This is a genomic window from Neoalteromonas facilis (genome assembly GCF_002807665.1).
Classification (GTDB): domain Bacteria; phylum Pseudomonadota; class Gammaproteobacteria; order Enterobacterales; family Alteromonadaceae; genus Alteromonas_E; species Alteromonas_E facilis.
Genome location: NZ_PEAY01000005.1, coordinates 115,343 through 173,013, shown reverse-complemented (window position 1 = coordinate 173,013; position 57,671 = coordinate 115,343). Strand labels below are relative to the sequence as shown.

Genomic DNA, 57,671 nt, shown 5'->3' with positions numbered 1-57,671 from the left:
ATCATGTCGTTGTTCAGATAAGGCGCAATGGCACTCCAAGGCAATAAAGGGATCGCGCCAGTTTTCGTAGTGCGGTTCACATTGGGTGAAAGTGTCACTACGCGCTTGTCTGGCCGGTCAACGGTTAATACCGGACGTCCATCTTCCCATTGCAGCGTGAGTATATCGCCTGGATAGATCAGGTGAGGGTTTAAAATCTGTGAATTCGTGCGCCATAACTCTGGCCATAACCACGGTTTATCTAAAAACAGATTAGAAATATCCCAAAGTGTATCGCCTTGTTTAACTTCATACTGCTCAGGCGCACTGTCTTTAACTTGAATTTCTTGCGCAAAGCACCACATAGGTAGTAATACCAGCAGTACTAAGATTTTTAATTTTGGTTTAAACATACCTTCCCCATGAGGTTGTAATTTAATCCATTACCATATGGCACTCTCTTGGTTATCGGGCATTCGTCGTAATACCTAAGAAAGCTCGCACCCAATTACCGTTATGCGTTAGAATAATGGTGTTGTAAACCCTGTAAAGCGTGTTATGCCACGTTTAGTATAGGAATTGATACTGAATTAAAGTGTAGTTGAAAAATATCATGGCAATATTAGAAGTTTTAAGTTTTCCCGATGAGCGCTTGCGAACTGTCGCTGAGCCGGTAGAGGCTGTTGACGATTCCATCAAGCAATTAGTTGCCGACATGTTCGACACTATGCGCGATGAAAACGGTATCGGCCTTGCTGCTACTCAGGTAAACGTGCACAAGCGCGTGGTGGTAATGGACGTCTCTGAAGAGCAAAATGAGCCACGGGTTTTTATCAATCCTGAAATCATCGAAAAGAACGGTTCAACGGTTAGCGAAGAAGGATGTCTATCAGTACCGGGCAACTATGCCAAGGTCGACCGCGCAGAATACGTTAAAGTCCGTGCTTTAAATGAAAATGGTGAAACTTTCGAGCTTGAAGCTCATGGTTTGCTCGCTATTTGCATTCAGCACGAACTGGACCACTTAAAAGGTGTTTTATTCGTTGACTATTTGTCACCTTTAAAGCGCCAGCGCATACGCAAAAAGCTTGAAAAAGAAGCTCGCATGGCGGCGCGCGCGTAAATGACACCCTCTGCCGAGCACCCTTTACGCGTTATCTTTGCTGGCACGCCAGACTTCGCGGCAAAGCATTTAGCCGCTTTACTATCGTCACAGCATGAAGTGGTAGCGGTGTATTCACAGCCCGATCGCCCTGCGGGTCGAGGTAAGAAATTACACGCCAGCCCAGTGAAAGAACTTGCGATTTCACACGATATCCCAGTGTATCAGCCCAGCACACTAAAGACGGAACAAGCACAGCAAGAATTAGCCTCAATTGAAGCTGACATTATGGTGGTGGTTGCCTATGGCTTGATATTGCCAAAGGCGATTTTAGATACACCGCGTTTAGGTTGCATCAACGTTCACGGCTCTATTTTACCTAAATGGCGAGGAGCTGCACCTATCCAACGAGCAGTATGGGCCGGCGACGCTGAAAGTGGTGTTACCATCATGCAAATGGACGAAGGTTTGGATACCGGCGATATGTTGTATATCGAAAAAACACCGATTGCTGCAGATGAAACCAGTACCTCGTTGTACGACAAATTGGCCGAAACCGGACCCGTGGCGCTGCTTCATACGTTAAACAACTTATCGTCTTTAGCGCCGCGAAAACAAAACGAATCTGAAGCCACCTACGCCAAGAAATTAAGCAAAGAAGAGGCTCGCTGTGATTGGTCTTTATCCGCTGCGCAACTTGAACGGAACGTACGCGCGTTCAACCCCTGGCCCGTCGCATGGTTCGAAGTGGCTGACCAAGCTATTAAAGTTTGGTCTGCCGAAGTAGATAAAACCAATGCCAACAAAGAGCCTGGCACTATAGTAAGTGCCAACAAATATGGGCTGGCAATTGCCACGGCAGACGGTGTATTGGTTATCAAAACCATGCAAATACCCGGTAAAAAGCAAGCTCAAGTATCAGACATCCTGAATGCGCGAGCTGACTGGTTCCGCGAAGGAACCATACTCTCGTGAGCAGCCAGTCAAACGGTACTTCACTACGAGCAGATGGTGCCAAGTTACTCTTCGCCATATTAGAACAAGGCCAGTCAAGCCGATCACTGCTTAAGCAAGCCCAAAGTAAATACAACGATGCACGTGATAAAGCATGGCTACAAGAAATGGTATTTGGGGTATTGCGGCAGCTCCCCATCCTGCAATTCTGGTTACGCCGATTGTTGGAAAAACCGCTAAAGGGTAACAAGAAAGTGTTAGAACACTTGTTACTCTTGGGGCTTTACCAATTGGCCTACTCCCGCGTTCCAGCTCATGCAGCAATCGGCGAAACAGTTAACGCAACGCGTAAACTCAACGCACAGTCATTAAAGGGCTTAGTAAATGCTGTATTGCGTGAGTTTCAACGCAGCGATTTAGCTCAACAGTTGCCAGATAGCGCCGCTGCACTGGCTGGATTGCCCAATTGGTTGTTCAAGCAAATCGTTGATGCCTACCCCACTCAAGCAGAGCAAATAATTGCTAATACCAATGCCAAAGCGCCGGTTTGGTTGCGCGTTAATCGTCAACAAACTTCTCGCAATGACTATATAAAGCGTCTAGATTCGAGCAATATCTCGTTTTCTATTCCTGAAACTCATCAAGACGCCATAATATTAGACAAGCAAGTCGATATTACCTCGCTACCGGGATACGCAGACGGACTGTTTGCAGTACAAGATGGTGCAGCGCAACTGGCCGCAGATTACATGCAGCCTCAACCCAATGATCGCGTGCTTGATTGCTGCGCAGCGCCCGGCGGGAAAACCTGTCATTTACTGGAGCGCGAACCGAGTATCGAATGTATTGCAATCGATAATGATGCCTCTCGTTTAACGCGCGTGGAAGAAAACCTAGCACGTTTAAAATTAAGTGCTCGTGTTGTGTGCGCAGACGCTGCAGATACTAATTCATGGTGGGACAAAACGCCTTTTGACCGCATTTTATTGGACGCCCCCTGCTCAGCAACCGGCGTTATTCGTCGTCATCCTGATATTCGTTGGTTACGAAAAGCCAGCGACATTGATACATTGGTCGAGATCCAGAGTACCCTATTGCATGCGCTCTGGCAGACGCTAAAACCTGGCGGAACAATGGTATACGCAACATGCAGTATTTTACCTCAGGAAAACCAGCAACAAATTGCTCAATTCCTAAAGGTCACTCCAAACGCACAACTCTGTACTAAGCTTCATGGTGAAAATATTGGTCGTCAACTGCTTCCAGGAGAAGCGCAAATGGATGGCTTCTATTACGCCAGACTGTTAAAGTCAGAATAGAACAATAAAAATCGATATGCCGTCAGTGAGTCGTACATGAAAATTATCATCGTTGGTGCAGGCCAAGTAGGTGGTACGCTAGCCGAAAACTTGGTTGGCGAAAAAAATGAAATCACAGTAATTGATGCCAATGGAGATCGCCTGCGCGAACTGCAAGACCGTTTGGACTTGAAAGTGGTTACGGGCGTAGGCAGTTACCCTGACGTATTAAGACAAGCTGGCGCCGAAGATGCCGACATGTTGATTGCCGTTACTAACAGTGACGAAAGCAATATGATGGCATGCCAAGTAGCACATTCATTATTCAATACTCCGACGAAAATAGCACGGGTGCGCTCTGAGGAATACCTGCTGTATCAAGAAGACATGTTCAAACCCGAACATGTGCCTATCGATCATGTTATTGCACCGGAACAATTGGTGACCAAAGCAATAAAACGTCTTATCGACTATCCCGGTGCGTTGCAAGTCGTGGAATTTGGTGACGGGAACGCAAGCCTTGTGGCGGTTAAAGCCTATTACGGGGGGTTGCTCGTCGGCCATGCTTTATCGGCGCTTAAAGAGCACATGCCCAATGTAGAAACGCGGGTTGCTGCTATTTATCGCCGTGGCAAACCAATAAGACCTTTGGGCACCACCATAATTGAAGCCGATGACGAAGTATTCTTTATCGCAGCTACTAAACACATTCGCGCAGTAATGAGTGAGTTGCAGAAATTAGAGTCGAGCTATAAGCGCATTATGATTGCCGGTGGTGGTTTGATCGGCGCGGGCTTGGCTAAACGCCTAGAACATAAGCATTCGGTCAAATTGATTGAATACAATCAAGACCGAGCGCGATATTTGGCTGCCCACCTAGATAAAACCATTGTCTTCAGTGGTGATGCGTCAGATGCGGAATTGCTTTCAGAAGAAAATGTAGAGCAAGTCGATGCCTTTATTGCTGTAACCAATGATGATGAAGCTAACATCATGTCAGCAATGTTAGCGAAACGAATGGGCGCTAAGAAGACAATGGTGCTGATCCAGCGCAGTGCATACGTCGATTTGGTACAAGGTGGTGAGATTGATATTGCGGTATCACCCCAACAAGCGACCATTTCAGCACTACTTACCCACGTTCGCCGTGGCGATATCGTGAACGTTTATTCATTACGCCGTGGCGCTGCCGAAGCGATAGAAGCCATCGCCCATGGCGATGAAAACACATCCAAGGTTGTAGGGCGACAAATCAGAGACATCAAGCTACCACCGGGCACGACGATTGGCGCAATAGTACGAGAAGACTCAGTGATCATTGCGCACAGCGACACTAAAATTGAAGCCAACGACCATGTTATTATGTTTTTAGTCGATAAGAAGTTCATTGGTGATGTCGAAAAGCTGTTCCAACCCAGCGCATTCTTCTTTGGGTAAAGCTTAACTGCGCCAGAATGTGGGTGAAAACAGCACCAACAAAGAGAATATTTCAAGACGGCCAAACAACATGGCCAGCACAAGTAACCACTTGCCAGGATCGCTGACGTCAGCATAAGTTCCCGCAACACTGCCTAAACCCGGGCCCAAGTTGTTTAACGTGGCTGCGGTAGCTGTAAAGGCGGTAATATCATCGAGTCCTGTTGCAATCAGACCTATCATGATCACCACAAACACAATGGCGTAAGCTGAGAAGAAGCCCCAAACGGCCTCTACTACGCGTTCTGGCATAGAACGATCGCCTAACTTTACGGCGTACACGGCGCGCGGGTGGATCAAGCGGTCGACTTCTCGCTTACCTTGTAGAAACAGTAGAAATACACGAATAACTTTAAGTCCACCGCCCGTTGAGCCCGCACAACCGCCAATAAAACTCGAAAATATCAACAATATTGGCAAATACGCAGGCCATTCAGAAAAGCTGGTAGTGGCAAAACCGGCTGTAGTACTGATAGAAACCGCCTGCAACATGGCTTGATCCAAAGCGGCTTCTGCAGAATCGTAATAGCTCTCGCCAACTAACACTAAAAAACACACCGTGATCAAGGCGAATTGAATAGCAAAGAAAGCCTTAAATTCAGGGTCTCGCCAGTAATTGTTCAGTGAACGAGACGTTGCAGCAGCAAAGTGCAATGAAAAATTCAATGCTGCAATCCACAAAAACACCACACAAACCACATTCACCACGGGGCTATTGAAGTACCCTAAGCTCGCATCGTAGGTACTGAATCCGCCAATGGCGATGGTGGAGAAAGCATGGCAGATAGCATCGAAGACACTCATGCCGGCGAGCCAGTAGGCAATGGAACATGCCGTTGTCAGTGAAAGGTAGATATACCAAAGCTGCTTGGCGGTATCGGCTATTCGCGGGGTCATTTTAGAGTCTTTTACCGGACCAGGTGTTTCTGCCCGATAAAGCTGCATGCCCCCAACCCCAAGAATAGGCAGTATCGCTACCGCTAACACGATGATACCCATCCCACCGAGCCACTGAAGTTGTTGGCGGTAAAATTGAACCGCCTTGGGTAAGTATTCTATACCCTCGATAACAGTAGCCCCGGTCGTAGTAAGCCCAGAAAAACTCTCAAAGAATGCATCAGTAAGGCTCATTTGGGGCTGTTCTAACAATACAAATGGCAACGCACCAAAGCTAGCAAGAACGGTCCAGAAAAGAACAACAATCAAGAAGCCTTCCTTTGCGCGCAAATCTGAACGATTGAATCGGTTGGGATACCAAAACAACGTGCCCGTAATAATACAAAGGAAGAATGCAAGGATAAAAGGTAAGCCACTACCGTCTTGGTAGATCAGCGACACTACCGCAGGGGGGATCATGGTCACACTGAAGAGTGCAACGAGTAACCCTAGTATTCGGACGATAGACCGATATTGCATGTAACGTCAAATTCCGGCGCAATTGAAAGCGTGTAGCAAGATTATGGTGATAACCATCGAAAACTTAAAGTTTTTTATGCACTCAAGGAGAAATCAATGCGCTTTATAGAGAAAACTCTCGGTTTGACCCAGACATCTGGCACTAAAATGAATGAATTCAACGCTTATGCATTTATTGAATCTTTCTATTCCAAATTTTGTTAAAAAATTATTAACAAAAACTGTTGTGCTACCGTTAACTTGTGCTAGATTACTCGACCGCTTTAAATCTTCATAAATTTACCGCGGCAGCAATATCCACAGGATAAAAAAACAACAATACGGGCTCAATAAATCACCCGAGAAGCAAAATTAAGCCTATAAAACATACACTTGGAGTGTGTCTATTTTGACATCCAGGTGCCTTTGTGTTGTCTAAATCTCAGCTTGCCCACAGAGTTATCCACAGAATTTCATGTATTGATCAGCACTAACATTCATGGTGAATCCCATACGGATATGGCATTCTAAACAGTATCGAAAATTGAGTATTCATTCATGGCTACAGACACAAAACCTCCTTTTATTCTCGTTGACGGCTCTTCTTATTTATTCAGAGCGTTTCACGGTATGCCGCCACTGACCAATTCAAAAGGTCAAGACACCGGCGCGATTTACGGTGTGATAAACATGCTTAAAAGTTTGATTAAGGAATATCAACCGACACATATCGCTGTTGTTTTTGATGCAAAGGGCAAAACCTTTAGAGATGATATTTATCCAGAGTACAAAGCGCATCGCCCACCGATGCCTGATGAACTAAGACAACAAATTGAGCCGCTACACCAAATCATTAAAGCTATGGGGTTGCCGATTATTGTAGAGCCCAACGTAGAAGCCGACGATGTTATTGGAACACTCGCAAAACAAGCGACACTGAAAGGCATTGATACGTTGATCAGTACTGGCGATAAAGATATGGCCCAGCTCGTGAATAAGCATGTCACGCTGATCAATACCATGAATAATCAGCTTATGGACATTGAAGGTGTTAAGCAAAAGTTCGGTGTGCCCCCAGAATTAATTATCGATTTTCTTGCACTCAAAGGGGATAAAGTTGACAACATCCCAGGGGTTCCAGGCATAGGCGATAAAAGCGCACAAGGACTTCTAACAGGTATCGGCGGCTTAGACAAAATATACAAAAATCTCGACAAAATTGCAGAGTTAGAATTTCGAGGAGCGAAAACCCTTGGCAACAAAATGGCTGAGTACGAAGAGCAAGCGATGCTTTCCTATCAGCTCGCGACCATTGCTGTAGACTTGCCTCTGGAATACTCACCAGAAACCTTGTCTCCTTCGGCGCCTGATTATCAAGCGCTCGCAGAATTATATGCCGAATACGAATTTAAGCGATGGTCGCAAGAAGTGGCCAAGATACTGGGCGGAGAAGCCGTCAGCGCAGCACCAGAGCAAAGCAGTGCTGTCCCAAATGACAACGCCATATCTCAGAAGTTTGAGAAAGGACAATACGAGATAATCTTTACTCAAGAACAACTCGATCGCTGGATAGAGAAACTCAATCAATCCAAGTTATATGCGATTGATACCGAAACAACCAGTCTAGATTATATGCAAGCAGAGTTAGTCGGCCTTTCATTTTGCTGTGAACTAGGTGAAGCGGCCTACGTGCCTTTGGCGCACGATTATCCCGGCGCGCCAGAGCAACTCGATCGTTCTACTGTTTTGGCCCAGTTGAAACCCCTCATCGAAGACACTCAAGCCAAAAAGGTTGGTCAGCACATTAAGTACGATATGAATGTATTGGCAAACTACGACATACATTTGAGCGGAATTGCCTTTGACACCATGTTGGAGTCTTATGTAACCAATAGTGTCGCAAGTCGCCACGATATGGACTCACTAGCACTGGCGCATCTTGGTCACTCAACAATTAGTTTTGAAAGTATCGCTGGAAAAGGTGCCAAACAATTAACCTTCAACCAAATAGCGCTTGAAGAAGCGGGTCCATACGCAGCAGAAGATGCAGAAGTAACATTGGCGCTGCACAAAGCACTTTGGAGTAACCTTGAAGCAGAGTCGGACTTAAAAGCGGTTTACCAAACCATCGAGCACCCCTTAATTCCGGTATTGGCGCGCATGGAACAAACAGGTGTACTAATAGATAGCCAACGCTTGCATCAACAATCACAAGATCTTGCACAACGGATCCTAGAGTTAGAGCAAACAGTGCATGAGGAAGCCGGTGAAACCTTCAATTTAGGATCGACCAAGCAGCTGCAACACATATTGTTCGATGTGATGGAGTTACCTGTGATCAAGAAAACCCCTAAAGGTGCACCATCAACCTCAGAAGAAGTGCTGCAAGAGCTTGCGCTAGATTATCCGCTACCCCAAATGATCATGGAGTATCGAGGCTTAACAAAGCTGAAAAATACTTACACCGATAAGTTGCCGAAAATGATCAATCATAGGACCGGTCGAGTGCATACTTCTTATCATCAAGCCGTAACCGCAACAGGACGCTTATCCTCTACCGACCCGAATTTACAAAATATTCCTATTCGCACTGCTGAAGGCAGACGCGTGCGCCAAGCATTTGTGCCAAGACCAGGATATAAAATAGTCGCTGCCGATTACTCTCAGATTGAGCTGAGGATCATGGCCCACTTGTCTGGCGATGATGGCCTTCAGTCAGCTTTTGCTGCAGGCAAAGATATCCACTCAGCCACAGCTTCAGAAGTGTTTAATACGCCGCTTGACGCTGTAACTGCGGATCAGAGGCGCAGCGCGAAAGCCATCAACTTCGGCCTAATCTATGGTATGTCTGCGTTTGGTCTTGCCAAACAACTAAACATTCCAAGGCACGAAGCACAAGCCTATATGGATAAGTACTTTGAACGTTATCCTGGCGTGCTTACTTATATGGAAGAAACACGTGAAACGGCAAAACAAGATGGATATGTGACAACCGTGTTTGGCCGTAGACTGTACCTACCCGATATTAAGTCAAGCAATGGCGCGCGACGAAAAGGCGCAGAACGTGCGGCGATTAATGCGCCAATGCAGGGCACTGCAGCTGATATTATTAAAAAGGCGATGATCGTCGTCGATGCGTGGCTGCAAGACCAAGAAGAAGAAAGCGTGTATATGATTATGCAGGTGCACGACGAACTTGTTTTTGAAATAAAAGAACAGTTTATAGACGATTATGTAAATAAAATTACAGAACTCATGGAAACCGCTGTTTCACTCTCCGTGCCATTACTTGTTGAGGCTGGCGTCGGAATGAATTGGGATGAAGCCCATTAACGGTTATAATATAAAGCAATAAATTTTGTAATTTTATTACATAAAACTTGCAATATTACGTCAGCTCTGTACACTGCTAAGCGTAGGGTACAGAGGTTAACAAATTTGTGTTTCAACCTTTGATTTGACCCCAGCGGTTCTCGCTGGGGTTTTTTTATGGATAAAAAATATTGGAAAAAGTTTGAACTTTACTGTTCAGACGGACTCATACTCTACGGTTTTTGTGTGTTTTCTCTGAAGTCCTATTCTAGCCCCGCTCTTGCAGCGGGGTTTTTTATTGCTCGTTGAGAGACAGCCATGCACTCAATGTATTTTCGAGATCCGGTAGTCCTATTCTATTCAATGACGAAAAGCACTTAACAGTAACATCACCGCAAAATGCTAGTGCCGCTTCTTGAGTCATCATCAACTGCTCTTTACGTTTACCACTTTTCAATTTATCAGCTTTCGTCAACAGCGCGAGAACCGGAATATCAGCATTCACCGCCCAATGAATAAGCTCTTGATCTAAGTCTTTGAAAGGGTGACGAATATCCATTAATACGACCAACCCTTTAAGCGATGTCCGTTTTTGCAAATATTCGGCTAATGCGGCCTGCCATTTCTTCTTCATCGCTAACGGGACTTTTGCATATCCGTACCCGGGCAAATCGATTAAACGTCGATCTTCATCCAGCTCAAACACATTGATCATTTGCGTTCGCCCAGGCGTCTTACTGGTGCGGGCTAAGTTCTTTTGCCTCGTTAACGTATTCAAGGCACTGCTTTTTCCAGCATTTGAACGACCAGCGAATGCCACTTCAACACCACTATCATCTCCAAGATGACGAATGTCAGGGGCACTGAGAGTAAACTTAGCTCGAGTAAAATAAGTCATTGCTGTTCCAATTTATGTCATTGCCAAAGCGAAAATATTCCGACTTTTACCCAAAAACCAAATAAATCTGCACTATTTGTGTGCTAATAGGTTTTTCTGGCGAATGAAACGTGTAAAATGTGAATGTTATCACGCTTTTAGGGTAACAATTTAATTGCGGAAGAATAGATTTATGAAAAAACTTGGTTTGCTATTTTGTGTTGCAATGTTTTCTACCAGTGCAGCGGTTGCCCAACAAGAAATGAAAGGTGACCCAGAGGCCGGAAAAGCAAAATCTACAGCCTGTGCAGCGTGTCACAGTGTTGATGGTAACAGCGTTATCGATATGAACCCTAAGTTGGCTGGCCAACATGCGGGTTACTTAGTCAAGCAGTTGCAAGATTTTAGAACAGCGTCTCAAACTGGCGGTGCTGAAGGCCGAAACAATGCCGTAATGAATGGTTTCGCTGCTGGATTGTCAGATCAAGACATGCTGGATATTGCCGCTTACTTTGCAAGCCAAGATATGAAACCGGGTTCAACACCAGAAGATATGATTGATGCTGGCGCTGCATTATACCGCGGTGGAGATGCAGAAAGAGGCATCACAGCATGTATCGCGTGTCACGGTCCCAAAGGCAACGGCATGGGCTTAGCTGGCTTCCCTGATATCAGTGGCCAACACGTTACCTATACAAAAACACAACTGGAAAGCTTCCGTTCAGGTGCACGTGCAAATGACTTGAATGGTATGATGCGTGATATTGCGAAAAAACTGACCGACGAAGATATTGAGTTATTATCTAACTATGTCAGCGGTTTACACTAACCTGTCAAAAATTTGTCGGTTTTTTTTGTAAAAAAGTTGTAATAAAAATTTTTTGCTGTATTCTACTTGGCAAATCAGAAGCAACACCTTTTCGCCAAATAACAATAATAATGCGATAGGTTAGCGGATGAGAATTTTAGGAAGATCTAATAAAGCGTCAGGAAGACCCAAAACAATTTAGATACTCTGTGAATAAAAATAAAAAGTAGAGTGTTCCAGGAAGGAATCAAGCACACGGTGTGCACAATGGGAGAAGTGTCAACTGACACTGACAAACAAGGTGATAGCGAAAGCTCTCACCTTTTTTCTTTTTTGCGTAACACAAAAACATGAATTGCCCGCTTTGCTCTCACTCTAACGTCGACCTCTTTACTCAAGACAAGATCCGCAACTATTTCGAATGCCATAACTGTCATTTGGTTTTTGTCGATCCGACAGCCCTACCCTCAGTAGAAGCAGAAAAGGGTGAATATGAGCTCCATCAAAATGACGACGATGATGTAGGTTATTTACAGTTTCTTGATCGTGCCAGACTACCCTTACTCGAGTTTGCCTATATAGGTACAACGGGAATTGATTTCGGTTGTGGCCCAAATCCCGTACTTGCAAAACGATTGCAAGTAGACGGCTACAACATGAAATACTATGACCCGATATTCTTCCCCGATAGCCATGTGCTCGGTAAACATGCATATGACTTTATTGTATGCACAGAAGCCATTGAGCATTTCCATTCACCAAAAGTGGAATGGCGACTGTGGCAGCGCCTGTTAAAACCAACAGGATATCTGGTGATCATGACAAAGCGTTGGCTAAGTAAAGAACGCTTCCAACATTGGCATTATAAAAATGACAAGACACATGTAAGCTTCTTTCACCTTAGTACGTTTGAATACTTAGCCGAACAATCTCAGTTTGAAATAAAATATGTCTCTGACGATGTAGTAGTGATGCAGCGTAATGCGACTCACGATATAATAAGTGACAGTAACTAATTTATGGGAATACAACTATGCCGCGCGTAAAGAAGTCTCGCAAAGGCGGTCCTATCGGGGTATCTAAATCACCCGAGAATCGAAGCACGCCACAACCGAGAAAACCTAAGCGTAAAAAGGGCAAGGCTCCGGGTTCACGTCACAACGTCGAACAATCTACCACGCAGGCATCAGTACAGAATGCCAATACCGATAAACGGCTGGGCAGCAAAAAGCCAGTTCCTCTTATAGTAACCAAATCTCCAGCAGTTAAACCACAGGCAAAAAAATACGCCACGCCTCGACAGGAGTTGGCCGCACTTGAAGCAAATGAACGGTTTAATCTATTGCTCGATCAATTAGAAAATGGCGATACCCTTTCGCAAGAAGAGCAGGCATGGCTGGACAAGCAACTCGCACGTCATCAAGTATTGTGTGAATTACTCGGCATAAAAGTGGAGGAAGAGTCTGAAGAAGATGATCCTTTTGCACAATTAGACGCTATTCGATTAGACGACTTTAACGACGAGTAAATATGCTAACAGTACTAATCGTATTGGCATGTGCCATTATTGCAGGATTGAGTTTTTATGCCGGTAAACTGTTATACCAGTTACGCGAGCAGACTCTAAAGCAAGAGCAAGCGAGAGAAGCTCGTGTAGAACGGATCACTGAAAGTATTCAAACAATTGCTTTTGCTATGCAACAACAGCAATGTGATTTGTCAGAGGGTGTAATACGCTTGTATCACTTATTGGATGCTTTACCAGTATTGCCCCAACCCGATTTTGCAACGCATTTCCCAGCGGTTCACTCGCTTTATGATCGAGTTTGCCACTTCCCTACCCATGAAGCTCGTAATGCCTTAAGTAAGGCAGAGAGACGTCAACAAGACAAAGAACGGGAAGAGATAGAATCGATACACGAGGCCGACATACTTAAAGAGCTTGATGCGTTAAAAGTTTTTGACGTCACTTTTTATCTTAACGCTAAGCTAACGACCTTTTCATAGCAATGACAGTCTGTGGTGTGGTCATTGACCATGCCCACGGCCTGCATAAATGCATAGCAAATCGTAGAGCCTACAAAATTAAACCCCGCCTTTTTAAGGGCTTTTGACATCGCATCTGACTGAACGGTAACGGTTGGAACGTCAGACAATGTTTCCCACGCATTAACAATGGTTTTTCCATCAGTAAATTGCCATAAGAAATTACTGAATGATTGCGTTTCGGTTAGCGCTAAATAGGCGCGAGCATTGCGGATTATTGATTGAATTTTAAGTCTATTTCGAACAATCCCCTTATCTTGCATAAGACGTTCAACATCATCCTCAGTCATATTAGCAATTAGGGTTGGGTCAAAATTATAGAAAGCATTTTCGTAATTTTTTTGCTTCTGCAAAATGGTAAACCAAGATAAACCCGCTTGCTGCCCGTCTAAGCATAATTTCGCAAATAATTCCTTGTCGTTTTTAACAGGCCTACCCCATTGCGTGTCGTGATAGTGTTGATATAACGGATGTGAAGATACCCAACCACAACGATTGAGTGATGGATCACACTGAATAGCGTCAGACATGGCGAATTCCTTGCATTTGGGGCTACTTTCGTGGTCTTTGAAAATGTATACTATGCCACTTTATTTGACATTGGCCATAGAACTGATTCGCAAGCATGCAAAAATACGACATTAAGACGTTCCAGGGACTGATTTTAGCCCTGCAAGACTATTGGGCGCGCCAAGGATGCGTGATTATACAGCCGCTAGATATGGAAGTAGGTGCCGGTACTTTTCACCCTATGACGTTTCTTCGTTCATTAGGGCCGGAGCCTATCAGCAGTGCTTACGTTCAACCTTGCCGACGTCCTACTGATGGACGTTATGGTGAAAACCCGAATCGCTTGCAACACTATTATCAGTTTCAAGTAATGCTTAAGCCCTCCCCTGATAATATTCAAGAGCTTTATCTGGACTCTTTAAAGGAGCTGGGTTTCGATCCGTTAGTCCATGATATTCGCTTTGTTGAAGATAACTGGGAATCTCCAACGCTAGGTGCGTGGGGTCTTGGTTGGGAAGTGTGGCTAAACGGTATGGAGGTGACGCAATTTACCTATTTCCAACAGGTAGGTGGCCTCGAATGTAAACCGGTTACGGGTGAGATCACCTATGGCCTTGAACGTTTGGCAATGTATATTCAAGGTGTCGACAGTATCTATGATCTGGTTTGGACAAACGGTCCAATGGGTACCGTTACATACGGAGATGTGTTCCACCAAAACGAAGTCGAACAATCTACTTATAACTTCGAATATGCCAATGTAGAGACTCTATTTGCTGATTTTGACAATTGTGAAAAAGCCAGCGAAATGTTGATTGAAAAAGGATTAGCACTTCCCGCATATGAGCAAGTAATGAAAGCTTCTCATGCATTTAATTTGCTTGATGCACGTCATGCCATATCGGTAACGGAACGCCAACGCTACATTCTCCGCGTAAGAACACTAGCAAAGGCTTGTGCTGAACAATACTACGCCAGCCGAGAAGCGCTTGGTTTCCCTATGTGCAAGAAGGAGCAGTAATATGCGCACAGACACTCTATTGATTGAACTGGGTACCGAAGAGCTACCACCGAAAGCACTGAAGAGTCTAGCAACTGCATTCGCACATGGCATGGAAGACGCACTGAAAGCCGCAGAGCTTTCATTTGGCGAAGTGACGTATTTCGCTGCACCACGCCGTTTAGCCTTGATGGTAACGCGTTTAGATCACGCACAAGCTGACAAGACTGTTGAAAAACGTGGACCAGCGGTCAATGTGGCCTTTGACGAAACGGGCACGCCAACCAAAGCCGCTGAAGGTTGGGCGCGCTCAAACGGCATTACAGTCGCAGAAGCACAGCGCCTTAAAACCGACAAAGGTGAATGGTTATTGCACGTTGCTGAACAGTCAGGGGAATCTATTGAGGCCTTACTCCAAGGGTTAGTTGAAAAGGCTCTTTCACGCCTTCCAATTCCTAAAGTTATGCGTTGGGGTGACGGCGATGCTCAGTTTATTCGTCCCGTTCATACCGTATGTGCTCTGTTTGGTAATGACGTTGTCGATATCGAGTTATTTGGGCATAAATCTTCACGCAAGGTACTCGGCCATCGTTTCCACGGAAATGGCTCCTTAACACTTGAAAGCGCAGCTGATTATGCGCAGGCACTTACGCAAGAGTACGTCATTGCCGACTTTGAGCAAAGACGCACCAAAATTGCTGAGGAACTATCCAACAAAGCTGCAGAGCTCGGCTTAGCACCAGACTACTCAGATTCACTTTTGGACGAGATAACATCTCTGGTCGAATGGCCTGTTGTTATGCAAGCCAGCTTTGATGAATCATTCTTAGACGTGCCCAAAGAAGCACTGATCTATACAATGAAAGACGATCAAAAGTATGTACCGCTACTTGATAAAAATGGTCAACTCGCGTCTACATTCTTATTCGTTTCCAACATAGAAAGTGCAGACCCTTCTCAAGTAGTTAAGGGGAATGAGCGCGTCATCCGCCCTCGTTTGTCAGATGCTCAGTTTTTCTTTGAAACAGACAAAAAGACCACGTTGGAATCCCGTATTCCTTCGTTGCGCTCAGTCGTATTTCAGAAACAACTCGGTACTTTAGCAGATAAATCAGAACGCATAGCCGCGATAGCGAGCAATATAGCGGGCACCTTAGGCACAGATAAGTCAGCAGCTACACGCGCAGGTCTATTAGCTAAAACCGATCTAATGACTAATATGGTCATGGAATTCCCGGATGTTCAAGGTGTCATGGGAATGCACTACGCTAAGCATGACGGTGAAAATGAGGCTGTTGCAAATGCATTGTTCGAACAATACCTACCACGCTTTGCAGGCGATGCGGTCGCGACTCATCCAGTTAGCGTAAGTGTTGCGTTAGCTGACAAGCTAGATACCTTAGTCGGTATATTTGGTATAGGCCAACTTCCAAAAGGTGATAAGGATCCGTTTGCCCTGCGTCGTGCAGCTATTGGTGTATTACGTACCATCATTGATAATTCTTTGGCGCTAGATTTAGCTGACTTAGTAGACGTCGCTTATGATGCGTTAAGCGACAAGCTAACTAACGACGAATGCAAAGCGCAAGTATTGTCGTTTGTCATGGCTCGATTGAGTGCGATGTATCAAGATAAAGGTGTATCAATTGACGTGTTACACGCTGTCATGGCCCTGCAGCCAACCAAGCCATCTGATTTTGATGCCAGAGTATCTGCCGTTAGTGAGTTTACGCAAAGTGATGCAGTAGAGTCTCTTGCAGCTGCGCATAAACGTACTGCTAATATATTGAATAAAAACGCAGAGGCTATTCAGAATGCAACTGTAACCACTGCATTGTTTGTAGAGGACGCTGAGAAAAACTTAGCATTCGCTATAGATGATATTCAGAGCACTTTAACAGACGCTCTATCAGCATCAGACTATGGAAAAGTATTGTCTTTAGTCGCTACGTTAAAAAATCCAGTCGATGCCTTTTTTGATAACGTTATGGTTATGGCCGATGAAGAAACGCTACGCGTAAATCGCTTAGCTTTATTGGTTAAACTTAGAGGTATTTTGGAGTGTGTGGCCGATATCAGTAAGTTAGTGGTAAAAAGCTAGTGCAGGTTATACGTTCGTTAGGCAGAGTAGTTGCTCCTTTGGCTTTCTTATTGTTGGGTGGTTGTACATCCTCATCCGTGTTAAATCAAAGCGTCTTTAACACGACACCTGAAATTAATGCCTCTGAACTATACGTCAGAGGAGTCTTTAATTGGTGGGAAGCAGAAGATAACTACCGTTTAATTCAGGTAACTGCGGATAGCTATTCAATTGAATTGGATTTGATTGCCGATGGCCAACCATACGATTTCAAATTAGCGGATTCGGTTTGGAGCCCTCACACTAATTGTGGTGCTGAATCGGTTTCGGTGTCGTTGATAGAGACTCAACTGTATTCATTGTATTGCGGTGATGATGCGCAGAACTTACAGTTTACGCCCTCCCAAACCGGACGCTTTGTCATTTCGGTAGTTCAAAAAGACGCTCATAAATTACTTCTGTCTATCCATAGAAAGTCTTAGCTGGTTTAATTAAATCACTTTTTTCTCATAAAGAGAGCCCCTATTCCGGGGCTTTTTAATTTGTTTTCGCTTAATTGAACAACATCTTAAATTTTAGCTCTTTGTGTGGTTCTGCTGTTCTGCTGTTCTGCTGTTCTGCTGTTCTGCTGTTCTGCTGTTCTGCTGTTCTGCTGTTCTGCTGTTCTGCTGTTCTGCTGTTCTGCTGTTCTGCTGTTCTGCTGTTCTGCTGTTCTGCTGTTCTGCTGTTCTGCAAATAATGGTATTCAGTTTCGTCGGCTAATCAACAAGTCACCATCTTATTTTGCCCAAACAATCCGTTAATAGTCTTTTGAGTTTTCGACAACCACAGGGTTAGGTTGATTCGGTTTGGTTTGGTTTGGTTTGATTTGGTTTGGTTTGGTTTGGTTTGGTTTGGTTTGGTTTGGTTTGGTTTGGTTTGGTTTGGTTTGGTTTGGTTTGGTTTGGTTTGGTTTGGTTTGGTTTGGTTTTCAATAATTTTATTCTAAGAAGTGCGTAACAAGCCCTTAAAGTTTATAAAACTCAATAAGATAAAGCCCACTCATTAATAAAATGAAGTGGGCTTTATTGTAAACAGGGCTTTGGAAAGTTACTTTGTTTGTAACCTACACATCTAAGTTTTCAACTTTCAGTGCATTTGCTTCAATAAACGCACGTCGAGGTTCTACTTGGTCACCCATCAACGTAGTGAACAGTTGATCAGCACCAATGGCATCTTCAATTGTAACCTGTAGCATACGACGGCTATCAGGATCCATGGTTGTTTCCCAAAGCTGTTCTGGGTTCATTTCACCCAACCCTTTGTAACGTTGAATGTATTGTCCGCGTTTTGCTTCAGCCATTAGCCAGGTAAGTGCTTCTTTAAACGTCTCAACTGGTTGAGTACGTTCACCTCGTTTAATGTGGGCACCCTCTTCCATCATGCCATTGATGGAAGCATTGAGGTCGGCAATCTTTGCATACTCACTGCTTTCAACAAAATCATTGTCGATAACATACTCGTAATCGATACCGTGCATGCGCATGATTACCACTAGCTTATTCGTAGACAACTCTAAATCTTGTCTAACATCGAAACTGAACGTTGCACCTTCATCATTTCCATCGATGGTGGACAGTAATTTCTCTGCATATTCATTTAATACGGCTGTATTTTTCAAAGTTTCTTTAGTCAATACATCTGAATAAACCATAGCGTTTAAAAGTGATGTCGGCATTGTTCTATGCATACGTGCGATAAGCTTGTCGGTAGATTGGAATTTTTTCACTAGCGTTTCTAAACCCATACCCGTAATACCTGGTGCGTCGCTACTGGTGTGTAACGAGGCTCCATCAATTGCAATGCTCGTAAGATGTTGATTTAACGCTTCGTCATCTTTTAAATATTGCTCTTGCTTACCTTTTTTAATTTTGTATAACGGCGGTTGTGCAATATACACATAACCGCGTTCAATAATTTCTGGCATTTGACGGTAGAAGAACGTTAATAACAATGTACGAATGTGCGAGCCATCTACATCAGCGTCGGTCATGATTATTATGCTATGGTATCTAAGTTTTTCTGGGTCATATTCATCTCGACCAATACCGCAGCCTAATGCCGTGATCAAAGTTGCTACTTCCTGAGAAGATAACATCTTGTCAAAACGCGCTTTCTCGACGTTCAAGATCTTACCTTTTAAAGGAAGAATGGCTTGGTTCTTTCTATTACGACCTTGCTTTGCAGAGCCTCCTGCAGAATCACCCTCCACTATATACAGTTCGCTGAATGCTGGGTCTTTTTCTTGGCAATCGGCAAGCTTTCCTGGTAATCCAGCTAAGTCGAGTGCACCTTTACGGCGAGTCATTTCCCTAGCTTTTCTAGCCGCTTCGCGAGCACGTGCAGCGTCTATGATTTTGTTTGCGATTACTTTACTTTCAGTCGGGTTCTCTAATAAGAATTCAGCAAACTTTTCGCCCATTGTTGTTTCAACGGCCGATTTAACTTCTGAAGAAACCAGTTTATCTTTTGTTTGAGATGAGAATTTCGGGTCTGGTACTTTAACGGATACAACGGCAGTAAGGCCCTCACGCGCATCATCACCTGATGTTGCGGCCTTGGCTTTTTTATTCAGGCCTTCCTTTTCCATGAAGTTATTTAGAGTACGTGTTAGTGCCGCTCTAAACCCAGCCAAGTGAGTACCACCATCTCGTTGAGGAATGTTATTGGTAAAACAGAAAACATTTTCTTGGAAACCATCATTCCATTGCATCGACACTTCAACCGAAGTACCGTCTTCTCTTTCTGTTGAAAAGTGAAATACCTTTTGATGAACCGGCGTTTTGTTTTGGTTTAAGTACTCAACAAACGCTTTGATACCACCTTCATACATAAAGTGGTCTTCTTTACCGTCCCTCTCATCTTTTAGTTTTATTGAGATTCCTGAATTGAGAAATGATAGTTCGCGAAGGCGTTTCGCTAGAATATCGTAGTGAAATTCAGTTTGAGTAAAGGTGTCATGACTAGGCCAAAAACGAACCATGGTACCTGTTTTATCAGTGTCACCGACAACCGCTAGCGGTGCTTGGGGAACACCGTGTTGATACTCTTGTTCGTGCGTTTTGCCGTGACGGCGAATACGTAGTTTGAGCTTACTCGACAATGCGTTTACAACTGAAACACCAACGCCGTGCAATCCACCAGACACTTTATAGCTGTTGTCGTCGAATTTACCACCGGCGTGCAGTACCGTCATAATAACTTCGGCTGCAGACACACCCTCTTCTTCATGTATTGCGGTAGGTATACCACGGCCATCATCAGACACAGAAACGGATCCATCATTGTGTATCTGAATCATAATTTCACTACAATGACCCGCTAGAGCTTCGTCTATTGAATTATCTACCACTTCGAAAACCATATGGTGTAAACCTGTACCATCATCGGTATCACCGATATACATTCCAGGTCTCTTACGTACAGCATCAAGGCCTTTAAGAACCTTAATACTCGAAGAATCGTAGTTATTCTGCTCTGCCATCAATTACTCCTCGGTCACGCGGTTATGTTCCACGTGAAACATTTTCTTATTATGTGCATCCGCTGAAAGCGAAAATTGCGACTTTTCAATCGCGGTTATAAAAATCTGAGCATCAGATTTAAGTAGCTCTCCAACAAACACTGCTCGCTTTGTTTCGTCCAATTCAGCACCTATATCATCTAGAAGAAATATGCCGCCGGATTGGGTTGTCTCGAATAAGAGTTTACTTTGAGCAAGTTGTAGTGCTGCAACAAGCATCCTAAGTTGCCCTCGAGATAAGATCTCGGTTGCTAATTTGCCATTCGCTTTGATTTTAAAATCTGCCTTATGGGCACCCACCGATGTATAGCCAAAGCGAATATCGTTCTCACGCTTTTCTGCAAGAACCAATGACAAATCTTTACTTAAATCCCAACCACCATAATACGATATTTCGATAGAAAACTCAGGTAAAAATTGCGTAATAAACCCATTAAATATCGGCTCTAAGCGCTCTAAATACTCGGTTCTCAGTCCATTTATGCGCGACGCACCCTTAACTATATTTTCAAGCCAATATAGCTCCTGAGTTACAATATTTGAACTATCCTTCTCGCCCGAATGAGCACTTGATTGCTTCATTTTTTTTAGCAGAGAGTTCCTATGACTCACAGACTTTTTATATTGTGACGACAAGTTAAAGAAAGATTGTTCCACGTGAAACAATCCCCAATCTAAAAATTTGCGCCTGTTGGAAGGACCTGACAATAACAAATCAACACTCTGAGGCGTAAAAATCTGCACAGGAAATAATGACACGACATTAGATATGCGTTTACTGCGTTCGCCATTAATACTGCATTCAAAGGTGTCCGCTATACTTCTCTCTACACCTACTCTGGTAACGCTATCTGTATTTTTACCCTCTGAGCACTTAGTAAATACAGTAAAGGAACTAGCGCCATGGCGGATAATGTTCTTCGGATGAACCGTTCTAAAAGAACGGCCATAACCAAGTAAATGAATAGCTTCTAGAATTGACGATTTGCCGCTACCATTTTCACCATACACCAAATTAACTGTTGGTGATGGTGAAATCTGGAGGGTTTCAAAGTTTCTAAAATTCGATACCTGGAGCGTATCCAATTTCATTAAATAAGCTCTATAGCCTCATTGGCATGATGACGTACTGAGCAGCACTATCTTCTGCCGATTCAATTAACGCACTGGAATTACTATCCGACAAGGAAATACTCACACTTTCTTCTTTTAGTGCATTTAAAACATCTATCAAATAAGCGACATTGAAGCCTATTTCGAGGTCATCGCCAGTGTAGTCAACATCCACGATTTCTTCAGCTTCTTCTTGTTCTGGGTTATTTGCTGTGATTTTTAATTCGCCTGTCGCTAGATTTAATCGAACGCCTTTGAACTTTTCATTTGATAGAATTGCAGCGCGAGAAAATGCTTGTTTCAAGACCTCTTTGCTCGACTTAACAACCTTGTCACACTCTTTTGGCAGAACTCGGCGATAATCTGGGAATCGCCCATCTACTAGCTTACTGGTGAAAATAAAGTCACTAGAAAAAATGCGAATATGGTTACTACCTAACTGTATTTTGAGTCCTTTATCATCATCTTCAATTAAGCGACTTATTTCCAAAACACCTTTTCTTGGAATAATAACTTGTCTTGAGGCAAGGTTTAGACCCTCGAACGAAAGTTTGCAAAGTGCTAAGCGATGTCCGTCTGTAGCAACTGTGCGTACAAGATTTCCTTCCGTTTCTAGCGACATACCATTTAAATAGTAACGAACGTCCTGCTGCGCCATTGAGAAGGCAGTACTGTCGATAAGCTGCTTTAAATCACTGCGTGTGATTTCGAATTCGACCTCGCCTTCCCAATCTTCTAGATTAGGATAATCATTGGCTGATAATGTAGACAAAGAGTAACGACCGCGACCACTTCGGATTATTGCTTTATTACCATCGACTTCGAAAATAATATCGTTGCCTTCATTAAGTCCGCGGCAAATATCCAACAATTTTTTAGCAGGAACTGTCGTTTCGCCTTCAATGAAATCACCATCTAAACCAACACTAGAGATTAACTCTACCTCTAAATCTGTACCTGTAAACCAAAGTGCGCCCTCACTAACTTTAATAAGAACATTAGACAGTATAGGAAGTGTGTGTCGGCGCTCCACAGCACCAACTACAAGTTGAAGAGGTTGTAGTAATTTTTCGCGGCTAATTGTGAATTTCATCAGTTAGATTACTCGCTTGTTTAACTCTAAGAAGACAGCGTTCGGATTAAGTTTTTATAGTCCTCTTTTATATCATGACTTTCTTCTCTTAGCTGCTCTATTTTTCTACAAGCGTGCAGAACCGTTGTATGATCACGACCACCGAAAGCATTTCCGATTTCTGGTAAACTGCGATTCGTCAATTCTTTTGCCAACGCCATTGCAACTTGACGCGGACGGGCAATACTTCTGCTGCGTCGTTTCGACAATATGTCAGAGAGCTTAACTTTGTAGTAGTCGGCAACTGTTTTTTGAATATTATCAATGGTAACCAACTTGTCTTGTAGCGACAGTAAATCACGTAAAGCGTCTTTAACAAATTCAATCGTAATCGGCCTTCCAGTGAAGTTAGCATTAGCTATTACCCGATTCAGTGCACCTTCCAATTCACGTACATTTGAACGTAAACGCTTAGCAATGAAAAATGCTACTTCATTAGGTAGCACAATTCGGTTTTCAGCGGCCTTTTTCATTAGAATCGCAACCCGTGTTTCTAATTCTGGTGGTTCGATAGCAATTGTTAGCCCCCAACCAAAGCGAGACTTCAACCTATCTTCAACGCCTTCAATTTCTTTTGGGTACCGGTCGGATGTGAGAATAATTTGCTGATTGCCTTCTAACAAGGCATTAAACGTGTGGAAGAACTCTTCTTGCGAACGGTCTTTATTCGCGAAAAATTGAATATCATCAATCAACAAAGCATCAACTGAACGATAAAAACGCTTAAACTCTTCAATGGCGTTGTTTTGCAGCGCCTTTACCATGTCTTGCACAAAGCGTTCAGAGTGCATATAGACAATTTTTGCGTCGGGCTTATTATCTAAAATCCCATGTCCTACTGCATGTAACAAGTGGGTTTTACCAAGACCTGTACCACCATAAATAAATAGCGGATTATACGCCTTGCCAGGATTATCAGATACTTGAGAGGCAGCTGCTCGCGCCAATTGATTGGACTTACCTTCTACAAAACTATCAAATCTATAGTTTGGATTTAAATTGTTCTTATGAAGAGCTGCAACGGGCGAAACTTTTGTGACGGGTAATACAGGAGATTCGCTAGCTAAATTTTCTAAGTCCCGATTTCCATGTGAAATACCTTGTGCAGGTTGCCTTTGCGTATCTACAAAAGATTCCGTCGCTCCAACAGTTTCTACCGGAGGCTTAACTTTACGATTTGCTTGAATATCCAAATTTAACTTTGGTGCATCACTACCGGCAAATTCAGATAATAAATTAGCAATAACACTCCGATACTTATCTCTTACCCAATCTAAAATAAAATGATTTTGCGCAAATAACGTGAGTGAATCTTCAGAGAGATCATAATTCAGAGGTCTTATCCACATACTGAACTCTTGAGTGGGTAAATCTTCCTTTAACCGCTCAAGACACTTCGCCCAGATATCCATTGTTTAAAAAACCCCTTTCTTATTGTTTATTATGTACTTATCTTAAAATTTTGCTGTTTCTGTAGATTTTTAATAAAACTACTGCTCTTTGATAGGAAATAGCGATTACTGACGAAAAGCACAACACCGACCGAACAGCTGTGAATTATCTCTTACTGATGAAAAGAAGTAAATCCAATATGCGATCATTTTATGTATAATCCATCATAAACCAACCATATATTAATGATTTCAAATAGATTTATTTATTTACACTGCGCGATCGCGGATCATTTTGGGTCAAATTCATGCTTTAATTTGGTGCATTAGATTTAAGTATACTGAACAATTTTAATGCCAATTATTTGCCATTCAGCTCAAATCTGTGGATAAATTAATCATAGAATAAATTTTATTCACAATTTGGCGTAATATCACACAACCTTAAGCCCCTGAGAAATCAGTGTAATTTGCTTATTGATGGTAGTTACCAAAGTATTTGCCTTATAAACCCTATAATTTTAAACAATTATATTGACATCAATGCCCGCGATCTCTAGAATTCAGCGTCCTTTTTGAGCACCGCATCAAATTAGCAATAATTAATGCAGCTCGAAGATCCTTTAAACTACTAAGATGAGACTCAGGCGATGAAAAGAACTTTTCAACCGAGCAATCTGAAGCGTAAGCGTTCACACGGTTTCCGCGCTCGCATGGCGACAAAAAATGGTCGTAAAGTGCTTGCAAGCCGCCGTGCAAAAGGTCGCGCTCGTCTTTCAGCATAAGCTCAACCTTGCTTAAAGTGGGCGAGTGCAGATTTACTCGGGAGTTACGCCTGTTAACTCCCACCCACTTTAACTTTGTTTTTTCTGACGCAACTCCCGCTACTTCCAACGCTTTTACCGTACTAGCCAGACACAATGATGAGCAACATCCTCGTCTGGGAATTACTATCGCTAAAAAACGAATTCGACACGCACACGACAGAAACCGTGTTAAAAGAATAATCCGAGAAAGTTTTAGAATAAATCAGCACCGCCTACCAAATGTTGATATAGTCGTGCTTGGCAAATCAAACGCTGAATTATTATCCAACCAAGAACTATTTACCGTACTAGATAAATTATGGAAAAAGCTCGCAAAGCGCTGCGCAGCCTGTTGATATTCATACCCGTATTACTAATAAAAATTTATAAATGGGTAATATCGCCATTGTTGGGGCCACAATGCAGATTTCATCCAACTTGCTCTAGTTATGCAATTCAAGCACTTAAACGGCACGGATTATTCATTGGTGGTTGGTTATCTGTTAAACGCGTTATAAAATGCCACCCTTTGCATCCTGGAGGAATCGATCCCGTTCCTCCGAGAACGAACAAAAACAAAGAATCACTAAGAGATTAATATGGAATCGCAACGCAGTTTTTTGATTATAGGTCTAGCACTTGTCAGCTTTTTATTATGGCAACAGTGGCAAGTAGATTATGGCCCTAAAATGGTTGAACCAGTAGCGACGGAGGCTAACGCCCCTGCGGCCAATGCGGTACCTAGTGCTGTTGCAGCCAACAGTGATGTCGTCCCTACCGATATAGCACAGGAAAGTTTAAGTGAAGTTCCTTCCAGCGTTGCTGTATCAAATGCTGATTCCAAGCGTTTCATTACCGTCAAAACTGACACCTTAAACGCAACAATAGACCTTATTGGTGGTGATGTCGTTGTAGCTAACTTAAACAAATTCACCATATCCCAGGATTCAGAAGAACCGTACAGCCTATTACGTGCAGAAAATGCCGGGTTGTATGTAGCGCAAAGTGGATTAATTGGACCAAACGGCCCTGACGGCAATAGCCAAGGCAGACCTTTGTATTCAACGCCGAAATCAGAATACGTTATGGAAGGTGACACTTTGGCAATACCGCTTTCATGGGTAAATGAAAGTGGATTGAGTATTACCAAAACATTCACTTTCACACGTGACTCTCACATAGTTAATGTTTCTTACACAGTAGAAAATAACACCAGTAATAGCGCGCAAGTTCAACAGTATGCGCAACTTAAACAAACGATGACGAAATCAGAGAGTAATATGTTTATGCCTACCTATCGTGGTGCTGCATATTCAACTCAGGACACACGTTATGAAAAATTCAAGTTCACTGATTTTGAAGATGAGAACCTTCGCATCGCCACAATTGGCGGTTGGGTTGGTATGCTGGAGCATTACTTCGTTTCTGCGTGGGTACCGCCTCAAGAAGAAACCAATACAATCTATTCTCGTTTAATTAATAATCAGTTTGCGATCATCGGTTACACCACGCCGGCAGTACTTGTACCGGCTGGCCAAAGCGAAACAATTTCAAGCACGTTGTATATGGGTCCGAAAGATCAGGAAACCCTAGCCAATATAGCCCGTGGTTTGGATTTGACTGTTGACTACGGCCCTCTTTGGTGGATTTCACAACCACTATTTAGCCTATTGAAGTTTCTATTTGATTTCGCTGGTAACTGGGGTGTAGCTATTATTCTGATTACTATCATTGTTAAGGGTGTTATGTACCCCCTAACGAAAAAGCAATATGAGTCTTTTGCCAAATTGCGAGTTCTAGCACCGAAAATGCAACAGCTTAAAGACCGTTATGGTGATGACAGACAGAAAATGTCTCAAGCTATGATGGAACTTTATCGCAAGGAAAAAGTTAACCCTATGGGCGGCTGTTTCCCGCTTCTACTACAAATGCCCATATTCCTAGCACTATACTGGGCGTTGCTAGAGAGCGTTGAGTTACGCCACGCAGAATTCTTCTTGTGGATTACTGACTTATCAGTGATGGATCCGTACTTTGTATTGCCTGTACTGACAGGTGCCAGTATGTATCTGCTACAAAAATTAAATCCAACGACTGTTCAAGACCCCATGCAGCAAAAGATCATGCAATGGATGCCCGTAGCCATGAGTATATTCTTTATTTGGTTCCCTGCAGGTCTAGTACTTTATTGGTTGATTTCAAACGTCATTACTATCGTACAAGCGAAAATGATATACAGCTCGATGGAAAAACGCGGTCTTAAAACGCATTAATCTTTTACTGGAGAATAACTATGCCTTCTTTCGATATAGTGTCAGAAATAGACATGGTCGATGTAAAAAATGCGACTGATAACGCTAATAGAGAACTTTCTACGCGCTTTGACTTCAGAGGTGTAGAAGCTAGTTTTGAATCCATTGAGGATGGCGTGCTCATGGTTGCTGAAGCCGAATTTCAGCTACAACAAATGGATTCAATGCTCAGAACAGCCTGTTCTAAAAGAGGTGTAGACACCGCTTGTATGGAAGCTAAATCCATTGAACATAGAGGCAAGCAATACCGCCAAGTTATGAGCTTCAAGCAAGGTATCGATCAGCCCACAGCTAAAAAAATTGTGAAGCTAGTCAAAGACGCCAAAATAAAAGTTCAAACATCTATTCAAGGTGACCAATTGAGAGTTACCGGTAAGAAACGCGATGACCTGCAAGAGGCCATTGCATTGGTAAAGGGCGCAAATTTAGGGCAACCTTTCCAATACACTAACTTCCGCGATTAATCCGTTATCCCTTGTTGAACTATGGGTTTTAACGCAACCGACACTATTGTTGCCCAAGCCACAGCCAGTGGTAAGGGCAGCGTTGGAATTGTGCGTGTTTCAGGCCCTGCCGCATCAATCGTTGCTGAGGCCATCCTAGGTAGCTGCCCTCCTCCTCGAGAGGCAACTTATTTACCATTTAAGAATAAGCATGGCGAAGCCATTGATCAGGGACTAGGCTTGTTCTTTAAAGCCCCACATTCATTTACAGGAGAAGATGTTTTAGAGCTTCAAGGCCATGGCGGCCAAGTTGTGATGGACATGCTACTCTCTGAAATACTTGAACATAAAGACATTAGACTGGCTAGGCCTGGTGAATTTAGTGAGCGCGCTTTCCTCAATGATAAGATGGATTTAGCGCAAGCTGAGGCTATCGCAGATTTAATCGATGCAAGTTCCCAACAAGCAGCTAAAAGCGCAATGCGAAGCCTACAGGGCGAGTTTTCGCAGCAAATTCATAACTTAGTAGAAGCGGTCATTCAACTGCGCATATATGTTGAAGCTGCTATAGATTTTCCTGAAGAAGAAATTGACTTTTTAACCGATGGAAAAGTTGCGGGTGACCTAGATGCGATCCGCACAGACCTTAACAACATACTCAAAAAAGCGCAGCAAGGCGCAATCTTGCGCGAAGGGATGCATGTTGTCATTGCAGGCAAACCGAATTCAGGTAAATCCAGTTTACTCAACGCGTTAGCTGGACGAGAAGCCGCTATCGTAACGGATATAGCGGGTACAACACGGGATGTGCTAAAAGAACATATTCATTTGGATGGCATGCCACTGCATATCATTGATACTGCGGGATTACGCGACAGCGAAGATAAAGTTGAGCAAATTGGTATCCAGCGCGCGTGGGACGAAATCGGCAAAGCTGATCAAGTGCTTATCATGGTTGATGCAACAAGCACTGATGAGGTCGACCCTTTTATCATTTGGCCTGAGTTCATAGAACAATTGCCCGACAAAATCGGCATTACTCTGGTACGAAATAAAATCGATTTAACTCAAGAAAATACTGAATCGCTGACGATTTCGACACAACGAGGCGATATACCGGTATTTAAAATATCAGCCAATCAGCGCCAAGGTATTGAACAACTCACTGAGCATTTAAAACAATGTATGGGGTATTCGAGTCAAACCGACGGGCAATTTATTGCGCGTAGACGTCATTTAACCGCGCTGAATCTTGCGTCAGAACACATTCAGATTGGCCAAGACCAACTGTTAAATCACGCTGCAGGTGAAATTTTGGCCGAGGAACTACGATTAGCCCAGCAACATTTAAACGAAATAACTGGAGAGTTTTCGTCAGACGATTTACTCGGCCGCATCTTCTCTTCCTTCTGCATTGGGAAATAGTCCGTTGAAAAAAATACAAATAATTGTCGGCTCAGTACTAGGCGCTAGTGAATATGTTGCTGACGCACTAAGTGAGAAACTGCAAAGTGAAGGTTTCGCGACCACCGTTCATTTAGAGCCTAGCTTTAACGATATAGATCCAGAAGATTGCTGGCTGATATGTACTTCAACACATGGTGCAGGCGATTTACCAGACAATATCCAAGCATTCGCAGAAGCACTTGAGTCAGCAACCCTACCTGAATTGCCTTACATGGTGATCAGTTTAGGTGATAGTAGTTACGATACGTTCTGTAATGGTGGATCGACTATACATCGGCTAATGAAAGAGACTCAGGCTAAGCCACTCAGTGAGCCATTTGAAATTGATGTGCTTCAGCATCCAATACCTGAAGATATCGCGTTAGAATGGCTAGAAAGCCATATAAACTTGTTTAAATAAACTCGCGATAATTATGAATAACGCTGAACTGAATGCACTTACTCAAGCTATCAGCAACCATGCTAGAGTGTTATATATGCTCGGCTTGCGGATTGACGTAAATCCCCATACAGGGGCTACTCAGCCTCTATCTTATAAATCACTGATGGAACTATTAAACGCATCCGAGCAAATGTTTAGTCGAGGGCGACAAATCAATACGTTGATAAAAGAACTCATTAAAAATGGGTTAGTTAATGTTGCACCGGATGTTGATCTAGAGAAAAGTTTAAATAATCAAAGGCTCGTTTTACCCCTAGTGCCTATGAACGAATCTGATATTAATCAGCTACATAACAAAAGAACTGCAATAACTGCTGATTGGTCACCCAATAAAGATATTTTTGAACAATTAAGCCATCTTGTCGGTTTAATTGATAAAGAATGTACTGATGATGAAATAGGCGATTTTGTTGCCTATTGGTTGGGAAGACCTGAAATCGAACTCAGCGAGTTTCAGTGGAATCAAAAGTTTGTCAGCAATCTAAAACAAAAACGATTGGCCAGACAATCGCCTACCCAAAAGAAAGTAGGATCACAAACGGTTACGAGTAAATCGGCGTTAGAAGTCGATGATAATGCACGCAAGCTAGTAGAAAAGTATGCTTCAAAGCAGTAATCTACCCACCCAATAGCGCAAAGGTTATAATCGTCTCGTGGAATCGCTCAACGACAAAATTGCAAAATTAGCTAACTTACTAGGTAAGAGTACAGACCCTCAAGAGGCACCTGCGCCCGCTGATTTTCATACGATTAAAAAAGAATATGAGCATTTAGCCAACTCCGAAATACAGCAATTACAGCAGCAATCCAGACAACAACGTATTACCCAATTGCATGGTCGTTCCGATCTAAATCCAAAGTGGACATTCGATAATCTTATTCAAGACAGTGATGACGTAGTAGAAGCAATAAATATCGCTCAATCATTTATCGCAGCTCATGCCGATCCAAACTGGCGCAATAACAGTTCCCACATGATGATTTTTTATGGTGATTATGGCCGTGGAAAATCGCATATTGCAGGCGCAATCGCTCATGAACTTATTGCACGATTCGAGACAACTGTATTGTATAGGCAACTTTCAAGTCTGCTAGAAATGCGCTTTTTCTCTTACGATTATTCTTCAACGGACAATATTGCTCAACAGTTTCGCGAAATTCAAAACGAATTACTCAATGTGGATCTACTTATATTGGATGAGGTCTGCGTGAATGAAACCATGCTCAAGAAAAACACCCAAAGTTGGCTGGGAAATCTACTCAGACAGCGTTTGGTCGATAACAAAAATTGTATTCTTATTACCAACCACAACCTGCAAGAACTTGAAGTAGCATTGGGTAAATATTGTTTCGAATCCATAAAAGAATATGACACCTATAAAGTAAAGTTCAGCGGCCCTAGTCGCCGTAAATCGATCACACCTACCCTTCCTGAAGCTGAAACTATTCCGGTATACAGACCCAACCAAATTTAATTTTGGTTACATTTAAACCTTTGCAGTTTTATTAACGACTCAGGAATATAGTTAATAAGACGACAAAGGACAGAATAATGAAATCAGTCACTCGAGTAGCCGCTACAACGTTAGCCATTGCCTCTGCTGCAACTTATAGCCTAATGGCTATGGCCAATACCTTCGAACAAACGTATGACGTTCAGCCCGGCGAAACGCTGTACATCAAAACAGATGTGGGCACTATTGATATCCGTACCCAAGATACCGATCGTGTTGAAATAGAAGTTGATGTTGATGGTAGAAATGCAGATGAATTGGATGTGCGTTTCGAACAAACGAGCAACGGTATCAGTGTATACGGAGAGAGAGAAAGTAGCGGTTGGGGTTGGAATGGCTCGCAAATACGTGCCAGGTTCACCATTGTTGTCCCAGAGAGTTTCAATATTGACGTTAATACTGCGGGTGGATCAATTAAAGTTGAAGACTTAGTAGGCAACGTGGATGCTAAAACGTCAGGAGGCTCTATTTCACTTGGTGACATAAAAGGTGATATTGACGTCCATACATCAGGTGGTTCTATACGCGTAGACAGTGTGTACGGCGATATACAAGCACATACTTCAGGTGGCAGCATTAATGTCGACTTTAAGCAACAAATAACGCAAGACGCGAAACTAACAACATCGGGTGGATCTATCACCGCTTATTTACCCGAAGATATCCAAATTGATCTTAGCGCTTCTACCTCAGGAGGATCGGTAAGATCGGAGTTTGATGTAGACGGAAAAGTTACTAAACGGTCTATTAGAGGTGAAATTAATGGCGGTGGTCCAGAATTAACACTTAGAACCAGTGGTGGTAGTGTAAAAATTCATAAAGATTAATCCACAGATCGGGGCGATTGATCGCGATCGCCCCACACCCTAAAGTATTCCTACGATCTTAAAACTTATTACATAATTACTCACAGTAAACTAACACGATCCTAATACTTGTGGATAAGATCAATTAAAACTTGTTATTTACCTATATTATTCTTGTGATCACTATTGTTTAATATTTAACCTGTGGATAACCACCCCTGTTATCAACAGCTTTTATGGCACTAATGATCGCGCAGATCACAGTTATAAAGTTGTGCTAACTTATTGTTTTAAATAATTAATTATTGCTTACTAACAGAAAATGGCGTGCTTAATAATAATAATAATAAACAGATCTATATAAAGATCATATTAATTAAGTTTGCGATCCCACATTTTTAACTCCGATCTCTATGTGCTAGATAAAAAACAAATAGCACTGTAAATTGTGTAATCTTTGTACAATAAAGATGTTCTTCAAAGCGTTATTCATATAGAATATGCGCCCGCATTTTTGCGGTGTTACGTGATTAGAGGTAAAGCCTGTGTTTTATGAACAAACGTTTGATGTCATTGTTGTTGGTGGAGGTCATGCCGGATCTGAAGCTGCCTTAGCCTCAGCACGCATGGGCGCAAATACGTTATTGTTGACTCACAATATTGAAACATTAGGTCAAATGTCATGTAACCCTGCTATTGGTGGTATCGGTAAAGGTCATTTGGTTAAAGAGATCGATGCGCTGGGTGGAGCGATGGCGATCGCAGCCGACAGAGCAGGTATTCAATTTAGAACATTGAATAGCAGTAAAGGGCCTGCTGTAAGAGCTACTCGAGCTCAAGCTGATCGTTCGTTATACAGAACTGCCATGCGTTCAATGTTGGAGCATCAAGCAAATCTGACTATATTCCAACAATCCTGCGATGATTTAATCGTCGAGAATGATCGAGTCTGCGGTGTTGTAACCCAAATGGGGTTAAAATTTAAAGCGAAAGCAGTTGTGTTAACCGTAGGTACTTTCTTAGGTGGCACAATTCATATTGGCTTAGAAAACTTTCAAGGTGGACGAGCAGGCGATCCTCCGTCTAATGCTCTAGCCCAACGATTACGTGCATTACCCTTTAGAGTTGATCGTTTAAAAACAGGTACGCCTGCACGCTTAGACGCGAGAACACTCGATTTTTCTGTGATGCAAGAGCAACCGGGTGATGATCCATTACCGATGTTTTCATTCTTAGGGAAACGTAGCGACCATCCAAAACAAATTCCGTGTTACATCACACATACGAACGAACGAACGCATGACATTATTCGCGGTGGTTTAGACCGATCACCGATGTATACCGGCGTGATCGAGGGAATTGGTCCGCGTTATTGTCCTTCGATTGAAGACAAGATTATGCGCTTTGCTGATAAAACCTCACATCAAATATTTGTTGAACCTGAAGGACTAAACAGCATTGAAGTATACCCCAATGGTATTTCAACAAGTTTACCGTTTGACGTTCAAATGGCACTCGTGAGATCGATTAAAGGTTTTGAGAATGCTCATATTGTGCGTCCAGGCTATGCCATAGAATATGATTTCTTCGATCCACGCGATCTGAAACAAACGCTAGAAACTAAATTCATCCAAAGCCTTTATTTTGCTGGACAGATTAACGGTACTACTGGTTATGAAGAAGCCGGAGCACAAGGTTTAATAGCCGGTGCAAATGCTGCGTTAGAGGTAATGCAAAAAGATCCGCTGATCCTGCGTCGCGATCAAGCTTATATGGGCGTGTTAATCGATGATCTTGCCACTATGGGTACTAAAGAGCCGTATCGTATGTTTACTAGCCGTGCTGAATACAGATTGTTATTGCGTGAAGACAACGCTGATATTCGCCTAACTGAAATAGGCCGCAGTGTTGGGTTGGTGGACGATACACGTTGGCATGCGTTTAATGAAAAGCTGGAATTGATAGAGCAGGAAGTTCAACGATTGCGTAGTCAATGGGTACATCCTGATCATGTTGCAGTAACAGAGTTGAATACATTGGTTAAGAATCCGATCTCACGCGAACATTCACTTGAAGAGTTGGTTAGACGTCCAGAACTGACCTATCAGCAGTTGATGTCAATTGACTCATTAGGCCCTGCACTGACGCACGAACAAGCGGCTGAGCAAGTTGAAATTCAAATTAAATACGCTGGATATATTGCGCGTCAACAAGAAGAGATTGAGAAAACACGTCGTCATGAGAATACATTGATCCCATTAGACTTTGATTTCTCAACTGTTTCTGGACTCAGTAACGAGGTTGTGGCTAAGCTGTCAGATGCCAGACCAGAAACAATCGGTAAGGCTTCACGCATTTCGGGGATTACGCCTGCAGCGATCAGCTTGCTGTTGGTCTATTTGAAAAAGCAAGGTTCGTTACGCAAGCAACAAAGAGAGTCGGCGTAATGTCGTCGGCGTTACTTGATCGCTTACAATCCGGTATATCACAACTCAACATTGAACTGTCTGACGAACAAATCAATGCGTTATTGCGCTATGTTGAGTTAATGAATAAGTGGAATAAGGCATATAATCTGACTTCTGTGAGAGATCCGCTTGAGATGGTATCGAAGCATATATTGGATTCCCTCGCAGTCGTTCCCTACATCACAGCTGAAAAATACATTGACGTTGGTACGGGGCCAGGTCTACCTGGCATACCGTTAGCTATCGCGTGTCCTAATGTATCTTTCACATGCTTAGATAGCTTAGGTAAGCGTGTTAGATTCATGAAGCAAGTGGTCCATGAACTTGGCTTGAAGAATGTAATTCCGGTGCAATCGAGAGTAGAATTACATCAACCTGAACAACCCTATGATGGTGTTTTAAGCAGAGCCTTCGCATCGTTGAAGGATATGTTGCAATGGTGCGAACATTTGGTAGATTCTTCAGGTGAATTTCTTGCATTAAAGGGCCAATACCCGCAAGATGAGCTTTCTGATATCCCTGAAAATATATCAGTTGTAAGTACTCACAAACTACAAGTTCCTTATATGGTTGGTGAGAGAAACATAATCTTACTCAAGAAACAGTAATAGGATCCGACGTGGCGAAGGTCATAGCAATTGCGAATCAAAAAGGTGGGGTAGGTAAAACGACCACTGCAGTAAATGTTGCTGCTTCAATGGCCGCGACCAAGCGCAAAGTGTTACTTATTGATTTAGATCCCCAAGGCAACGCGACCATGGGGAGCGGCGTTGACAAGTACGACGTTGAAGCAACCAGTTATGAGCTGTTAATCGAAGATAAGCCAATTGAAGACGTTATTATCAAGAATACGTCGGGAAAATATGATCTGATAGCGGGCAACGGTGACGTTACTGCGGCAGAAATCAAATTAATGGAAGTGTTTGCACGAGAAGTGCGACTGCGTAATGCATTGGCACCTGTTCAAGGTTATTACGATTTTATCTTTATTGATTGCCCCCCTTCCCTGAATCAACTAACGGTGAATGCGTTAGCCGCTGCAGACTCTGTATTGGTTCCGATGCAGTGTGAATACTATGCGCTGGAAGGATTAACGGCATTGATGGATACCATCGGGAAGTTAGCTTCGGTGGTAAATCCAAATTTAAAAATTGAAGGCGTTTTGCGGACTATGTATGACCCGCGAAACCGTCTAGCGAATGATGTGTCTGAACAGCTGAAACGCCACTTTGGTGAACAAGTTTACAGAACCGTTATTCCACGCAATGTTAGATTAGCTGAAGCACCCAGTTTTGGTGCGCCAGCGATGTATTATGATAAGTCTTCAACAGGTGCTAAAGCCTATTTAGCATTGGCGGGTGAAATACTCAGACGCAGAGACAAAACTCAAACATCTTCTACAGCGCAAGCAAGTTAACAGGTACTGAGGAAAGCATGTCAGCAAAGAAGCGAGGATTGGGCAGAGGTTTAGATGCCCTATTGGCGACCAGTCATTCGAAACAATCAGATAGTCCAAATGAAAGTCAGGCAAGTGAACTGACTAAATTGCCGATCGAGTGGCTACAACCCGGTAAATACCAACCGCGTAAAGACATGTCCCCTGAAGCTTTAGAAGACCTGGCGTCTTCAATTCGCTCACAGGGCATCATTCAACCTGTCGTTGTACGTCAGATTGACACAGAAAAGTATGAAATCATCGCGGGTGAGCGTCGTTGGCGAGCCTCTCAATTGGCTGGTTTGGATGTTATCCCATGTTTGGTTAAAGATGTGCCAGACGAATCAGCGGTGGCTATAGCGTTAATTGAAAATATCCAACGTGAAGATCTCAATGCAATGGAAGAAGCGCAAGCATTAGACCGATTAATGGTTGAATTTGCTTTGACGCATCAAGAAGTTGCTGAAGCAGTCGGTAAATCCAGAACCACCGTTACTAATTTATTACGCCTCAACAATCTGAATGAAGATGTTAAGAAGATGGTTGAATACGGTGATATTGAAATGGGTCACGCACGTGCGCTATTGGCACTTGAGGGTGATACGCAATCTGAAGCTGCTCAACATGTGTCTGGCAAAGGCCTAACCGTGCGAGACACGGAAAAATTAGTTAAAAAATACTTAGAGCCTGCCCCGCAAAAACCTGAAAAACGTATTGATCCTGATGTTGCTCGGTTGGCAACCCGTTTGTCTGAAAGTGTTGGTGCGCCGGTGTCGATTGATCACAATGCCAAAGGCAAAGGTAAGATGGTGATTAACTTTGCTAGCTTAGATGAACTTGATGGCATTCTAGCTAAATTAAAGCTTTCTGACGAATAAAACGAAGTAAATAATCGATTTTACCGACGTGTTGAGTCGTAAAATTTTGGTTGTATTTGAAGGATTCTGATATTCGCTCAGTAAATTTTCACAATAGCTTTCAAAAAGCCGGTAACGGTTGAAATTACTGAATATCCAAGTATACTTCAGTCGCTTTTATTTTGGGCGTTGATAACAAAAAAACACATGCCATCAATTGATTTAGTCGAGGGCGGTAAAAAACTAGCGAAGTATGGTTTTTTTACGCAAATCATAGTGACCCTCGCGATGGTTGTGATTGCTGCCACAGTATTTTCCATAGATGCAGCGGTTTCGGTAGCACTCGGGAGTGCGGCCAGTATCATCCCCAACGGAATTTTTGCGTTTTTTGCATTTAGATTTTCAGGCGCTCAACGGTCTCAAGCCGTAGCTAAAAATCTCATGCAAGGCGCCAGATACAAGTTAGGTTTAGCAGCAATAATTTTTGGGATCGCGTTTATCGCCTTCGAAGCACAACCACTTCTTCTTTTTTGTGCTTTTGCGATTACCACAATCAGTTATTGGCTAACAATGATTCGCTTCAGTGCTGCGGCATAAGCGGTCAAACAACAAGTTTACAATTACACTACTTGGGTTAAACAATGGCTTCTGAATACACAACCTCAGAATATATTAAACACCATTTAACCAACGCCAGAATGTGCTCTACCGATGACGGTATTGTATTCAATAAGGCGTGTGAAGATGCGGGCTTTTGGGTCTGGCATGTTGACACTTTAGGTTGGTCTATTGGTCTTGGTATACTTTTCCTTTGGCTTTTCCGCAGTGTTGCTAAAAAAGCAACCACCGGAGTTCCTTCCAAAACACAAGCATTCGTGGAAATGGTTATCGATTTCGTTAACGATAACGTAACCAGTACCTTCCATGGTAAGAGTGCTCTAATTGCACCATTGTCATTGACAATTTTCGTCTGGGTTCTGTTAATGAACTTGATGGACTTAGTGCCAGTAGACGTATTACCAATGATTGCAGGTGCGGTTGGTCAATATGGGTTTGGAATGGACCCTCATGATGTATACATGAAAGCCGTACCAACCACTGATTTGAACTTAACGTTCGCGTTAGCAATCGGTGTTTTCTTCTTAATTATTTACTACTCACTGAAAATGAAAGGTATTGGCGGTTTTGCTAAAGAACTGACCATGCAGCCTTTCGGCCATTGGGCATTTATTCCAGTGAACTTTATCCTTGAAACCGTAACCCTACTCGCTCGCCCATTATCATTGGCACTGCGTTTGTTCGGTAACTTATACGCCAGTGAGCTTATCTTTATTTTGATAGCCACTATCGGTTTCTTCCAGCTTCCACTGCACTTCATGTGGGCTGTATTCCATATTTTGGTATTACCTCTACAAGCGTTCATCTTCATGATGTTGACCATCGTGTATCTGAGCTTGGCGAGTGAAGACCACTAATAACGTTTTACTTTTAACTTTAAATTTAACTACACATCGGAGATTTACATGTTATACATCGCAGTTGCTCTACTAATCGGTATGGGTGCCCTAGGTACTGCTATTGGTTTTGGTCTTCTAGGCGGTAAGTTCCTAGAATCTGCTGCTCGTCAACCAGAGCTTGCTCCTCAACTTCAGGTGAAAATGTTCATCGTAGCGGGTCTTATCGACGCGATCGCAATGATCGGTGTTGGTATCGCGCTATACCTATTGTTCGCGGTTGGTGCTTAATTTTACTTAAACCTAAGACTAGCGAATTTACAGAGGAGGAGCGGACGTGAACATTAACGCCACTCTAATTGGTCAACTTATAGCGTTTGCTGTATTTGTGGTTTTCTGCATGAAGTATGTATGGCCACCACTACTTGCAGCAATTGAAGCGCGTCAAAAAACCATTGCTGATGGTTTAGCTGACGCTGAGCGTGCTGGTAAAGACCTTGAGATTGCTCAACAAAAAGCAACTGACCAACTTCGCGATGCGAAGCAACAAGCTGCTGAAATTATTGAACAAGCCAAGAAGCGCGCTAATCAATTAGTTGACGAAGAAACGCAGCGCGGCCACGCCGAGCGCGAAAAAATCATTAATCAAGGTTATGCAGAAATTGAAGCTGAACGTAACCGTGCAAAAGAAGATTTACGTAAGCAAGTAGCTGCTCTAGCAGTTGTCGGTGCAGAACGTATTCTTCAACGCGAGATTGATGCTGCGGCACAAGACGACATTGTTGAAAAACTTGTCGCTGAACTATAAGGGTATTGAGCTATGGCTGAATTAACAACCGTTGCTCGCCCTTATGCTACTGCTGCATTTAATTTTGCCGTTGAGCAGAAAGCCATTGCCGAATGGCAAGAAATGTTGGTTTTCGCCAGTGAAGTTGCAAGCAACGAAACCATGGAAGGATTACTTTCAGGTGCTACTGCTGCTGACAAATTGGCTGAAATATTCATCAATGTTTGTGGTGAACAGCTCAACACGAATGGTCAAAACTTTATTAAAGTTTTGGCTGAAAATAAGCGTTTATCAGTGTTGCCTGAAATTGCAGCTTTGTTCGCTGAATTGAAGTCAGATTATGAGAAGGAAATTGATGTCGATGTGACATCAGCGACCGAGCTGACTGAAGCACAACAAGCCAAAATCAGTGAATCACTAGAGAAGCGTTTGGCACGTAAAGTGAAGCTTAATTGTAACGTGGATCCTGCACTGGTTGCTGGCGTAGTCATAAAGGCTGGCGACACTGTCATTGATGGTTCCGTAAAATCTAAACTGAACCGTCTCGCAGACGCGTTGCAAGCATAACGGGGATAAAGAGCATGCAACTTAACTCCACAGAAATTGCAGAACTGATCAAAAAGAGAATTGAACAGTTCGATATCGCGAGTGAAGCGCGAAATGAGGGTACGATCGTTGGTGTAACTGACGGTATTATTCGTATCCACGGCCTTGCAGATGTAATGCAAGGTGAAATGATTGAACTACCGGGTAGTCGCTATGCGATTGCACTTAACCTTGAGCGAGACTCTGTTGGTGCGGTAGTAATGGGTCCTTACGCAGACCTCCAAGAAGGCGTAAAAGTTAAATCAACAGGTCGTATCCTTGAAGTACCAGTAGGTCGTAACCTACTTGGTCGTGTTGTTAACACGCTAGGTGAGCCAATTGACGGTAAAGGCGCAATTGATGCTGACGGTTTTGAACCGGTAGAAAAAATTGCACCAGGCGTAATCGAGCGTCAGTCAGTTGATCAACCAGTACAAACGGGTTACAAGTCTGTTGACTCAATGATTCCAATCGGTCGTGGTCAGCGTGAGTTGATCATCGGTGACCGTCAAACGGGTAAAACTGCATTAGCAATCGATGCGATCATCAACCAACGTGACACAGGCGTTCCTTGTGTATACGTAGCGATTGGTCAGAAAGCATCTACTATTGCTAACGTTGTACGTAAGCTTGAAGAGCACGGCGCGTTGAAAAACACTATCGTTGTTGCCGCTTCTGCATCTGAGTCTGCTGCTTTGCAATACTTAGCACCTTACTCAGGTTGTACAATGGGTGAATACTTCCGTGACCGCGGTGAAGATGCGCTAATCGTATATGATGATTTGTCTAAGCAAGCTGTTGCTTACCGTCAAATTTCATTGCTACTTAAGCGTCCACCAGGCCGTGAAGCATACCCAGGTGACGTATTCTATCTTCACTCGCGCTTGCTAGAGCGTGCCGCTCGTGTAAACGAGATGTATGTTGAGCGTTATACCAACGGTGAAGTGAAAGGTAAAACAGGTTCATTAACTGCATTACCAATCATTGAAACCCAAGCGGGTGACGTTTCTGCATTCGTACCAACAAACGTAATCTCGATTACTGACGGTCAGATCTTCCTAGAAACTGACTTGTTCAACGCAGGTATTCGTCCGGCGGTTAACGCTGGTATCTCGGTATCTCGTGTTGGTGGTGCAGCGCAAACTAAAATCGTTAAGAAACTAGGTGGTGGTATCCGTCTAGCACTTGCACAGTATCGTGAACTTGCAGCGTTCTCACAGTTCGCATCTGATCTAGATGACGCAACACGTGAACAGCTAGAGCACGGTGAGCGTGTAATGGAGCTTATGAAGCAGAAGCAGTATGCGCCATTGAGCGTTGCTGATACTGCAGTTTCATTGTTCGCAGTTGAGAAAGGCTATTTGAAAGACATCGAATTGAACAAGATTCTTGATTTCGAATCAGCACTTCACTCATTCATGAACAGTGAACACGCTGAGCTAATGAAGACGATTAATGAAACAGGTAACTACAACGACGACATCGAGTCACAGTTAGCTGACGCTTTAACTAACTTTAAAGCGACACAAACGTGGTAATCGACAGGTGCTTCTCGTAAGCACCTCGTCTGTTAAGTAACTGGAGAATAATCATGGCCAGCGGTAAAGAAATCAAAGGTAAAATTGGGAGTATTAAAAACACCCAAAAAATTACCAGTGCGATGGAGATGGTTGCAGCGTCTAAAATGAAAAAGGCGCAAAACCGTATGGCTTCAGGCCGCCCATATGCACAAAATATGCTTAAAGTGATTGGTCATATCGCAAACGGTGCGCTTGAGTATCGTCATCCGTATCTTGAAGAGCGTGAAGTTAAGCGTGTTGGTTACATCGTCATATCTACTGATCGTGGATTGTGCGGTGGTTTAAACACCAACGAGTTTAAGAAAATCACGAAAGATGCCAAAGCTTGGCAAGACAAAGGCGCTGAAATCGCTTTTGCTGCGTTAGGTTCTAAGGCATGTGCTTTCTTCAATCGATTTGGTGGCGAAGTGATGGCCGCTGAATCTGGTATTGGTGACGCCCCAAGTGTAAGCGACGTTGTCGGTATCGTTCGCGTAATGATTAACGCGTTCGATAAAGGTGAATTGGATAAGATTTATCTGGTTTACAACAATTTCGTGAACACCATGGCGCAAGAGCCAGTGATCAATCAATTATTGCCTTTGCCGAAATCGGAAGATGAAGCATTGCAGCATCGTTGGGACTACTTATACGAACCAGATCCTAAACCGATCTTGGAAGCGTTAATGACACGCTATATAGAGTCTCAGGTGTACCAAGGCGTTGTGGAAAATGCAGCTTCAGAACAAGCTGCTCGTATGGTTGCGATGAAAGCCGCAACTGACAACGCAGGCAACTTAATCGATGAATTGCAATTGGTATATAACAAAGCCCGTCAGGCAGCGATTACACAAGAAATCAGTGAAATCGTTGGTGGCGCAGCTGCGGTGTAGGCAACAGGTTTAAAGATAACGAGGACTAATTATGAGTCAAGGTAAGGTCGTCCAAATCATTGGTGCCGTTGTGGATATCGAATTTCCACAATCAGCAGTACCAAGAGTGTATGACGCACTGAAAGTGACCGAAGGTGACTTAGAGGGTTTGACCCTAGAAGTGCAACAGCAGTTAGGTGGCGGTGTTGTCCGTGGTATCGCGCTAGGTACTACAGATGGCTTACGTCGTGGATTGAAAGTTGAAAATACAGGTGCACCAATCTCTGTTCCAGTAGGTACAGCGACACTTGGTCGTATCATGGATGTATTAGGTAACCCAATCGACGAAGCAGGCCCAATTGGTGAAGAAGAGCGTATGTCTATTCACCGTGAAGCGCCAAGCTACGAAGATCAATCAAGTGCAGTTGAACTACTTGAAACAGGTATCAAAGTAATCGACTTAGTTTGCCCATTCGCTAAGGGTGGTAAAGTTGGTCTATTCGGTGGTGCCGGTGTAGGTAAAACGGTAAACATGATGGAGCTTATCCGTAACATCGCAATCGAGCACAGCGGTTACTCAGTATTCGCAGGTGTTGGTGAGCGTACTCGTGAAGGTAACGATTTCTATCATGAAATGAACGAATCAAATGTACTTGATAAAGTATCGTTGGTTTACGGTCAGATGAATGAACCACCGGGTAACCGTCTACGTGTTGCATTGACCGGTTTGACCATGGCGGAAAAATTCCGTGATGAAGGCCGTGACGTACTATTCTTCGTTGATAACATTTACCGTTACACGTTGGCCGGTACTGAAGTATCAGCACTTCTAGGTCGTATGCCATCAGCGGTAGGTTATCAGCCTACATTGGCTGAAGAAATGGGTGTACTGCAAGAACGTATTGCGTCTACTAAGACAGGTTCAATCACTTCAATCCAAGCGGTATACGTACCAGCGGATGACTTGACGGATCCATCACCAGCAACAACCTTTGCTCACTTGGATGCAACCGTTGTATTGTCACGTGATATCGCCTCTTTGGGTATCTACCCTGCGGTTGACCCGTTGGATTCAACGTCACGTCAGCTAGACCCACTTGTAGTTGGTCAAGAGCACTATGACACTGCACAAGGTGTACAAACCACATTGCAGCGTTATAAAGAGCTTAAAGATATCATCGCAATCTTGGGTATGGACGAATTGTCTGATGAAGACAAGCAAGTGGTAACACGTGCTCGTAAGATCCAGCGCTTCTTGTCACAACCGTTCTTCGTAGCAGAAGTCTTCACAGGTTCACCTGGTAAGTACGTATCGCTTAAAGACACGATTGCTGGCTTTAAGGGTATCTTAGCAGGTGATTACGATGACCTGCCTGAGCAAGCCTTCTACATGGTTGGCTCAATTGACGAAGCGATTGAGAAAGCCAACAAGAAATAAGTCTGAGCGCGAAAGCGCTCACTTTAGGAGGTGCCCATGGCAGCAATGACAGTACATCTTGATGTGGTAAGCGCTGAAGAACAAGTGTTTTCAGGCCGCGTTGAGACGATACAAGTAACCGGTAGCGAAGGTGAATTGGGTATCCACCCGGGTCACGCGCCACTGATCACTGCATTAAAGCCTGGCATGGTGCGATTAGTTAAGCAGTTTGGCGAAGAAGAGATGATTTATATTGCCGGCGGTATTTTAGAAGTACAGCCCGGAACAGTAACGGTACTAGCAGATACTGCGGTACGTGCTGAAGATCTCGATGAACAAGCCGCTGAAGAAGCTAAGCGTCGCGCTGAAGAGCATATTGCTAACCCAGGCACAGACTTTAACTACGCTGAAGCTGCCGTTGAGCTAGCCGAAGCCATTGCGCAATTACGATTAATTCAAAAATTGCGTAAATAAGTAGTTATCGGATGAATAATAAAAGCCGGCTTATGCCGGCTTTTTTGTGTTCTGCTATCACTCTTTTGTGATTCCGCTACTCAGTATATCGGTAAAAGCTCATCAAAACGTGTAGCCTGAGTCGCTTCACTGTGCTCTTCAAAAACCTGCTTTATGAGGTCTTTGTTTTTTGATTTTAAAGACACGGCAAAAAACGTGGGTAAAGACATTAAACTTTTAGCACTGACACCTTTGGGTATGTCAAAACTGTTTTGTTCCAAATAAAAGCGATACGGCGCTTTATACGTAATCAAGTGTCTTGTGCGCCCTCTCATAAACATCTTGATTGCGTCAATGCTTCCTGGCGTGTCTTGGAACGTATAACCTTGTTCCACTAATAATTGGCGGTGTCCGTTATAGTCAAAGCCGCGTATACCACTGACCATATTTTCAAATCCTTCGTTTTCATGACTTAAAAAAATAAGGTCCAAACTACCAAAGGGTGGTTCGATAAAATCGACAGTGTCTTTTAACAATTTGGTTGATTTGATGTTGACGGTAAGGTCGACTTCGCCTGATTCAATCATTCGATATACACGTATTGCTGGCGCACATATCGCTTTTACGTTGTACCCTTTGGCGTTAAAAATCATTTTGGTTAGTTTAACGGTATAGCCAACACACTCATCAGATCCTGCTTCTGTGTAGGCATAGGGGGGGAATTGCAACGCTGCTAATGTAATAGTTGTATCTTGTGGAGTAGACGCAGGCACACGCTCTGCTGCAGCGCTAGAGAATGCAAAGATTAAAGTAATGGCGAAATAGAAACGTAGTGCAATCGACTTCATATGCCCTCCTCGATTTCTATAGGTAAAGATAGATAACTCTGCTAAGAATTGCGACCTAATCTTTGCGTCAATGATTCGTAAAAGGATCAGCTAATTTGCTAAGTTAAATGCCCAATATGCCTATCACTTTCACAAAAAAATAAGCAATCCAAGCAGTTAAACTCAAATCGACTCTTACTAAAGAACATAAAAACAAGTGGCTTAGGGGTTTGCATACCCTAGCTAGTTAACATGCCTTATCACACCCACCATGGACAATTATTACCGATTGGCGGCTCTAAACTGGCTTGGGGTTACATTTGTGTACTGTTTAAATGCTTTATAAAAAGATGATCGGGAGTTAAAACCCGTTGAATGCGCTACATCAAGAACTGAACTATCACTGCTAACGAGTAATTGTTCAGCTTTTTTAACTCTGGCCTGATTAACAAAATCAAAGAATGTTGTGCCAAGATGTTGTGTGAGGGTCTGTGAAATATACTGAGGTGGCTCGCCAATCAGTTTTGATAACTTGATTAGGTTTAAGGCTGGATCAAGATATATCTCATCATCACAAATCGCTGCAGATAGTTTGGATGCAATTCGCTTTAAATCGTCTTCGTTCAACGCAGAGCGCTCGTACCGTTTTTTATCGAGCAGATCGGGCTCATCATCAATAATCTGCAAAGTGTCTTCAAATACCGGCTTTTGCTTTAATCCAAATAGCGATACCGTCCAGACAATGCCTGTAAGTAATACCAAAATACCCGTTTCAGAAAAGCCATAACCTTGCAGCTTATCTTCATAAGCTAAAACAATTAACCCGTATACCCAAGTGAATATAATCAATGCTGAAGTAACGCTAATCCAGTGGAGATTTCGCTTAGATTCATCTGCATATAATAATCGGATTTGCTTTCTGTACTGAACGGTTCTGAAAATAATACTTAAAATATAACCCGAGCTGATCACGGACCAACACAGTACTACTATAAGAAATGTTAACGATAAGACTTTCAGCCATGTTGAACTGACGATTTCAGCAGAAAAAAACATTTGCTGAAAATCACTTTTCGGTAGCATCAACAAGAGAGTGCCGAATACGAGCATAACGGGAACGAGTGCGAAGTGTTTTAAAAATGATATGTGCCATTGCCATGGTTTACGCGAAATCGTCGCATCATGGTAAAGCCAGAAAGCCGGAGTAAATAAGAAAAATACGGTCGGAATAAAGCTAATATATAATTGTGTTAGTGATGGTATTAATGCGAAAACCATCGATCCAGCAGAAAAATAGATTAAGCAGATAAGCACTAAAATAAGAGGCCCTTTTGACCGGCTCCTAGGGAGCAGAAATAACGAGAAAATGGCTACTGACAGTGACAGTGCAGAGATAAAAAGATCTAACATAATGTTTTAATTTATTTACTGATCCGCGATGCACAATGCTTGTGCCGCAGAAATTGTACTCGTTAGATATGTAAGGGGCTTCAATCATACTATTTTGATGCCAAACGAACCAATTGGGTATTCATATTTAATTTGAAGCTGTTCAGTAAGTTGTCTTTCTTACGTGGCACGGACGAATTACATGTAGGTTTTACGTAAGATTTGGCCTAGTAAACATGAACTCAATTGTCTTGTAAGGTTTAAATTGTATGCACTCAGATTTTAACGCGAACCCGCAAAATGATATCAAGCTTCAACGAATAGGCGCAGCTGCGTTACTCATGATGCCACTTTGTTACATATGCATGTTTGTGATTTTTGGCGTGATATTGTCATTCCCACAAGCAGCCATATTGTCTGAAAAAATGAGTTATATAGCAGCGAATAAGGGATTAATCAGTATTGCGTACATGGTCGGGTATTTGGTGTTTGGTTGCTTATTGTTGATTGCCGTTCAGGCCATTCATAGCACCCTGTCATCTCGCCGTTCTCACCTAGTGAATAGCGCAAGTATATTTGGCTTAATTTGGGTCGTGCTCATGATGTGTTCCGGAATGACGTCGCTGGTGGGTATGCAGACGATGATCCATCAGGTTGCTGAAGGTAAGGATTCAGCCGAAATTGTATTTGTTACCTATACGACGATTGCGAATGCATTGGGTGGCGGTATTGAGTTTGTTGGAGGCGTGTGGGTGTTATTGGTGAGCATTTGTGCATTCCGTCAACAACGATTCACAAAGCCGTTATGTTTTTTAGGAATTTTCGTTGGCTTGATTGGCATTATCACAACCTATCAAGACATCCCTGCAACCAAAGAGGCGTTCGGCTTAAGCCAAATTATTTGGTTCATTTGGTTTGGGCTGGCAATGATACCCAAAGCGTTTAATACCAGGTAGCGATAGTTCGACTACTAAAATCAGTACCAGGTTCATCCGTCATTTTTGTCGCGATCGCACCGTCTATTCCCAAACCAAATATTGAGAGAGTGGTTTCGTACGACAGTGGAATGTTTTGCGATTGAGCCAACACTGAAAGGGATATTGGGACCGCTAGGTATGTTATCTGCTATATTGGCACACTTTACTTTCATAAGTAATTGCGGACTTTAATGTAAATGGCAGTTTTTAGTAGTCAAAAATGGACTTTTTTCCCCGATAAGCAAGAGATTATTTATTTAGACGGAGAGAAAAAACAACTCCCCTCTCGAATCAACAAATGCTTACTTATTTTAATCTCTAATGCTGGCAAGGTTGTTACCTATGATGAACTACTCAAAGAGGTATGGGGAACATCTCACAAAGAGTCGAGCACAATTTCGTCTGTTATTTCAGAAGTAAGGAAATTAATAGGCTGCGGAGAGAATGGTAATAAGATTATCATTACTGTTCCTAAAAGAGGTTATCGATTTTCAGAAGAAACAAAAGTACATAAGCTAGATGACATATTGTTACAGGAACCGACTAACAATACTCAAACTGAGACTCCTTCTTTAGTAGAGCTGCAACCTGAGAAAGAGTCTGTATTAGACAATATGTGGTTAATTAAAGTCATTCTCTTAGGCATTATCTTGGTCGCCATCTCATACTCTGCCGTATACCTAGTTACAACCTCAAAAGAAGACAATAACAATCTAGGCGCTCAAGATTCCATTTCATTGAAAACGTATGAAATATTGTCACATGAGTCAGGTAGAGAAGACGAATTTGACGTCAGCAAAGATGGGCGTTGGCTAACCTACGTTAACAAAGCGCCCAACATTACCCCAACTTTAAAAGTTAAAGAATTAGCGTCAGGAAAAGTGCAAGTGTTAACCGCGGAAATTAACACGTACTTCGGCTCACCCGTGTTCTCTGATGATGCTAATCAAATTGTTTACCATAAACACACGAAGCAATCTTGTGAGGTTTGGTTACTCGATTTTAGTTCTAAACTCCTTGATAAGCATAAGGCTGAAAAAATTGCGAGCTGTGGTAAGGGGGGATTTTGGTCGACCACGGCTTTTTCCATCGACGGAAACCATGTTTACTATTCAAGAGCAAACGCATTAACAGACCCATACAAAGTGTATCGGCTTGACTTAAGAACTGGGTTTGAACGAAACATCACCTCACCAACATCATCTGGGAGAGGAGACTATTCCTTTACACTTTCTCCAAACGGTAAACAACTAGCTGTGATAAGGAACGTGCTGTGGCAGGAAAGTCACATATCAATTAATAACCTTGATAACAATGAATCTAAGATGTTGCTCAAATTACCTTACCTAATTGATAGGATTGGTTGGCTAAGCGATACAGAACTCATCTATTGCGACAGAGACAACAGCATTTGGTCATATAACCTGAGATCAGAAAAACAAACTTTATTAGCTAACTTAAGCTTTACTTGCCATTATCCCATGCTGTCACAAGGACAGGTTTATGCAATAAAAAAGGTCAGTATTAACAATGCCATTTGGTCACTGGCTATAGAAGATAACGGCCATTTCGCTATTAACCCACTTATCACAAGTCCGTATTACGATTTCAATGCGATGTTTGGTCCTGATGAATCCTTTTACTTTATGTCAAACCGTTCGGGGGAGAAACAGTTATGGCAACAAACCTTAAAAGGGTTTGTTCAGCATAAAAATGTTGCCCTACCCCCTGACTCTAAAGAGTTAGAGTTTTCGATTGAAACAAATACATTTTATGGACTGTCTGGGCATAGATTATTCCGTTACAACCTTGAGATCGCTGAAACAGAATGGCTCTCAAAAGATAAGCACCAAGTATTTAATTTCAGTATTACAGATGATAACCAGCTTATTTTTTCTGAAGGTAATAATGAATATTGGTCACTAAAATCTATTGATCTTTTCACCCTAAAAATCACAGATTTAGAGTTAAACGCTTTTTCCGCCAAGCAATATAATGGAGAGTTATTCTTTACTCGCTTCCACGAACGTGGCCTTTGGAAAAAAGATCTCTCGAGCGGGGTTGTTGAAAAAGTGCTAGACAAAGAAAACATAAAGTTTAATACCTTCTGGGACATGTGGGATAAAAACACCCTTATTTGGGCTTCAGGTAATAAGTTTAAGATATTCGATTTGAATTCCGGTCAGTTGCTAAGTGATAGTTTAACTTTTGATGGACATGCAGGATTTGTTAAGTGTCATGACGGTAGAAAAATGTGCATATTTTCTTTTAGAGAAAATGAAGAAACAGAAATTATTAAATTTACAGATGGTAACTAATTGTTTTAATTGGCTTTATTTAACCAAGGAATTCCCAAGGACTTTACAACGCTTTTAATGAATAGTTTTTTTTGACTTCTCATATGATTTAAACCGTCAATTTACACAACATCATAGGTAACAATCATATGAGATACTTTATTTTTATATTTATCCTTTTTATCAATAGTTTTAACTCAATCGCAAAAGCAGAAACTGATTTAAATAAATTACTTCAACCTCAAGAAGTCAAACAAGATATGGACCAATGGATTGAGTTCATTGACAAAACCCATCCACAATTGTCATACACAGTCGAAAATGTTGACGCGTTTTATTCAGATATTGAGACTTTTAAAGAGAGCATAAATAAACCAATTACAGTATTAGATTTTTGGCGAAAGGTAACGGTGTTTAATAAAACCTTAAGCGATGGTCACACGGTGATAAACCTGCCAAAGCTTAAAACGCTAGCGAATCAGCACATAAAAAATGGCGGCGGTTTATTTCCTTACAGGGTGGTGTTTAACAACAATAAACTGGTTATTAAATCTACGATCGATAATAAGCCAACGGAGCTTCGAGGTTACGAAATTTTAGAAATTAATGGCCAACGAACTGAAAATTTTATCGCTCCACTATTAAACAGAACCAACGGTGATACCGATTCATTTCGCAAAGCTTTACTACAGAAGAAAATGGCCGAGTATATTTGGTTATATTACGGCAACATTGACACCTTTGATTTGCAACTAATAAAGTTTGGTAAATCATTATCTAAAAACGTACCTGCCAGTGAAGTTGAATTTAACCTAGATGATGTTTTCTCGGACAACTTTAAATTTGAAATACTGGATCAAGAAAATGCCTTATTAACAATAAACACTTTTAGCTGGGGAGCCGAATACAAAGACGTTGTTACCTATTTACACGGCGTATTCGAAAAACTTAATAACTCTTTAGTAACACATTTAATTATTGACGTCCGAGAAAATGGAGGTGGTGATGACGTTATTTGGATTGATGGCATTTTGCCTTATTTATCTGATAAACCTTGGCGTACCGGTAGCAAATACAAAGTTAAGGTTCTAGAAGGTAGAGCCAGTAAAGAGAATAAAGTGGGCGACGTCGTTGAAGGTGAAGTGTCTTTAAGGGAATTTAACACGGAAGTAACTAAATTCTCAGGTGATGTATCTGTATTAATCAGTGACTTTACTTATTCTTCTTCAATTTTGTTCGCTAACGTTATTCAAGACCACAATTTTGGTCAACTAGTTGGAGAGCCTACGGGTGGAAGAAGCGGACAAACAGGAGGAACTCAATTTTTAACGTTAGAAAACTCAAACCTCCAAGTTATCAGCCCTCGCTTTTATTTAGAGAGACCGAAAGGCGGACAGACACATGAACCTGTGGAACCTGATCTATATATAAACTATGACAAAACAATTCCAGAGCAGTTAATTAATAAACTAGTTATCCGGAGAAGCCTAAGCAGTGGTGAAGCTCCATAAATATGAGAATAGTGCACCGATATGGGTCGATTTAACACCTAACTAATGATGTATTATCACTCTGCCCCAAATAACCATAGGTTATTTGGGCGTCATGTGTCATCGAGCGTGGCCAGCGGGCAATCGCATTGCACTAGAAAAACTAGAATGCGATCACGCGCTGACTTTATTAACGACAGACTTATTGTTTAACGAACTTCAAGGTAAAGCGATCGCTTTCACCAATTTGACGGTTGCGCTCTTTTAGGGTTTCGTCGTCAACGTTCAATGAGGGGGGTAATGACCAAACACCGTTTACGTGATCAGCAGTATCATTTGAGTTGGCATTGATTTCAGATGCTTCAACAAACGTTAAGCCATTCGCTTCGGCAACTTCGATGACCCAGCTTTGTTTCACGTAACCAGTAAATGTGCTGTCATCACCGTTTTCAGGCAACCTATGGCCTACGATGCCAAATACGCCGCCAGGCTTAAGCACTTCAACCACTGACTTGATGACATCAGCAAAAACTCCATCGCGCTTCCAGCCGTGAACGCTGCGGAAAGATAACACCATATCCGCTGAGGCTGGTTCACCTAGGCTACTTTTAGCTGGTGGATCAAATGGTAAAATAGTGATCTCACCAAAGCGTTCTTTATCGGCAATACGCTCTTGATACGCGGCCATTGCTCGGGTGAAATAGCCCGGTGCGTTTTCTCGCTCCATATTAAAGTGACCAGCGATTAAGTGACCATCATCAGCCAAGTAAGGCCCAAGGATTTCGGTATACCAACCACCACTTGGCGCTAACTCAACCACTGTCATACTGGGTTTAATACCGAAAAATTCGAGGGTTTCGATAGGGTTCCTGTACTGGTCGCGCACGCTTTCGTCGGCACGCTCTTCTGCGCCTACAGCGGCAGCAAGTTGTTCATCCGCCAGTGCGGGGCTGCCTAAAGACATCAGAACCACACAGCTTACGGCGAGTGCCTGATTTAGACGTGTAGTGGTAAATTTAAACATATGTTCTCCGTTATATAGTGTTGCTTTGCGATGCGATTGAGGTAATTGCTAATGGTTCAAAACCATACGTTATAATGACGTGTTTAGGTTAACTTTTTGTAGCAAAATAGCCGAACATTATTAATTTCATCCTTTCCCATCAATGGAACTGTTGGGTAGTTGTTGTTATCGTATGATTTGATAAGTGCATTACACGGAGCGCTATATGTCCCTAGCGAAACTTACCAAAACGCTTTTTGCTGGTGCAGCCATGTGCATATTGAATATGTTGGCAGGTTGTGTGACATATGATTATTCCAATCAGGCACGATTGGACAAGAAAACTTGCGCTAATCTTGTTGCTGGGGGCTTAGACTGCCATAGCAATCAATCGCCCGGAACAGTAGCTTTGACTCACGTTGAGTTTCATCAACAGTTACTTCCCATTCATCAACGCGACGATATCCTTGGAGCAGAGCTTAAAGACGCAAAAGGTTCACATTAACGAGAAAATCAGGCTCGTAACCCATAAATAGCTTTTTCGCCGCTTGTAAGCTAACGACTCTCAGTTAGGCGGTTTTTTCTTTGGGTAAATGAATAGTTGCTATCGCACCCCCATCGGAACGATTTGATAAAGTCAGACTGCCCTGATGTTGTTCAACAATTTTACGGCAAAGGGTAAGCCCGATCCCCTGGCCTCCCTCTTTCGTCGTGTAAAATGGTACAAACAGATTGCTTGGATTGGCGATACCAACGCCTTTGTCTTTCACTCTAATAGTGGTTTGGACCTCTGTATCATCAAATTCAATAATGACCGGATCCTTACACTTGTTAGATCTTTGTGATTCCATGCCATTGCGAATCAAGTTAATCAATACTTGTTCGAGTAGCACGGGATCAGCGAATAGGGTTAAGCCAGGCCCTGAAAATTGAATACTATTGTCAGGAAATAGAGGGCATATTTTTTTTATTAAAGTGTCAGTCGCTAATTCCTTTTTAACTACCTTAATAGACTTAGCTGTATCTGCGTAACGCTCTACGAAGTTGAGTAAATTTGTACTGCGGTTATCAATAACTTGCAAAGGAGTGCGCAGCTTTTCATCCAGTTCGGGAGTGTCTAACATCAATTCCGTCATTGAACAAATTGGCGTCAAAGAGTTCCTAATTTCGTGAGTGAGTACCCGAATGATTTGTTGCCAAGCATCTTGTTGTACTTGTCTTACTTCTGACTTGATATTGTTAAGTATGATTAATTGATGAATATCACGGCCATTCGCAAACCGACTACTGCGTATCTGCCAGCCCTGATGAATATCCGGATTTATAAACTGCCAACGTCCATTTTTTGCGACATCAAGCCCAATTCTTTTGCAAGATAAGCCTTTGACGACCCCCCATGGCTGCCCGTACCAGTTTCCAAAAGCTTCATTTCCATGACTAAGGCGTAACTTTTCGTCAAATACCATGACAGGAAGGTCGAGTTGTTCAATTAAGCGATAAATAAGATAAATTTGCTGGTTATACCGCTCCTTGCGTTGCTGTAGTACTTCAACCAAGTTTGCTGTTTCACTCAGCAGTTGAGCCATTACGCCCTGTTTAAACGTCAACCTTGGCGATAGCCCATAATCTTCGAGTCTAATGGCTTCGATGATATTCACTAAGTTATCCATTGGCTGGACAACACGCCGGTATACCCTTAATAAATAGGCGCCCAAGCCTATTATGAGAATGAGGAATATACTCAGCGAGAGCTTCAACGATAAATCTGCGAAGTAAGCGACTAATACAAAGAGAGCCGTCACTATTAACAAGAATAAAATCGATAGATATTTCAGTTCAGATTCTAGTGATAACCCACTTGCGTTATTCGAACGCTGACTTTCAGCTTTAGGTTCCATTGACATAAGACTTAACTATTTTAAATTTTTCCATGCGTCTATATAGCGCACTGTCAGTAATTCCTAATACTTTGGCAGCAGCTTGTACATTGCCGTTATGTAATGTTAAGGCTTTTTTTATCAGATTTTGTTCAGCCTCGACCAAAGGAATTAAAGGGATATCGTTGTCTATGTCTGTTTTTGTCAACTCTGCTGGTGAGGGTAAAGTACCAAGGTCGATGTCTTTGCCACTGATCAGGGTTTGGTCGGCCAACAACACAGCTCTTTCAACAATATGCCCTAATTCTCGAACATTACCGGGCCAGTGGTATTGGTGGAGTCTATCGATGGCTGAAGCTGATAACTCCAGTTCTCCTAACCCATATTTGTGACCATGCAATTTAAGGAATTGTTGGGCGAGTGGGAAAATATCCTCTTGTCTATGGCGCAAAGCGGGAATATTTACCTCCAATGTATTTAATCGAAAATAAAGGTCAGCGCGAAAAAGCCCCTGCTCAATCAAATCTGTTAGGTTTGCGTTGGTCGCACAAACCAATCGAACATTGGCTTTTTGGCTAACACTAGAACCCACTCTCTCGAAATAGCCTTCTTCTAGTACGCGCAGTAATTTCCCCTGTAGAGACATCGGGATATTGGCAATTTCGTCTAAAAATAACGTGCCATTTTCTGCTAGCTCAAAGCGCCCGATGCGATTCTCTTTTGCATCGGTAAAAGCGCCTTTAATGTGGCCAAACATTTCACTCTCAAACAATGACTCTGGAATAGCTCCCATATTCACTGAAATAAAGTCGCCTTCACTGCGGCTGGAATTTTCGTGAATGAATTGAGCCACAGAACTTTTACCAGTGCCGTTTTCGCCTGTTAGTAAAATAGCCGCATCGGAGCGCGCTAAGCGCTGAAGCTTGTTCATCAACTCCGTCATCACACTCGACTCCCAAACAAGCGATTTTTGTTCTGCTTGTTTGTCCCGCTGTTGCTGCTTAAGTTTGCGGTTTTCTTTCTGCAAATCGTTTATTTGCAATTGTTGTTTGATAACTTGTAACAACCGCTGGTTCTTCCATGGTTTTTCAATAAAGTTGCTGGCACCAAGTTGCATTGCCTTCACAGCGAGTTCAATACTGGCCCAAGCCGTCATGGGTACCACAGGGATATTGGAAGACGTCTCCTGTAGTTTTTTCAGGAACCATAATCCCTCCTCGCCAGAGGTAGTATCACTGTTGTAATTCATGTCTAGCAACACCAGATCAATTCGCGTCTTTTCATCAAGCATGCGAAGCGCTTGTTCTGGAGAGTCAGCTTCTAGCACAGTGTATCCATAGTTGTTTAGCACTAGGCGCGTACTCAAACGCAGATCGACCTGATCATCTACCACTAATATGACCGGTTCCATACCGTTTATCCCAATTGTGTTTCAATGTAAGTCAGGCTATGCGCGACAGCCTGACTCAAATATTAGTCGTTTCTTAACGCTTTTATCGGATCTTTTCGGATCACATTTCTCACCGGTAGAAAACTCGCTAGTAGCGCGGTTAACAAAATTACCGGTACCGTAATGGCCAAGGGAGACACACTATACCCATCAAACCAACCAAAGTATTGTTGCCCCACCACATAAGATGCCGCAGCGACAATCAGGCTTAGTGCTAGGCCAATGCCTATAGGTTTCATGTTGTCTTTAATCACCATGGCGCTGATTTGTCTCGTTTTCGCACCCAATGCCATTCGAACGCCCAACTCATAACGTCGCATATGGGAACTGTAGCTTAGTACGCCAAATATACCTGTGCCAGCGAGTAATAATGCAAGGGTTGATAGTCCTGCAGCAACACCCGCTGTTATCCTATCTTGCAGCATTACACTGTCATGTCTCTCGGTAAAACTTCTGTAGTTGGCTAGTCTCAAACCAGGATCAATATCGCGGATAAGCGTTACAAGCTGCTGTCTTTCCAATTCTGCACCCGGTTGTAAACGCATGATAAAGTGAATATTCCATGGAGCGTGAGGTAAGTATGCATCGTGGTATTGCGCTTCATCTGTGCGCACTGGATCAAACACATCTTCTACTACTCCCACGATGGTTCTAAGCGGGCCGCCACCAATGGTTAACTTCAGTCCCACAACACTCTCCCCTTGGCTAACTTGCTCAGCCGCGGAACGACTTAAAACAGCAACAGGGGCGTTATCTCTAACTTCTTGTTCACTGAACATTCTCCCTTCAACAACTTGAATTTGTAAGGTCTGGAAATATTCTGAAGATACAAAATTGGTTGGGAAAGAACCACGCTTATTATTGTCTCTATCCATCGCACCCATCGTCATATTATAACCAATAGCGGTATTGAATGACGGCGCTATAGCAGCGACTTGTGGAAGCTGATTTATGCGTGTTGTGATGTCGCTAATCATTTGATTTCTTCTTGCAATTTCATCGGCTTCAATCAACCCAACACGCTCATCAAGCGAGAAACTGTGCATCACGGTTTTGTCATAGCCAAGCGATTTATTCATGACGGAGTATGCTTGGCCCAACACCATTGAAGCACCAATCAGCAGTAAGCTGGCCAAAAATATTTGGCTGACAACCAATAGGTTTCGCGTCTGTTTAGAAATCTGTAGGCCGCTTCCTTTACCACTACTCTGTAGCTGTTCTTTCAGGTTGTCGTAGTTAACCACGCTGCTAGACAACAATGAAAATACTGCGGCTAAAACAATTGACACAAACAGGCTAAATAGTATGGCCCACATATCCAACCCTAATTCGTGTAAACGGTTGAACTGCCCTTGCCCCAACGATTTGACTAAATCTATACCCCACATTGCGATAACTAGCCCCAGCAGGCTTGACGCAATTGTTAAGATCAAACTCTCTGCAAACATAGCTGTAAATAGGTGTCTCTTACGAGCGCCTAATGCAGCCTGAATGGCAAAAGTTCTCTGTTTTTCTGCTGCTCTAGAATAGAAGAGGTTTATGACATTAGCGCTGGCGATGATCAGTAAGGCAAAAACCGACCCCATTAACAACAGTGCTTGTAAATGACTATCGCCGAGTAGCCGACTTTTGAGTGATTGAAAGCGCAACACAATGTTGCCACTTAATTCGGCTCGATTCTCAATACCGGATAGAAAGTTTTGATATGCATCAGCTAACGAATTACTCAGTTGTGCTTGCGCTTCACGTTCATCAGTCGTCGCATTTAGCCTGCCAAACCCGGCAATATTACCTTGACCATTGTTCCAACTCTTAAGCAAGCTTTCATCCATGCCATTAAAATCCCAAGGGGCCCAAACATCACTGAGTTCACCAAGAATTTCAGGCTCCATGAAGTCCTGAGCGGCGACACCTACAATGGTGAAGCTGGTATTGCGAAGTGTGATCTTACGCCCCAGCACTTGAGGGTCACCTTGAAACCACTTTTGCCAGCTTTGATAACTCAATATCACAACCGGATTGTTCTGCCCTAACCCTTCGGTTTGAGTAAATGCTCTTCCTATTGTCATGGGTGTGGCGAGCAACTCAAAGTATTCTGGTGTTGTGAATGTTACCGCCAGCCTAGGTTGCTCATGATGACTTGTCAGAAATTCACTCCCTGTACTCAAAATCGTCATTAGCTCGAAGCTTTGTTGATTTTTATAGGTGTGCAGTAGTCCGGGAACCAAAGGTGAGTTGTGAGTTGCTTCGCCATTGCTATCGATCATGACATGTTGCGTGAGTTGCAAGCGTTCATGCTCTGGATAAGGTAGGGGCTTGAGTAACAACACATGGTTGAGATTAAAGAACGTAACTAATGCGCCTAGTGTAATGCCCAGTGTTAGCACTACGGTCGCTACGAATCCAGTGCGACGCCGTAGACTATAAATCGCTATTTTTAGTTCTTGAAGAAAAGCGTTCATAGTGCTGCCCTTCCATCCATTGTCGCTAGCATTACACCATCAGCCAAGTAGAGTTGTCTCTTTGCCATGTCTGCGTAGCGGGGGTCATGAGTCACCATGCAAATGGTAGTGCCTTGCTCATTTAAGTCAGACAGCATTTGCATAACCGCATCACCATTTTTGGAATCTAAGTTACCAGTTGGTTCAT

At 42.8% G+C, this 57,671-nt stretch carries 54 protein-coding genes (2 of these 54 running past the window's edge); 39 read left to right on the top strand and 15 right to left on the bottom strand.

Annotation, left to right across the window (positions count from 1 at the left end):
- Positions 1–392: the 5' portion of a LysM peptidoglycan-binding domain-containing protein gene (locus tag CSH93_RS15350; protein WP_100644175.1), read on the bottom strand. Its footprint begins 676 nt before the window's first position; 392 of the gene's 1,068 nt are visible here — the first part of the coding sequence; its start codon is at positions 390–392; its stop codon lies beyond the left edge, outside the window.
- Positions 393–592: 200 nt separating this feature from the next.
- On the opposite strand from CSH93_RS15350, the gene def reads away from it, so the two are divergent.
- From def to trkA, 4 genes are read left to right on the top strand one after another with little or no spacing between them, the layout of a single operon-like run.
- Positions 593–1,102, top strand: coding sequence for a peptide deformylase (def, locus tag CSH93_RS15345; protein ID WP_100644174.1), 510 nt, complete (start codon positions 593–595; stop codon positions 1,100–1,102).
- The gene (gene fmt, locus CSH93_RS15340) at positions 1,103–2,056 is read left to right on the top strand and encodes a methionyl-tRNA formyltransferase (RefSeq protein WP_100644173.1); all 954 of its coding nucleotides are present in this window, start codon (positions 1,103–1,105) and stop codon (positions 2,054–2,056) included.
- Positions 2,053–3,354, top strand: coding sequence for a 16S rRNA (cytosine(967)-C(5))-methyltransferase RsmB (gene rsmB / locus CSH93_RS15335; RefSeq protein WP_100644171.1), 1,302 nt, complete (start codon positions 2,053–2,055; stop codon positions 3,352–3,354). The genes fmt and rsmB overlap by 4 nt, the downstream gene beginning before the upstream one ends.
- Positions 3,355–3,390: 36 nt before the next feature.
- On the top strand, positions 3,391–4,770 hold the full coding sequence (gene trkA, locus CSH93_RS15330) for a Trk system potassium transporter TrkA (RefSeq protein WP_100644169.1): 1,380 nt from the start codon (positions 3,391–3,393) through the stop codon (positions 4,768–4,770).
- A gap of 3 nt (positions 4,771–4,773) precedes the next feature.
- Here the strand turns inward: trkA and CSH93_RS15325 are convergent, their stop codons facing one another.
- On the bottom strand, positions 4,774–6,225 hold the full coding sequence (locus tag CSH93_RS15325; RefSeq protein WP_100644167.1) for a TrkH family potassium uptake protein: 1,452 nt from the start codon (positions 6,223–6,225) through the stop codon (positions 4,774–4,776).
- Positions 6,226–6,762: 537 nt separating this feature from the next.
- On the opposite strand from CSH93_RS15325, the gene polA reads away from it, so the two are divergent.
- Positions 6,763–9,537, top strand: coding sequence for a DNA polymerase I (polA, locus tag CSH93_RS15320; protein ID WP_100644165.1), 2,775 nt, complete (start codon positions 6,763–6,765; stop codon positions 9,535–9,537).
- A 274-nt stretch (positions 9,538–9,811) separates the two neighbouring features.
- On the opposite strand, the gene yihA is transcribed toward polA, so the two are convergent.
- The gene (gene yihA / locus CSH93_RS15315) at positions 9,812–10,414 is read right to left on the bottom strand and encodes a ribosome biogenesis GTP-binding protein YihA/YsxC (protein ID WP_100644163.1); all 603 of its coding nucleotides are present in this window, start codon (positions 10,412–10,414) and stop codon (positions 9,812–9,814) included.
- Between the two features lie 172 nt (positions 10,415–10,586).
- Here yihA and CSH93_RS15310 point away from each other — a divergent pair, with 172 nt between their 5' ends.
- From CSH93_RS15310 to CSH93_RS15295, 4 genes are all read left to right on the top strand, one after another.
- Positions 10,587–11,222 carry a c-type cytochrome gene (locus tag CSH93_RS15310; RefSeq protein WP_100644161.1) on the top strand — a complete coding sequence of 212 codons (636 nt, stop codon included), beginning with the start codon at positions 10,587–10,589 and terminating at the stop codon, positions 11,220–11,222.
- A 329-nt stretch (positions 11,223–11,551) separates the two neighbouring features.
- On the top strand, positions 11,552–12,217 hold the full coding sequence (locus CSH93_RS15305; RefSeq protein WP_100644160.1) for a class I SAM-dependent methyltransferase: 666 nt from the start codon (positions 11,552–11,554) through the stop codon (positions 12,215–12,217).
- A 17-nt stretch (positions 12,218–12,234) separates the two neighbouring features.
- Positions 12,235–12,729 carry a Der GTPase-activating protein YihI gene (yihI, locus tag CSH93_RS15300; protein ID WP_100644159.1) on the top strand — a complete coding sequence of 165 codons (495 nt, stop codon included), beginning with the start codon at positions 12,235–12,237 and terminating at the stop codon, positions 12,727–12,729.
- A gap of 2 nt (positions 12,730–12,731) precedes the next feature.
- Positions 12,732–13,208, top strand: coding sequence for a DUF2489 domain-containing protein (locus CSH93_RS15295; RefSeq protein ID WP_100644158.1), 477 nt, complete (start codon positions 12,732–12,734; stop codon positions 13,206–13,208).
- On the opposite strand, the gene CSH93_RS15290 is transcribed toward CSH93_RS15295, so the two are convergent.
- Positions 13,175–13,777, bottom strand: coding sequence for a DNA-3-methyladenine glycosylase I (locus tag CSH93_RS15290; protein WP_100644157.1), 603 nt, complete (start codon positions 13,775–13,777; stop codon positions 13,175–13,177). The genes CSH93_RS15295 and CSH93_RS15290 overlap by 34 nt on opposite strands.
- Positions 13,778–13,872: 95 nt before the next feature.
- On the opposite strand from CSH93_RS15290, the gene glyQ reads away from it, so the two are divergent.
- The 3 genes from glyQ to CSH93_RS15275 are packed head-to-tail and all read left to right on the top strand — an operon-like array spanning position 13,873 to position 17,319.
- A complete protein-coding gene (glyQ, locus tag CSH93_RS15285) occupies positions 13,873–14,778 on the top strand; it encodes a glycine--tRNA ligase subunit alpha (protein WP_100644156.1) in 906 nt (301 codons plus the stop codon).
- 1 nt (position 14,779) lies between these two features.
- Complete coding sequence (gene glyS / locus CSH93_RS15280) at positions 14,780–16,858, top strand: glycine--tRNA ligase subunit beta (RefSeq protein ID WP_100644155.1); 2,079 nt, start codon at positions 14,780–14,782, stop codon at positions 16,856–16,858.
- Positions 16,858–17,319: an early set domain-containing protein gene (locus CSH93_RS15275; RefSeq protein ID WP_100644154.1), complete on the top strand. Its 462-nt coding sequence runs from the start codon at positions 16,858–16,860 to the stop codon at positions 17,317–17,319. Before glyS ends, CSH93_RS15275 begins: the two co-directional genes overlap by 1 nt.
- 623 nt (positions 17,320–17,942) lie before the next feature.
- On the opposite strand, the gene gyrB is transcribed toward CSH93_RS15275, so the two are convergent.
- From gyrB to dnaA, 4 genes are read right to left on the bottom strand one after another with little or no spacing between them, the layout of a single operon-like run.
- Positions 17,943–20,360 carry a DNA topoisomerase (ATP-hydrolyzing) subunit B gene (gene gyrB / locus CSH93_RS15265; protein ID WP_100644152.1) on the bottom strand — a complete coding sequence of 806 codons (2,418 nt, stop codon included), beginning with the start codon at positions 20,358–20,360 and terminating at the stop codon, positions 17,943–17,945.
- Between the two features lie 3 nt (positions 20,361–20,363).
- The gene (recF, locus tag CSH93_RS15260; protein WP_100644151.1) at positions 20,364–21,491 is read right to left on the bottom strand and encodes a DNA replication/repair protein RecF; all 1,128 of its coding nucleotides are present in this window, start codon (positions 21,489–21,491) and stop codon (positions 20,364–20,366) included.
- Between the two features lie 10 nt (positions 21,492–21,501).
- A complete protein-coding gene (gene dnaN / locus CSH93_RS15255; RefSeq protein WP_100644150.1) occupies positions 21,502–22,605 on the bottom strand; it encodes a DNA polymerase III subunit beta in 1,104 nt (367 codons plus the stop codon).
- A gap of 26 nt (positions 22,606–22,631) precedes the next feature.
- Entirely contained in the window at positions 22,632–23,993 is a 1,362-nt protein-coding gene (gene dnaA / locus CSH93_RS15250) for a chromosomal replication initiator protein DnaA (RefSeq protein ID WP_420807266.1), read from the bottom strand.
- A gap of 692 nt (positions 23,994–24,685) precedes the next feature.
- On the opposite strand from dnaA, the gene rpmH reads away from it, so the two are divergent.
- The 23 genes from rpmH to CSH93_RS15135 all read left to right on the top strand — a co-directional run bounded on the left by rpmH (position 24,686) and on the right by CSH93_RS15135 (position 43,733).
- The gene (gene rpmH / locus CSH93_RS15245) at positions 24,686–24,820 is read left to right on the top strand and encodes a 50S ribosomal protein L34 (RefSeq protein ID WP_082633349.1); all 135 of its coding nucleotides are present in this window, start codon (positions 24,686–24,688) and stop codon (positions 24,818–24,820) included.
- A gap of 17 nt (positions 24,821–24,837) precedes the next feature.
- On the top strand, positions 24,838–25,197 hold the full coding sequence (gene rnpA, locus CSH93_RS15240) for a ribonuclease P protein component (protein WP_100644205.1): 360 nt from the start codon (positions 24,838–24,840) through the stop codon (positions 25,195–25,197).
- On the top strand, positions 25,182–25,439 hold the full coding sequence (gene yidD, locus CSH93_RS15235) for a membrane protein insertion efficiency factor YidD (protein WP_420807265.1): 258 nt from the start codon (positions 25,182–25,184) through the stop codon (positions 25,437–25,439). Before rnpA ends, yidD begins: the two co-directional genes overlap by 16 nt.
- Before the next feature lies 1 nt (position 25,440).
- Positions 25,441–27,114 carry a membrane protein insertase YidC gene (yidC, locus tag CSH93_RS15230; protein ID WP_100644147.1) on the top strand — a complete coding sequence of 558 codons (1,674 nt, stop codon included), beginning with the start codon at positions 25,441–25,443 and terminating at the stop codon, positions 27,112–27,114.
- Positions 27,115–27,134: 20 nt separating this feature from the next.
- Positions 27,135–27,617, top strand: coding sequence for a YajQ family cyclic di-GMP-binding protein (locus CSH93_RS15225; protein ID WP_100644146.1), 483 nt, complete (start codon positions 27,135–27,137; stop codon positions 27,615–27,617).
- Positions 27,618–27,638: 21 nt separating this feature from the next.
- Complete coding sequence (mnmE, locus tag CSH93_RS15220; RefSeq protein ID WP_100644145.1) at positions 27,639–29,021, top strand: tRNA uridine-5-carboxymethylaminomethyl(34) synthesis GTPase MnmE; 1,383 nt, start codon at positions 27,639–27,641, stop codon at positions 29,019–29,021.
- Positions 29,022–29,025: 4 nt separating this feature from the next.
- Positions 29,026–29,463 (top strand): FMN-binding protein MioC, encoded by a 438-nt coding sequence (gene mioC / locus CSH93_RS15215; RefSeq protein ID WP_100644144.1) that lies wholly within the window; start codon positions 29,026–29,028, stop codon positions 29,461–29,463.
- A gap of 13 nt (positions 29,464–29,476) precedes the next feature.
- Entirely contained in the window at positions 29,477–30,121 is a 645-nt protein-coding gene (locus tag CSH93_RS15210; protein WP_100644143.1) for a DnaT-like ssDNA-binding domain-containing protein, read from the top strand.
- A gap of 37 nt (positions 30,122–30,158) precedes the next feature.
- A complete protein-coding gene (locus tag CSH93_RS15205) occupies positions 30,159–30,980 on the top strand; it encodes a DnaA ATPase domain-containing protein (protein WP_100644142.1) in 822 nt (273 codons plus the stop codon).
- 77 nt (positions 30,981–31,057) lie between these two features.
- Positions 31,058–31,846 (top strand): DUF4097 family beta strand repeat-containing protein, encoded by a 789-nt coding sequence (locus CSH93_RS15200; RefSeq protein ID WP_100644141.1) that lies wholly within the window; start codon positions 31,058–31,060, stop codon positions 31,844–31,846.
- Positions 31,847–32,370: 524 nt separating this feature from the next.
- Positions 32,371–34,272 (top strand): tRNA uridine-5-carboxymethylaminomethyl(34) synthesis enzyme MnmG, encoded by a 1,902-nt coding sequence (gene mnmG / locus CSH93_RS15195; protein WP_100644140.1) that lies wholly within the window; start codon positions 32,371–32,373, stop codon positions 34,270–34,272.
- Complete coding sequence (gene rsmG / locus CSH93_RS15190; RefSeq protein WP_100644139.1) at positions 34,272–34,901, top strand: 16S rRNA (guanine(527)-N(7))-methyltransferase RsmG; 630 nt, start codon at positions 34,272–34,274, stop codon at positions 34,899–34,901. The genes mnmG and rsmG overlap by 1 nt, the downstream gene beginning before the upstream one ends.
- Before the next feature lie 11 nt (positions 34,902–34,912).
- Positions 34,913–35,710: a ParA family protein gene (locus CSH93_RS15185; protein ID WP_100644138.1), complete on the top strand. Its 798-nt coding sequence runs from the start codon at positions 34,913–34,915 to the stop codon at positions 35,708–35,710.
- 17 nt (positions 35,711–35,727) lie between these two features.
- Positions 35,728–36,606, top strand: a complete 879-nt coding sequence (locus tag CSH93_RS15180) for a ParB/RepB/Spo0J family partition protein (RefSeq protein WP_100644137.1) — start codon at positions 35,728–35,730, stop codon at positions 36,604–36,606.
- Positions 36,607–36,792: 186 nt separating this feature from the next.
- Entirely contained in the window at positions 36,793–37,182 is a 390-nt protein-coding gene (locus CSH93_RS15175; RefSeq protein WP_100644136.1) for an ATP synthase subunit I, read from the top strand.
- A 44-nt stretch (positions 37,183–37,226) separates the two neighbouring features.
- A complete protein-coding gene (gene atpB / locus CSH93_RS15170) occupies positions 37,227–38,060 on the top strand; it encodes a F0F1 ATP synthase subunit A (protein ID WP_100644135.1) in 834 nt (277 codons plus the stop codon).
- 48 nt (positions 38,061–38,108) lie between these two features.
- Positions 38,109–38,330, top strand: coding sequence for a F0F1 ATP synthase subunit C (gene atpE, locus CSH93_RS15165; RefSeq protein WP_026376053.1), 222 nt, complete (start codon positions 38,109–38,111; stop codon positions 38,328–38,330).
- 46 nt (positions 38,331–38,376) lie between these two features.
- A complete protein-coding gene (gene atpF / locus CSH93_RS15160) occupies positions 38,377–38,847 on the top strand; it encodes a F0F1 ATP synthase subunit B (RefSeq protein WP_100644134.1) in 471 nt (156 codons plus the stop codon).
- A 12-nt stretch (positions 38,848–38,859) separates the two neighbouring features.
- On the top strand, positions 38,860–39,393 hold the full coding sequence (gene atpH / locus CSH93_RS15155) for a F0F1 ATP synthase subunit delta (protein ID WP_100644133.1): 534 nt from the start codon (positions 38,860–38,862) through the stop codon (positions 39,391–39,393).
- Between the two features lie 14 nt (positions 39,394–39,407).
- Positions 39,408–40,949 carry a F0F1 ATP synthase subunit alpha gene (gene atpA / locus CSH93_RS15150; protein ID WP_100644132.1) on the top strand — a complete coding sequence of 514 codons (1,542 nt, stop codon included), beginning with the start codon at positions 39,408–39,410 and terminating at the stop codon, positions 40,947–40,949.
- Between the two features lie 53 nt (positions 40,950–41,002).
- Positions 41,003–41,863: a F0F1 ATP synthase subunit gamma gene (atpG, locus tag CSH93_RS15145; RefSeq protein ID WP_100644131.1), complete on the top strand. Its 861-nt coding sequence runs from the start codon at positions 41,003–41,005 to the stop codon at positions 41,861–41,863.
- Positions 41,864–41,894: 31 nt separating this feature from the next.
- Positions 41,895–43,280 carry a F0F1 ATP synthase subunit beta gene (atpD, locus tag CSH93_RS15140; RefSeq protein ID WP_100644130.1) on the top strand — a complete coding sequence of 462 codons (1,386 nt, stop codon included), beginning with the start codon at positions 41,895–41,897 and terminating at the stop codon, positions 43,278–43,280.
- 36 nt (positions 43,281–43,316) lie between these two features.
- The gene (locus CSH93_RS15135; protein ID WP_100644129.1) at positions 43,317–43,733 is read left to right on the top strand and encodes a F0F1 ATP synthase subunit epsilon; all 417 of its coding nucleotides are present in this window, start codon (positions 43,317–43,319) and stop codon (positions 43,731–43,733) included.
- Positions 43,734–43,813: 80 nt separating this feature from the next.
- Here the strand turns inward: CSH93_RS15135 and CSH93_RS15130 are convergent, their stop codons facing one another.
- Entirely contained in the window at positions 43,814–44,560 is a 747-nt protein-coding gene (locus CSH93_RS15130; protein WP_100644128.1) for a transporter substrate-binding domain-containing protein, read from the bottom strand.
- A gap of 261 nt (positions 44,561–44,821) precedes the next feature.
- A complete protein-coding gene (locus tag CSH93_RS15125; protein ID WP_164078393.1) occupies positions 44,822–45,817 on the bottom strand; it encodes a helix-turn-helix domain-containing protein in 996 nt (331 codons plus the stop codon).
- 380 nt (positions 45,818–46,197) lie between these two features.
- Between CSH93_RS15125 and CSH93_RS15120 the strand changes: the two genes are divergently transcribed.
- The 3 genes from CSH93_RS15120 to CSH93_RS15110 all read left to right on the top strand — a co-directional run bounded on the left by CSH93_RS15120 (position 46,198) and on the right by CSH93_RS15110 (position 50,713).
- A complete protein-coding gene (locus CSH93_RS15120) occupies positions 46,198–46,884 on the top strand; it encodes a hypothetical protein (RefSeq protein ID WP_100644126.1) in 687 nt (228 codons plus the stop codon).
- A 218-nt stretch (positions 46,885–47,102) separates the two neighbouring features.
- Positions 47,103–49,223: a winged helix-turn-helix domain-containing protein gene (locus CSH93_RS15115; RefSeq protein WP_100644125.1), complete on the top strand. Its 2,121-nt coding sequence runs from the start codon at positions 47,103–47,105 to the stop codon at positions 49,221–49,223.
- A gap of 128 nt (positions 49,224–49,351) precedes the next feature.
- Positions 49,352–50,713 carry a S41 family peptidase gene (locus CSH93_RS15110; protein WP_100644124.1) on the top strand — a complete coding sequence of 454 codons (1,362 nt, stop codon included), beginning with the start codon at positions 49,352–49,354 and terminating at the stop codon, positions 50,711–50,713.
- Between the two features lie 181 nt (positions 50,714–50,894).
- Here CSH93_RS15110 and CSH93_RS15105 read toward each other — a convergent pair whose 3' ends face one another.
- On the bottom strand, positions 50,895–51,716 hold the full coding sequence (locus CSH93_RS15105; protein WP_240615626.1) for a class I SAM-dependent methyltransferase: 822 nt from the start codon (positions 51,714–51,716) through the stop codon (positions 50,895–50,897).
- Positions 51,717–51,921: 205 nt separating this feature from the next.
- On the opposite strand from CSH93_RS15105, the gene CSH93_RS15100 reads away from it, so the two are divergent.
- Positions 51,922–52,200, top strand: coding sequence for a hypothetical protein (locus tag CSH93_RS15100; protein WP_100644123.1), 279 nt, complete (start codon positions 51,922–51,924; stop codon positions 52,198–52,200).
- A 64-nt stretch (positions 52,201–52,264) separates the two neighbouring features.
- Here CSH93_RS15100 and CSH93_RS15095 read toward each other — a convergent pair whose 3' ends face one another.
- The 4 genes from CSH93_RS15095 to CSH93_RS15080 all read right to left on the bottom strand — a co-directional run.
- Positions 52,265–53,593 carry a sensor histidine kinase gene (locus CSH93_RS15095; protein ID WP_164078392.1) on the bottom strand — a complete coding sequence of 443 codons (1,329 nt, stop codon included), beginning with the start codon at positions 53,591–53,593 and terminating at the stop codon, positions 52,265–52,267.
- Positions 53,583–54,983, bottom strand: a complete 1,401-nt coding sequence (locus CSH93_RS15090; RefSeq protein WP_100644121.1) for a sigma-54-dependent transcriptional regulator — start codon at positions 54,981–54,983, stop codon at positions 53,583–53,585. Before CSH93_RS15090 ends, CSH93_RS15095 begins: the two co-directional genes overlap by 11 nt.
- A 62-nt stretch (positions 54,984–55,045) precedes the next feature.
- Positions 55,046–57,484 carry an ABC transporter permease gene (locus CSH93_RS15085; protein ID WP_100644120.1) on the bottom strand — a complete coding sequence of 813 codons (2,439 nt, stop codon included), beginning with the start codon at positions 57,482–57,484 and terminating at the stop codon, positions 55,046–55,048.
- Positions 57,481–57,671 carry the 3' portion of an ABC transporter ATP-binding protein gene (locus CSH93_RS15080; RefSeq protein ID WP_100644119.1) on the bottom strand. 517 nt of this gene lie beyond the right edge of the window, so only the last 191 of its 708 coding nucleotides appear in the window; its start codon lies beyond the right edge, outside the window; it ends in the stop codon at positions 57,481–57,483. The genes CSH93_RS15085 and CSH93_RS15080 overlap by 4 nt, the downstream gene beginning before the upstream one ends.

Excerpts from the sequence above, each read along its gene's own strand:
- def (WP_100644174.1), top strand. The coding sequence starts at position 593 with ATGGCAATATTAGAAGTTTTAAGTTTTCCCGATGAGCGCTTGCGAACT.
- fmt (WP_100644173.1), top strand. The coding sequence starts at position 1,103 with ATGACACCCTCTGCCGAGCACCCTTTACGCGTTATCTTTGCTGGCACG.
- trkA (WP_100644169.1), top strand. The coding sequence starts at position 3,391 with ATGAAAATTATCATCGTTGGTGCAGGCCAAGTAGGTGGTACGCTAGCC.
- CSH93_RS15325 (WP_100644167.1), bottom strand. The coding sequence starts at position 6,225 with ATGCAATATCGGTCTATCGTCCGAATACTAGGGTTACTCGTTGCACTC.
- polA (WP_100644165.1), top strand. The coding sequence starts at position 6,763 with ATGGCTACAGACACAAAACCTCCTTTTATTCTCGTTGACGGCTCTTCT.
- yihA (WP_100644163.1), bottom strand. The coding sequence starts at position 10,414 with ATGACTTATTTTACTCGAGCTAAGTTTACTCTCAGTGCCCCTGACATT.
- CSH93_RS15310 (WP_100644161.1), top strand. The coding sequence starts at position 10,587 with ATGAAAAAACTTGGTTTGCTATTTTGTGTTGCAATGTTTTCTACCAGT.
- CSH93_RS15305 (WP_100644160.1), top strand. The coding sequence starts at position 11,552 with ATGAATTGCCCGCTTTGCTCTCACTCTAACGTCGACCTCTTTACTCAA.
- yihI (WP_100644159.1), top strand. The coding sequence starts at position 12,235 with ATGCCGCGCGTAAAGAAGTCTCGCAAAGGCGGTCCTATCGGGGTATCT.
- CSH93_RS15295 (WP_100644158.1), top strand. The coding sequence starts at position 12,732 with ATGCTAACAGTACTAATCGTATTGGCATGTGCCATTATTGCAGGATTG.
- CSH93_RS15290 (WP_100644157.1), bottom strand. The coding sequence starts at position 13,777 with ATGTCTGACGCTATTCAGTGTGATCCATCACTCAATCGTTGTGGTTGG.
- glyQ (WP_100644156.1), top strand. The coding sequence starts at position 13,873 with ATGCAAAAATACGACATTAAGACGTTCCAGGGACTGATTTTAGCCCTG.
- glyS (WP_100644155.1), top strand. The coding sequence starts at position 14,780 with ATGCGCACAGACACTCTATTGATTGAACTGGGTACCGAAGAGCTACCA.
- gyrB (WP_100644152.1), bottom strand. The coding sequence starts at position 20,360 with ATGGCAGAGCAGAATAACTACGATTCTTCGAGTATTAAGGTTCTTAAA.
- recF (WP_100644151.1), bottom strand. The coding sequence starts at position 21,491 with ATGAAATTGGATACGCTCCAGGTATCGAATTTTAGAAACTTTGAAACC.
- dnaN (WP_100644150.1), bottom strand. The coding sequence starts at position 22,605 with ATGAAATTCACAATTAGCCGCGAAAAATTACTACAACCTCTTCAACTT.
- dnaA (WP_420807266.1), bottom strand. The coding sequence starts at position 23,993 with ATGTGGATAAGACCTCTGAATTATGATCTCTCTGAAGATTCACTCACG.
- rpmH (WP_082633349.1), top strand. The coding sequence starts at position 24,686 with ATGAAAAGAACTTTTCAACCGAGCAATCTGAAGCGTAAGCGTTCACAC.
- yidC (WP_100644147.1), top strand. The coding sequence starts at position 25,441 with ATGGAATCGCAACGCAGTTTTTTGATTATAGGTCTAGCACTTGTCAGC.
- CSH93_RS15225 (WP_100644146.1), top strand. The coding sequence starts at position 27,135 with ATGCCTTCTTTCGATATAGTGTCAGAAATAGACATGGTCGATGTAAAA.
- mnmE (WP_100644145.1), top strand. The coding sequence starts at position 27,639 with ATGGGTTTTAACGCAACCGACACTATTGTTGCCCAAGCCACAGCCAGT.
- CSH93_RS15210 (WP_100644143.1), top strand. The coding sequence starts at position 29,477 with ATGAATAACGCTGAACTGAATGCACTTACTCAAGCTATCAGCAACCAT.
- CSH93_RS15200 (WP_100644141.1), top strand. The coding sequence starts at position 31,058 with ATGAAATCAGTCACTCGAGTAGCCGCTACAACGTTAGCCATTGCCTCT.
- rsmG (WP_100644139.1), top strand. The coding sequence starts at position 34,272 with ATGTCGTCGGCGTTACTTGATCGCTTACAATCCGGTATATCACAACTC.
- CSH93_RS15180 (WP_100644137.1), top strand. The coding sequence starts at position 35,728 with ATGTCAGCAAAGAAGCGAGGATTGGGCAGAGGTTTAGATGCCCTATTG.
- CSH93_RS15175 (WP_100644136.1), top strand. The coding sequence starts at position 36,793 with ATGCCATCAATTGATTTAGTCGAGGGCGGTAAAAAACTAGCGAAGTAT.
- atpB (WP_100644135.1), top strand. The coding sequence starts at position 37,227 with ATGGCTTCTGAATACACAACCTCAGAATATATTAAACACCATTTAACC.
- atpE (WP_026376053.1), top strand. The coding sequence starts at position 38,109 with ATGTTATACATCGCAGTTGCTCTACTAATCGGTATGGGTGCCCTAGGT.
- atpH (WP_100644133.1), top strand. The coding sequence starts at position 38,860 with ATGGCTGAATTAACAACCGTTGCTCGCCCTTATGCTACTGCTGCATTT.
- atpA (WP_100644132.1), top strand. The coding sequence starts at position 39,408 with ATGCAACTTAACTCCACAGAAATTGCAGAACTGATCAAAAAGAGAATT.
- atpG (WP_100644131.1), top strand. The coding sequence starts at position 41,003 with ATGGCCAGCGGTAAAGAAATCAAAGGTAAAATTGGGAGTATTAAAAAC.
- atpD (WP_100644130.1), top strand. The coding sequence starts at position 41,895 with ATGAGTCAAGGTAAGGTCGTCCAAATCATTGGTGCCGTTGTGGATATC.
- CSH93_RS15135 (WP_100644129.1), top strand. The coding sequence starts at position 43,317 with ATGGCAGCAATGACAGTACATCTTGATGTGGTAAGCGCTGAAGAACAA.
- CSH93_RS15130 (WP_100644128.1), bottom strand. The coding sequence starts at position 44,560 with ATGAAGTCGATTGCACTACGTTTCTATTTCGCCATTACTTTAATCTTT.
- CSH93_RS15125 (WP_164078393.1), bottom strand. The coding sequence starts at position 45,817 with ATGGTTTTCGCATTAATACCATCACTAACACAATTATATATTAGCTTT.
- CSH93_RS15120 (WP_100644126.1), top strand. The coding sequence starts at position 46,198 with ATGCACTCAGATTTTAACGCGAACCCGCAAAATGATATCAAGCTTCAA.
- CSH93_RS15115 (WP_100644125.1), top strand. The coding sequence starts at position 47,103 with ATGGCAGTTTTTAGTAGTCAAAAATGGACTTTTTTCCCCGATAAGCAA.
- CSH93_RS15110 (WP_100644124.1), top strand. The coding sequence starts at position 49,352 with ATGAGATACTTTATTTTTATATTTATCCTTTTTATCAATAGTTTTAAC.
- CSH93_RS15105 (WP_240615626.1), bottom strand. The coding sequence starts at position 51,716 with ATGTTTAAATTTACCACTACACGTCTAAATCAGGCACTCGCCGTAAGC.
- CSH93_RS15100 (WP_100644123.1), top strand. The coding sequence starts at position 51,922 with ATGTCCCTAGCGAAACTTACCAAAACGCTTTTTGCTGGTGCAGCCATG.
- CSH93_RS15095 (WP_164078392.1), bottom strand. The coding sequence starts at position 53,593 with ATGGAACCTAAAGCTGAAAGTCAGCGTTCGAATAACGCAAGTGGGTTA.
- CSH93_RS15090 (WP_100644121.1), bottom strand. The coding sequence starts at position 54,983 with ATGGAACCGGTCATATTAGTGGTAGATGATCAGGTCGATCTGCGTTTG.
- CSH93_RS15085 (WP_100644120.1), bottom strand. The coding sequence starts at position 57,484 with ATGAACGCTTTTCTTCAAGAACTAAAAATAGCGATTTATAGTCTACGG.